Annotated in this window: 57 protein-coding genes; 22 read left to right on the top strand and 35 right to left on the bottom strand. The window is 69.2% G+C overall.

What is annotated here, in order from left to right; translation table 11 throughout:
• Positions 1–97 precede the first annotated feature (97 nt).
• The gene (locus AB0B61_RS35820) at positions 98–505 is read right to left on the bottom strand and encodes a hypothetical protein (protein ID WP_358441643.1); all 408 of its coding nucleotides are present in this window, start codon (positions 503–505) and stop codon (positions 98–100) included.
• A gap of 37 nt (positions 506–542) precedes the next feature.
• Here AB0B61_RS35820 and AB0B61_RS35815 point away from each other — a divergent pair, with 37 nt between their 5' ends.
• The 3 genes from AB0B61_RS35815 to AB0B61_RS35805 all read left to right on the top strand — a co-directional run bounded on the left by AB0B61_RS35815 (position 543) and on the right by AB0B61_RS35805 (position 3,716).
• Positions 543–698, top strand: a complete 156-nt coding sequence (locus AB0B61_RS35815) for a hypothetical protein (protein WP_358441640.1) — start codon at positions 543–545, stop codon at positions 696–698.
• Positions 699–905: 207 nt separating this feature from the next.
• Positions 906–1,952 (top strand): sulfite oxidase, encoded by a 1,047-nt coding sequence (locus tag AB0B61_RS35810; protein ID WP_358441638.1) that lies wholly within the window; start codon positions 906–908, stop codon positions 1,950–1,952.
• A gap of 144 nt (positions 1,953–2,096) precedes the next feature.
• Positions 2,097–3,716, top strand: coding sequence for a wax ester/triacylglycerol synthase family O-acyltransferase (locus AB0B61_RS35805; protein WP_358441635.1), 1,620 nt, complete (start codon positions 2,097–2,099; stop codon positions 3,714–3,716).
• Here AB0B61_RS35805 and AB0B61_RS35800 read toward each other — a convergent pair.
• Positions 3,654–4,199, bottom strand: coding sequence for a helix-turn-helix domain-containing protein (locus tag AB0B61_RS35800; protein ID WP_358441632.1), 546 nt, complete (start codon positions 4,197–4,199; stop codon positions 3,654–3,656). The genes AB0B61_RS35805 and AB0B61_RS35800 overlap by 63 nt on opposite strands.
• A 59-nt stretch (positions 4,200–4,258) precedes the next feature.
• Complete coding sequence (locus AB0B61_RS35795; protein WP_358441629.1) at positions 4,259–5,251, bottom strand: alpha/beta hydrolase family protein; 993 nt, start codon at positions 5,249–5,251, stop codon at positions 4,259–4,261.
• A gap of 36 nt (positions 5,252–5,287) precedes the next feature.
• On the opposite strand from AB0B61_RS35795, the gene AB0B61_RS35790 reads away from it, so the two are divergent.
• The 3 genes from AB0B61_RS35790 to AB0B61_RS35780 all read left to right on the top strand — a co-directional run bounded on the left by AB0B61_RS35790 (position 5,288) and on the right by AB0B61_RS35780 (position 9,234).
• Entirely contained in the window at positions 5,288–6,217 is a 930-nt protein-coding gene (locus AB0B61_RS35790; RefSeq protein WP_358441626.1) for an aldo/keto reductase, read from the top strand.
• 144 nt (positions 6,218–6,361) lie between these two features.
• Positions 6,362–7,735 carry a cytochrome P450 gene (locus tag AB0B61_RS35785; protein WP_358441623.1) on the top strand — a complete coding sequence of 458 codons (1,374 nt, stop codon included), beginning with the start codon at positions 6,362–6,364 and terminating at the stop codon, positions 7,733–7,735.
• Complete coding sequence (locus AB0B61_RS35780) at positions 7,732–9,234, top strand: prenyltransferase/squalene oxidase repeat-containing protein (protein WP_358441620.1); 1,503 nt, start codon at positions 7,732–7,734, stop codon at positions 9,232–9,234. Before AB0B61_RS35785 ends, AB0B61_RS35780 begins: the two co-directional genes overlap by 4 nt.
• On the opposite strand, the gene AB0B61_RS35775 is transcribed toward AB0B61_RS35780, so the two are convergent.
• Positions 9,231–10,277, bottom strand: coding sequence for a terpene synthase family protein (locus AB0B61_RS35775; protein WP_358441617.1), 1,047 nt, complete (start codon positions 10,275–10,277; stop codon positions 9,231–9,233). The two genes, AB0B61_RS35780 and AB0B61_RS35775, sit on opposite strands and share 4 nt — an antisense overlap.
• A 245-nt stretch (positions 10,278–10,522) precedes the next feature.
• On the opposite strand from AB0B61_RS35775, the gene AB0B61_RS35770 reads away from it, so the two are divergent.
• From AB0B61_RS35770 to AB0B61_RS35755, 4 genes are read left to right on the top strand one after another with little or no spacing between them, the layout of a single operon-like run.
• On the top strand, positions 10,523–12,868 hold the full coding sequence (locus AB0B61_RS35770) for a nitrate- and nitrite sensing domain-containing protein (protein ID WP_358441915.1): 2,346 nt from the start codon (positions 10,523–10,525) through the stop codon (positions 12,866–12,868).
• Positions 12,865–13,281 (top strand): roadblock/LC7 domain-containing protein, encoded by a 417-nt coding sequence (locus AB0B61_RS35765; RefSeq protein ID WP_358441614.1) that lies wholly within the window; start codon positions 12,865–12,867, stop codon positions 13,279–13,281. The genes AB0B61_RS35770 and AB0B61_RS35765 overlap by 4 nt, the downstream gene beginning before the upstream one ends.
• Positions 13,278–13,670, top strand: a complete 393-nt coding sequence (locus tag AB0B61_RS35760; RefSeq protein WP_358441611.1) for a DUF742 domain-containing protein — start codon at positions 13,278–13,280, stop codon at positions 13,668–13,670. The genes AB0B61_RS35765 and AB0B61_RS35760 overlap by 4 nt, the downstream gene beginning before the upstream one ends.
• Complete coding sequence (locus AB0B61_RS35755; RefSeq protein ID WP_358441608.1) at positions 13,651–14,238, top strand: ATP/GTP-binding protein; 588 nt, start codon at positions 13,651–13,653, stop codon at positions 14,236–14,238. Before AB0B61_RS35760 ends, AB0B61_RS35755 begins: the two co-directional genes overlap by 20 nt.
• 298 nt (positions 14,239–14,536) lie before the next feature.
• Here AB0B61_RS35755 and AB0B61_RS35750 read toward each other — a convergent pair whose 3' ends face one another.
• The 4 genes from AB0B61_RS35750 to AB0B61_RS35735 form a co-directional block, all read right to left on the bottom strand.
• Positions 14,537–16,147 carry a cation acetate symporter gene (locus AB0B61_RS35750; RefSeq protein ID WP_358441606.1) on the bottom strand — a complete coding sequence of 537 codons (1,611 nt, stop codon included), beginning with the start codon at positions 16,145–16,147 and terminating at the stop codon, positions 14,537–14,539.
• On the bottom strand, positions 16,144–16,473 hold the full coding sequence (locus tag AB0B61_RS35745; RefSeq protein ID WP_358441604.1) for a DUF485 domain-containing protein: 330 nt from the start codon (positions 16,471–16,473) through the stop codon (positions 16,144–16,146). Before AB0B61_RS35745 ends, AB0B61_RS35750 begins: the two co-directional genes overlap by 4 nt.
• Before the next feature lie 186 nt (positions 16,474–16,659).
• Positions 16,660–17,118, bottom strand: coding sequence for a hypothetical protein (locus AB0B61_RS35740; protein ID WP_358441601.1), 459 nt, complete (start codon positions 17,116–17,118; stop codon positions 16,660–16,662).
• Positions 17,115–17,636, bottom strand: coding sequence for a sigma-70 family RNA polymerase sigma factor (locus AB0B61_RS35735; protein WP_358441599.1), 522 nt, complete (start codon positions 17,634–17,636; stop codon positions 17,115–17,117). The genes AB0B61_RS35740 and AB0B61_RS35735 overlap by 4 nt, the downstream gene beginning before the upstream one ends.
• A gap of 122 nt (positions 17,637–17,758) precedes the next feature.
• On the opposite strand from AB0B61_RS35735, the gene AB0B61_RS35730 reads away from it, so the two are divergent.
• Positions 17,759–18,856, top strand: coding sequence for a helix-turn-helix transcriptional regulator (locus AB0B61_RS35730; RefSeq protein ID WP_358441596.1), 1,098 nt, complete (start codon positions 17,759–17,761; stop codon positions 18,854–18,856).
• Between the two features lie 6 nt (positions 18,857–18,862).
• On the opposite strand, the gene AB0B61_RS35725 is transcribed toward AB0B61_RS35730, so the two are convergent.
• Genes AB0B61_RS35725 through AB0B61_RS35710 form a run of 4 tightly spaced genes read right to left on the bottom strand, consistent with a single transcriptional unit; the run spans position 18,863 to position 23,043 of the window.
• Positions 18,863–19,693, bottom strand: a complete 831-nt coding sequence (locus tag AB0B61_RS35725; protein ID WP_358441593.1) for a carbohydrate ABC transporter permease — start codon at positions 19,691–19,693, stop codon at positions 18,863–18,865.
• The gene (locus tag AB0B61_RS35720; RefSeq protein WP_358175945.1) at positions 19,690–20,592 is read right to left on the bottom strand and encodes a sugar ABC transporter permease; all 903 of its coding nucleotides are present in this window, start codon (positions 20,590–20,592) and stop codon (positions 19,690–19,692) included. The genes AB0B61_RS35725 and AB0B61_RS35720 overlap by 4 nt, the downstream gene beginning before the upstream one ends.
• The gene (locus AB0B61_RS35715; protein ID WP_358441590.1) at positions 20,589–21,845 is read right to left on the bottom strand and encodes a sugar ABC transporter substrate-binding protein; all 1,257 of its coding nucleotides are present in this window, start codon (positions 21,843–21,845) and stop codon (positions 20,589–20,591) included. Before AB0B61_RS35715 ends, AB0B61_RS35720 begins: the two co-directional genes overlap by 4 nt.
• Positions 21,846–21,879: 34 nt before the next feature.
• Positions 21,880–23,043: a PLP-dependent aspartate aminotransferase family protein gene (locus AB0B61_RS35710; protein ID WP_358441588.1), complete on the bottom strand. Its 1,164-nt coding sequence runs from the start codon at positions 23,041–23,043 to the stop codon at positions 21,880–21,882.
• A gap of 11 nt (positions 23,044–23,054) precedes the next feature.
• On the opposite strand from AB0B61_RS35710, the gene AB0B61_RS35705 reads away from it, so the two are divergent.
• A complete protein-coding gene (locus tag AB0B61_RS35705) occupies positions 23,055–24,071 on the top strand; it encodes a LacI family DNA-binding transcriptional regulator (protein WP_358441585.1) in 1,017 nt (338 codons plus the stop codon).
• Here AB0B61_RS35705 and AB0B61_RS35700 read toward each other — a convergent pair.
• Genes AB0B61_RS35700 through AB0B61_RS35685 form a run of 4 tightly spaced genes read right to left on the bottom strand, consistent with a single transcriptional unit; the run spans position 24,068 to position 27,923 of the window.
• A complete protein-coding gene (locus AB0B61_RS35700) occupies positions 24,068–25,555 on the bottom strand; it encodes a cation acetate symporter (protein WP_358441582.1) in 1,488 nt (495 codons plus the stop codon). The two genes, AB0B61_RS35705 and AB0B61_RS35700, sit on opposite strands and share 4 nt — an antisense overlap.
• A complete protein-coding gene (locus tag AB0B61_RS35695) occupies positions 25,552–25,965 on the bottom strand; it encodes a hypothetical protein (RefSeq protein WP_246651144.1) in 414 nt (137 codons plus the stop codon). The genes AB0B61_RS35700 and AB0B61_RS35695 overlap by 4 nt, the downstream gene beginning before the upstream one ends.
• The gene (locus AB0B61_RS35690; RefSeq protein WP_357951131.1) at positions 25,962–26,711 is read right to left on the bottom strand and encodes a LytTR family DNA-binding domain-containing protein; all 750 of its coding nucleotides are present in this window, start codon (positions 26,709–26,711) and stop codon (positions 25,962–25,964) included. Before AB0B61_RS35690 ends, AB0B61_RS35695 begins: the two co-directional genes overlap by 4 nt.
• A 33-nt stretch (positions 26,712–26,744) precedes the next feature.
• Entirely contained in the window at positions 26,745–27,923 is a 1,179-nt protein-coding gene (locus tag AB0B61_RS35685; protein WP_358441578.1) for a histidine kinase, read from the bottom strand.
• 78 nt (positions 27,924–28,001) lie between these two features.
• On the opposite strand from AB0B61_RS35685, the gene AB0B61_RS35680 reads away from it, so the two are divergent.
• Together AB0B61_RS35680 and AB0B61_RS35675 are read left to right on the top strand one after the other, a co-directional pair.
• Positions 28,002–28,730 (top strand): molybdopterin dinucleotide binding domain-containing protein, encoded by a 729-nt coding sequence (locus tag AB0B61_RS35680; RefSeq protein ID WP_358441575.1) that lies wholly within the window; start codon positions 28,002–28,004, stop codon positions 28,728–28,730.
• Positions 28,727–29,953, top strand: a complete 1,227-nt coding sequence (locus AB0B61_RS35675) for an OFA family MFS transporter (RefSeq protein ID WP_358441572.1) — start codon at positions 28,727–28,729, stop codon at positions 29,951–29,953. The genes AB0B61_RS35680 and AB0B61_RS35675 overlap by 4 nt, the downstream gene beginning before the upstream one ends.
• Here AB0B61_RS35675 and AB0B61_RS35670 read toward each other — a convergent pair.
• The 7 genes from AB0B61_RS35670 to AB0B61_RS35640 are packed head-to-tail and all read right to left on the bottom strand — an operon-like array spanning position 29,931 to position 33,715.
• On the bottom strand, positions 29,931–30,344 hold the full coding sequence (locus AB0B61_RS35670; RefSeq protein WP_358441569.1) for an HIT family protein: 414 nt from the start codon (positions 30,342–30,344) through the stop codon (positions 29,931–29,933). The two genes, AB0B61_RS35675 and AB0B61_RS35670, sit on opposite strands and share 23 nt — an antisense overlap.
• Before the next feature lie 35 nt (positions 30,345–30,379).
• Positions 30,380–31,084 (bottom strand): DUF1838 family protein, encoded by a 705-nt coding sequence (locus AB0B61_RS35665; protein WP_358441566.1) that lies wholly within the window; start codon positions 31,082–31,084, stop codon positions 30,380–30,382.
• Between the two features lie 29 nt (positions 31,085–31,113).
• On the bottom strand, positions 31,114–31,554 hold the full coding sequence (locus tag AB0B61_RS35660; protein WP_358441563.1) for a protease inhibitor I42 family protein: 441 nt from the start codon (positions 31,552–31,554) through the stop codon (positions 31,114–31,116).
• 25 nt (positions 31,555–31,579) lie between these two features.
• The gene (locus tag AB0B61_RS35655) at positions 31,580–32,302 is read right to left on the bottom strand and encodes a DUF3618 domain-containing protein (protein ID WP_358441560.1); all 723 of its coding nucleotides are present in this window, start codon (positions 32,300–32,302) and stop codon (positions 31,580–31,582) included.
• A complete protein-coding gene (locus AB0B61_RS35650) occupies positions 32,299–32,679 on the bottom strand; it encodes a phage holin family protein (protein ID WP_358441557.1) in 381 nt (126 codons plus the stop codon). The genes AB0B61_RS35655 and AB0B61_RS35650 overlap by 4 nt, the downstream gene beginning before the upstream one ends.
• Positions 32,680–32,727: 48 nt before the next feature.
• On the bottom strand, positions 32,728–32,892 hold the full coding sequence (locus AB0B61_RS35645) for a hypothetical protein (RefSeq protein ID WP_358441555.1): 165 nt from the start codon (positions 32,890–32,892) through the stop codon (positions 32,728–32,730).
• Positions 32,893–32,950: 58 nt separating this feature from the next.
• Positions 32,951–33,715: a class I SAM-dependent methyltransferase gene (locus AB0B61_RS35640; RefSeq protein WP_358441552.1), complete on the bottom strand. Its 765-nt coding sequence runs from the start codon at positions 33,713–33,715 to the stop codon at positions 32,951–32,953.
• A 78-nt stretch (positions 33,716–33,793) separates the two neighbouring features.
• On the opposite strand from AB0B61_RS35640, the gene AB0B61_RS35635 reads away from it, so the two are divergent.
• The 5 genes from AB0B61_RS35635 to AB0B61_RS35615 all read left to right on the top strand — a co-directional run bounded on the left by AB0B61_RS35635 (position 33,794) and on the right by AB0B61_RS35615 (position 39,567).
• Positions 33,794–34,447, top strand: a complete 654-nt coding sequence (locus AB0B61_RS35635; RefSeq protein ID WP_358441549.1) for a Uma2 family endonuclease — start codon at positions 33,794–33,796, stop codon at positions 34,445–34,447.
• 72 nt (positions 34,448–34,519) lie between these two features.
• A complete protein-coding gene (locus AB0B61_RS35630) occupies positions 34,520–35,185 on the top strand; it encodes a Uma2 family endonuclease (RefSeq protein WP_358441547.1) in 666 nt (221 codons plus the stop codon).
• 18 nt (positions 35,186–35,203) lie between these two features.
• The gene (locus AB0B61_RS35625; RefSeq protein WP_358441544.1) at positions 35,204–38,386 is read left to right on the top strand and encodes a DEAD/DEAH box helicase; all 3,183 of its coding nucleotides are present in this window, start codon (positions 35,204–35,206) and stop codon (positions 38,384–38,386) included.
• Between the two features lies 1 nt (position 38,387).
• Positions 38,388–39,206, top strand: a complete 819-nt coding sequence (locus tag AB0B61_RS35620; protein ID WP_358441541.1) for an SWIM zinc finger family protein — start codon at positions 38,388–38,390, stop codon at positions 39,204–39,206.
• A complete protein-coding gene (locus AB0B61_RS35615; protein WP_358441913.1) occupies positions 39,187–39,567 on the top strand; it encodes a VOC family protein in 381 nt (126 codons plus the stop codon). Before AB0B61_RS35620 ends, AB0B61_RS35615 begins: the two co-directional genes overlap by 20 nt.
• Before the next feature lie 10 nt (positions 39,568–39,577).
• Here the strand turns inward: AB0B61_RS35615 and AB0B61_RS35610 are convergent, their stop codons facing one another.
• From AB0B61_RS35610 to ctaD, 8 genes are all read right to left on the bottom strand, one after another.
• Entirely contained in the window at positions 39,578–40,516 is a 939-nt protein-coding gene (locus tag AB0B61_RS35610) for a diacylglycerol kinase family protein (RefSeq protein ID WP_357642928.1), read from the bottom strand.
• A gap of 99 nt (positions 40,517–40,615) precedes the next feature.
• The gene (locus AB0B61_RS35605) at positions 40,616–43,354 is read right to left on the bottom strand and encodes an immune inhibitor A domain-containing protein (protein WP_358441538.1); all 2,739 of its coding nucleotides are present in this window, start codon (positions 43,352–43,354) and stop codon (positions 40,616–40,618) included.
• 112 nt (positions 43,355–43,466) lie between these two features.
• Positions 43,467–43,808 (bottom strand): fumarate reductase subunit FrdD, encoded by a 342-nt coding sequence (frdD, locus tag AB0B61_RS35600; RefSeq protein WP_358441536.1) that lies wholly within the window; start codon positions 43,806–43,808, stop codon positions 43,467–43,469.
• Entirely contained in the window at positions 43,805–44,188 is a 384-nt protein-coding gene (locus AB0B61_RS35595; protein WP_358441533.1) for a hypothetical protein, read from the bottom strand. Before AB0B61_RS35595 ends, frdD begins: the two co-directional genes overlap by 4 nt.
• The gene (gene sdhB / locus AB0B61_RS35590; protein ID WP_357642924.1) at positions 44,185–44,946 is read right to left on the bottom strand and encodes a succinate dehydrogenase iron-sulfur subunit; all 762 of its coding nucleotides are present in this window, start codon (positions 44,944–44,946) and stop codon (positions 44,185–44,187) included. The genes AB0B61_RS35595 and sdhB overlap by 4 nt, the downstream gene beginning before the upstream one ends.
• The gene (gene frdA / locus AB0B61_RS35585) at positions 44,939–46,675 is read right to left on the bottom strand and encodes a fumarate reductase (quinol) flavoprotein subunit (protein WP_358441531.1); all 1,737 of its coding nucleotides are present in this window, start codon (positions 46,673–46,675) and stop codon (positions 44,939–44,941) included. The genes sdhB and frdA overlap by 8 nt, the downstream gene beginning before the upstream one ends.
• 6 nt (positions 46,676–46,681) lie before the next feature.
• Positions 46,682–46,915 (bottom strand): hypothetical protein, encoded by a 234-nt coding sequence (locus tag AB0B61_RS35580; protein ID WP_357951079.1) that lies wholly within the window; start codon positions 46,913–46,915, stop codon positions 46,682–46,684.
• Between the two features lie 93 nt (positions 46,916–47,008).
• Positions 47,009–48,736 carry a cytochrome c oxidase subunit I gene (ctaD, locus tag AB0B61_RS35575; protein ID WP_358441528.1) on the bottom strand — a complete coding sequence of 576 codons (1,728 nt, stop codon included), beginning with the start codon at positions 48,734–48,736 and terminating at the stop codon, positions 47,009–47,011.
• 209 nt (positions 48,737–48,945) lie between these two features.
• On the opposite strand from ctaD, the gene AB0B61_RS35570 reads away from it, so the two are divergent.
• Entirely contained in the window at positions 48,946–49,794 is an 849-nt protein-coding gene (locus AB0B61_RS35570) for an LLM class F420-dependent oxidoreductase (RefSeq protein WP_358441526.1), read from the top strand.
• 45 nt (positions 49,795–49,839) lie between these two features.
• Entirely contained in the window at positions 49,840–50,454 is a 615-nt protein-coding gene (locus AB0B61_RS35565) for a hypothetical protein (RefSeq protein ID WP_358441524.1), read from the top strand.
• A gap of 593 nt (positions 50,455–51,047) precedes the next feature.
• On the opposite strand, the gene AB0B61_RS35560 is transcribed toward AB0B61_RS35565, so the two are convergent.
• The 4 genes from AB0B61_RS35560 to AB0B61_RS35545 form a co-directional block, all read right to left on the bottom strand.
• Complete coding sequence (locus tag AB0B61_RS35560) at positions 51,048–51,932, bottom strand: calcium-binding protein (RefSeq protein ID WP_358441521.1); 885 nt, start codon at positions 51,930–51,932, stop codon at positions 51,048–51,050.
• A 175-nt stretch (positions 51,933–52,107) separates the two neighbouring features.
• Entirely contained in the window at positions 52,108–52,980 is an 873-nt protein-coding gene (locus tag AB0B61_RS35555; protein WP_358441518.1) for a hypothetical protein, read from the bottom strand.
• 106 nt (positions 52,981–53,086) lie between these two features.
• Positions 53,087–53,341 carry a hypothetical protein gene (locus AB0B61_RS35550; protein WP_358441515.1) on the bottom strand — a complete coding sequence of 85 codons (255 nt, stop codon included), beginning with the start codon at positions 53,339–53,341 and terminating at the stop codon, positions 53,087–53,089.
• Positions 53,338–53,613: a DUF6531 domain-containing protein gene (locus tag AB0B61_RS35545; RefSeq protein ID WP_358441910.1), complete on the bottom strand. Its 276-nt coding sequence runs from the start codon at positions 53,611–53,613 to the stop codon at positions 53,338–53,340. The genes AB0B61_RS35550 and AB0B61_RS35545 overlap by 4 nt, the downstream gene beginning before the upstream one ends.
• 175 nt (positions 53,614–53,788) lie before the next feature.
• On the opposite strand from AB0B61_RS35545, the gene AB0B61_RS35540 reads away from it, so the two are divergent.
• Complete coding sequence (locus tag AB0B61_RS35540; protein ID WP_358441512.1) at positions 53,789–54,994, top strand: aminotransferase class I/II-fold pyridoxal phosphate-dependent enzyme; 1,206 nt, start codon at positions 53,789–53,791, stop codon at positions 54,992–54,994.
• Positions 54,995–55,297 lie beyond the last annotated feature (303 nt).

Below are 55,297 nucleotides of genomic sequence, written 5' to 3'. Positions count from 1 at the left end.
CGTCGACAGCCCGCTTCATCGCGGTTCGGAATGAACGCGCCGTCTGTCGGCTCACTTCATCGCGGTTCGGCGTGAACGCGCCGTCCGTCGGCCCGCTTCATCGCGGTTCGGTATGAACGCGCCGTCCGTCGTCTGCCGGCCCGCTGTCATAGCGGATCGGCGTGTTCTTGGAGCCGGGCGAAGGCGGCGGCGTGGGGTGCGCTGGGGCGAGGGTGCAGGTGAGGATGGTCAGGCCGGGGTCGGCGGGGACTTCCAGGGCGTCGTAGTCGAGGTCGAGGTCGCCGACGTCGGGTTGGTGGAAGCGCTGTCGTCCGCTGCGGTAATACTCGACGTCGTGGGCGTCCCAGCGGCCGGCGAATTCCGCGCTGTGGGTGGCGAGTTCGTCGATGAGGTCGGCGAGGTCGGTGTTCGCGGGGGTACGGGCGGCTTCGATGCGCAGGCTGCCGACGGCGTCGTGGGCGATGCCCGCCCAGTCGCGGTAGAAGCGACGGGCCCCGGATGTCATCGCCCGTTCCGACCTGCGGGGCTCCGGGGCGCTGACCGTGGTGAGGGGCGCGGCGGCGGTGGCCAGGCAGGCGATCGGCTGGGTCCGCATCGCCGGGTCGTCGTGGCCGGCGCTGGTGAACGGCTCGCCGGGGTTCGTGGCGCTGCGGGACGGGCGCCGTCCTGAAAGCGGTGGCCTGAAAGCGGTGGCCTGAAAGCGGCCGTCCTGGAGTAGCGGCCTAGAGCGGGCGGCCCCGAGCGAGCGGCCCGGAGCGGGCGGCCTGGTAGGCCGTCGGTCCCGGCAGGCACGAGCCCTCCCTGTGTGGATCGCTACCTCCGCAAAAGGTCTTTCGAGCGGACATCGCCGGGGTTCGATTAAATGGTTTCCCAGTAGGAAATACATGCTGTGGAGGTAGCAGCCCATGGAGCAAGCTCTGGCGACGATCGTCAAACCGCTGCCGGCCCACCTGTTCACCGTGCACGACGGCAGCGCCGAGATGCGGTGGGAAGCCATGGCCGGGCAGGGATACCACACCCCGATAGACCGATTTTTCGTGCGAAATCATACGTACACGCCCAGCATCGACTCCACGACCTGGCGGCTGCGGCTCCACGGGCCCGGCCTGCGATGTCCGGGCGAGTACGACTACGGCCAGCTTCGTGCCATGCCGTCACGCACCATCGACGCCGCGATCGAGTGCGCCGGGAACGGTCGGCGGCTGTACGCGACGCAGCAGCTCAACCCGGCCCCGGGCACGCAGTGGGGGCTGGGCGCGATCGGGGTGGCGCGGTGGCGCGGGGTGCCGCTCAGTTACCTGCTCCGGTACGCGGGCCTGCGACCGGACGCCGTGGACCTGCTGCCGAGCGGTCTCGACGCGCCGTTCGAGGACTACGGGCACGTACGCCGGCCGCTCCCGGTCGACAAGGCCATGCACGACGTGCTCGTCGCCTACGAGATGAACGGCCGGACTCTCCCGCCCGACCACGGATTTCCGGTACGCCTGGTGGTGCCGGGCTGGGTGGGAATAGCGTCGATCAAATGGCTGGGTGATATCGAGGTGGCGACCCGGGAGCTCACTTCCCCATGGAACACCATCTTTTACCGCGACGTTACGACCCAGCCCGTGAAGAGCGCTTTCGAGCTGGCGTGGAATGCGCGCCTGAGGGCCGGCCGGCCATACATCCTGCACGGCAGATCGTGGTCGGGGCGGGGGCGGATCGTCCGGGTCGAGGTCAGCGTCGACGGCGGACTGAGCTGGCGGCGGGCCGCGCACCACGGCCCGCACCTGGTCAGCGCCTGGTTGCCGTGGCACATCGGCTGGACGCCCCGGCGGCCGGGGCCGTACGAGCTGATGGCGAGGGCGACCGATGAGAGGGGCGAGACGCAGCCGCTGACGACGCCGCACCACCCGTTCGGTTATCACTTCGACGCTGTCGTGCGGCACCCTGTTTCCGTTGTCCACGGATAGGGAATTGTCACCGATTGGGGGTGAGCTGCGCATTTACTAAATGATGGGACAGCGCATCCGAATTCATCTGGAAGACTCTCGCGGAAACGTCGCGGCAATCCTCGCATGTGATGGTGGCCAGATTCCGTGAGAAAGGGAGAGCAGATGCGCCAGCTCACCGCACTCGACGCCCAGTTCCTCAACGTCGAGTCCGCGACCACCGCCGCCAACGTGGCGGGCCTGGCGATCCTCGACCCCGCCGAGGGCCACGTCACCCGCGACAACCTCGCGGCACTGCTGCTGGAGCGGCTGCACCTGTCGCCGGCGCTGAGCCTGCGGCTGGCGAAGGTGCCGTTCGGGCTGGATCGGCCCTACTGGGTGCCCGACACCGAGTTCGACATCGGCAACCACCTGTTCGAGACGACACTGCCCGCACCCGGCGGCGAGCGGCAGCTGGCCGAGACAGTGGCGGCGCTCCACGCCCGGCGGCTCGACCGGGCCCACCCGCTGTGGGAGATGCACCTGATCAACGGGCTGGCCGACGGCCTGGCCGCCGTCTACACCAAGGTGCACCACGCGGCCATCGACGGCGTCTCGGGCGCGGAGACGCTCGCCACGCTGCTCGACCTCTCCCCCGACGCCCGCGACCCGCTGCCGCACGACTGCCGGTCAGGCCGGACACCGCACCAGGCGAACCGGCCGGACCAGACACCACACCAGACGGGCCAGACCGGCCTGACCGGCCAGACGCCGGGCAAGGCGCTGGACATGGCCCCAGAAAGGCAGACACCCGGCCTGGTGGACATGGCCTCAGAAAGGCAGGCCCCTGGCCTGATGGGCATGCTGGCCGCCGCCGCCGTACAGACCGCCACCCACCCCCTACGCGCCGTCCGCTCGGCGGTCAAGGCGGCCGGTGACCTCGACGCGATCCCCGTGGCCTCCGCCCTCCCCGGCTCGCGGCTGATCGCCAGGGCGGCCAGGTTCGTCGCCGGTGACGACACGCGGCGCCCCGAGCTGCCCAGCCTGACCGTCCCGCGCACGCCGTTCAACGGGCCGATCAGCGGGCGGCGCCATCTGTCGTTCGGGTCGGTCTCGCTCAAGGACGTCAAGAGCGTGGCCAAGGCCAACGGGATGAGCGTCAACGACATCGTCATGGCGCTGTGCACGTCGGCGCTGCGGTCCTGGCTGGAGGAGCGGGACGCGCTGCCCGACGAGCCGCTGGTCGTCGCGGTCCCCGTCGCGGTCCGTACGGCCGGCGCCGGAGAGACGGTGGGCAACCAGATCTCCGCCATGATCACCCCGATGCCCACGAACGTCGCCGACCCGGTGCGACGCCTGCGGGCCGTCGGCGCCACCATGAGCGCGGCCAAACGGCGCTTCGCCCTGGCCCCGCCCGCCTGGCTGAACGAGCTCTGCTCGCTGCTGCCCGCGCCCATCACCAGCCTGGCCACTCCGGCGATCTTCCGGCTGGCCTCGGTGACGTTCCCGCCGATCAACCTGATCATCAGTAATGTGCCCGGACCGCAGTTCCCGCTGTACCTGTGCGGGGGACGGATCCTGTCGTACTACCCGCTGTCGGTGCTGACCGACATGAGCGGCGGCGTGAACATCACCTGCTTCTCCTACGACGGCATGCTCGACTTCGGCGTGGTGGCCTGCCCCGAGCGGATGGACGACGTGTGGGGGCTGCTCTCCCACCTGAAGACGGCCCTGGACGAGCTGTCAGACGAGCGAGTGAGCGATGAGTTCCGCGACCGCGTCGGGGTCGATCTGGTGACCGGTTAGCTGGCAGAGGTTCTCCTGGTAGAGCAGTACGGCCGCGAACGTGGCCGCCGCCACCTCCAGCCGGGCCGCGTCACCCCGAGCGCCCGGCAGCGCCAGCTCCAGCGCGAACCTGGACCGCCTGATCAGCTCGCCGTTGAGCCGGCCGAGCCGCTCCTTGACCGAGCCGTGCGTGTCGGCCTCGCGGAACAGGATGCGGCGCATCGCCGGCGAGGCGCGCAGCGGCAGCCTGCGGGCCAGCCGCGACAGTGTGCCCGCCGGGTCGCCGGGCACCGCGTCGATCTCGTGCCCCTCCTCGACCAGCGTGCGCTCGTCGATGAGCGCCACCAGGACGTCGATCTTGCGCGGGAAGTAATGGAAGATCAGCCCTTTGGGCACCGCGGCCAGCCTGGCGATGACCGCGGTCGGCGTGGCCTCGTAACCGCCACCGGCGAACAGCTCCTCCGCCGCGTCCAGAATGCGCGTCCGCGCGTCACCGACCCCCACAGCCGCACCCTAACGTCAGCCTGTAGCCCCTGGTAAGGGTATGGAAGTCGACGACACCCTCACTGGGCGCCGATGGCCCGGCTGAGCATGGGGTAGGCCCGGTGGAGCTCCCGCTGCCAGGACTCGTGGTTGTGCCCACCGCGATAGAAGTGCGTCCGTACGGGCACGCCCAGCCGCTCCAGCCGCCCCGCGAACGTCCGGGCGGCCCGGTTGGCGAGGTCCTCGACCAGGTCGCCCGCGCCCGCGGCCACGTACAGCTCGACCCCCTTGAGCTTCCCGGCCTGGTCGTAAGGGTTGTGCGCGCGCCAGACGGAGCGCTGCGCGGCCGGATCCCCCCAGACGCGCTTCCAGTCGGTGCCGAAGCAGCCGATCGTGGTGCCCGCCATGACGGCCTGCGGCACGCCGGGTTCGAGGATGTGCACGGCTCCGCTGAAGGAGGCCGCGGCCTTGAAGTACCCCTGGGCGGCGTACAGCATCGCGCCCTGACCCCCCATCGAGTAGCCCGCGACGGCCCGCTCCCGCCCGGCGCGGTAGCGGGATTCGAGCAGCGGCAGCAATTCCTTGAGGTGGTAGGTCGCCCAGCGCGGCGGGCCGCCGTCGCCGCCGTTCCACCAGTCGGAGTAGCTGCCGCACTTGCCGCCGTCGGGCATGACGACCATCAGCCCGGAGTTGCGGGTGAGGGCGTCGACGTCGGTCTTGGCGGTCCACGAGGCGTAGTCGTCGAGGCCGCCGTGCAGCAGCCAGAGCACCGGCCAGTCGCGCCGCGACTCCCATCCCGAGGGGAGCAGCAGCCGGACCTTCGTGATGCCGGCGAGCGCCGGCGACCTGATCGTCAGCTCCATCCTGCGCTCGTCGAGCCGCTTCTCCTCGACGACTTCGACCGCCTGCGCGCCGCTCGACGGAGCCGGCCGGGAGGCGGGCTCGCCCTCGTGATGGAGCAGATCGCGATGGAGCAGATCGCAATGGAGCAGATCGCGATGGAGCAGTACGGCCACCGCCCCCACCGCGAGAACGCCGCCGATGACCAGGTAGCCACGTAACCGGGGTGCCATCGAAGCCTCCCTTTTCGATGCGCGGATAATAGCGAGATGAAATCGATCGCCACCACGGATCTGTCCGTGTTCCCGATATGCCTGGGCACCAACGTCTTCGGCTGGACCGCCGACCGGGCCGCGTCCTTCGAGGTGCTCGACGCCTACATCGAGGGCGGGGGCAACTTCCTCGACACGGCCGATGTCTACCCCTACTGGGCCACCGGCGAGTCCACCTCCGAGACGATCATCGGCGAGTGGATGGCGGAGCGCGGCAACCGCGACTCGATCGTGCTGGCCACCAAGGTCGGCATGCTGGAGGGCGTGAAGGGCCTGGCGCCCGCGACCATCCGCAAGGCCATCGAGGACTCGCTGCGCCGGCTGCGTACCGACCGGATCGACCTCTACTGGGCGCACGTCGACGACCAGGACACCCCGCTGGCGGACACGCTGGCCACGTTCGGGCAGCTGATCGAGGAGGGCAAGATCCGCCACATCGGCGCCTCCAACTACGGCGCCGACCGGCTGGCGCAGGCGCTGCGGGTGGCCGACGACGAGGGCCTGCCCAGGTACGTCGCACTCCAGCAGCAGTACAGCCTGATGGAGCGCGACTACGAGGGCGGGCTGCGCGACGTCGTGGCCGCGGCGGGGCTGTCCAGCACTCCCTACTCCACGCTGGCCCGCGGCTTCCTGACCGGCAAGTACGCTCCGGGGGTCACGGTCGACAGCCCGCGCGCGGGACAGGCGGCCACATACCTGGAGACGGAGCGCGGGCCGCGGACGATCGAGGCCCTCACCAAGGTGGCCGCCGAGCACGACGTCGAGCCGGCGGCGGTGGCGCTGGCCTGGCTCGCCGCCCAGCCCACGATCACCACGCCGATCTCCAGCGCCCGCGACGTCAGGCAGCTCCAGCCGCTCCTCACGGCGGCCGCGCTCACGCTGACCGCCGACGAACTACGCGTCCTTGACGCAGCCTCCCGCCCCTGACCACGGGAAACCGCCCAGGATCCAGTGGGAGCTCCTACCCGGGTGCGTTCTTGAATTCGTATCCAAGATCATGTGATACTCCACAAGAGTTCTGACTTTTGTTATGAAATGTCCGTCAATTGAGACGGGCAGTTGGAGGATCGCGTGGCGCCCGGGCTTCCAGCCGGTGAACAACAACCCCAGGTCCTTCCCTTTCACCGAACCATCCCCCGGCTGCTGAGAGACCCGGTCACCGAGCTGGCCAAGATGGGCACCGACGCCGGGGGGCGGATCGTCCGGCTGAACATCGGCCCGTTCCAGCCCTACCTGGTCTCCCACCCCGACCACGTCCAGCAGGTGCTCAAGACCGACTGGTCCAATTTCGTGCGCGAAGGCATGTTCTGGCGGCCGCTGCGGCGCGTGACCGGCCAGAGCATCCTGGGCGAGGGCGAGGGCTGGGAATCCAGCAGGAAGGTCCTCCAGCCGCTGTTCACCGCGAGGTACACGGCCTCGCTGGGCGAGGAGCTGGCCGACATCATCGCCGGCCGCGTCGCCGAGCTGGACGAGCACGCGCGGAGCGGACGGCCGGTCGACGCCGGACACCAGATGACCGCGATCGTCAACGAGAGCGTCATCAAGGTGCTGTTCGGCGGGCGGATCCCCCGCGACGTCGCCGAGCGGCTCCTGCCCGAGTTCGCCACGTGCGCCACGTCGATCGGCTTCCGGCTGCTCTTCCCCTTCATGCCCTACTCCGTCAGGGTGCCGGGGGACCGGGCCTTCCTGGCGGCCACGAAGAAGATCGACGAGATCGTCTACCCCTTGATCGAACGGGCTCTCAGGGAGGGCACCCGCACCAACGAAGTGCTCTCGGCGCTGCTCAGGGTCAGGATGGAGGAGACGGGCGCGGCGGATCCGCGGCAGGTCCGCGACGACCTGGTCAGCGTCTACGGCGCGGCGTCGGAGACCACGGCGGTTTCGCTGACCTGGCTGTGGTCGGTGCTGCACGAGCATCCCGACGTGTACGCCAGGCTCCGCGAGGAGGTCGGCCAGGTGGTCGGCGAGGGCCCGGTCCGGCCGGCCCACGTGGCCAGGCTCAGGTATCTCCGCATGGTCCTGCAAGAGGTGGTGCGCTTGTACCCGCCGGGCTGGATCATCCCCCGCCAGGCCGTGGCGGACACGGAGATCGGCGGGGTCCGGATCAAGGCCGGCTCGCAGGTGCTGGTCAGCCCGTACACGACCCATCGGCTGGCGGAGTTCTGGAAGCGGCCGCTGGCGTTCGACCCGGAGCGCTGGGCGCCCGAGCAGGCCGAGCGCCGGCATCGCTACGCCTCGATCCCGTTCGGCGCCGGCCCGCACGTGTGCCTGGGCCAGCACCTGTTCTATCTCAAGGCGCCGCTCGTGATCGCCAACCTGCTGAGCAGGTACCGGCCGGAACTGACCAACCCACAGCGGCTCACCCTGGTGCCGGGAGCGTCGGTGCGGCCGAAGGAGAAACTCATGCTGAAGCTGCTGCCGATCGAGCGGAGCCGTCAGGCGTGAGCGGCGGGGAAGCTGCGGAGTTGCTGACGGATCTCATGTTCCGGCCCTGGGGTCAGGTCTCCTCCTCGGTCTATGAGACCGGCCGGCTGGTCACGCTCGTTCCCTGGCTGGTCGGCCACCAGGAGCGGATCGATTACCTGGTCGCCGCCCAGCGGGAGGACGGCGCCTGGGGGGCGCCGGACGGATACGGGCTGGTGCCGACCCTGAGCGCCACCGAGGCGATCCTGTCCGCGCTGCTGCGCGGGGAGTCCGGCACGGACGGGCAGAACCTCGGGGAGGCCGCCGAGCGCGGCCTGCGCATGCTGGCCGGCTGGCTGGCCGGCCCTCTGCAGCTGCCCGACATGCCGGCGATCGAGCACATCGTGCCCTCGCTGGTCGCCCTCATCAACCGGCACCTGGAGAGCCTGGCGGGCCACGGCCCGCTGTCGCTGCCCGACGGGATGAGCTACGACACGCTCGACCTGGTCAGATCGTGGATCGAGTCGGGGGCCGAGGTGCCGGAGAAGTTGCTGCACGCTCTGGAGGTCGGCGGCCCGGCGGCCAAGGGGGCGCTCGTGGTCCGGCCGACGGCGATCGGCACCGTCGGGGCCTCACCCGCGGCCACCGCCGCCTGGCTGGGCGAGCGGGGCGCGCGCGACGTGCACGACCCGGCCCGCGGGCACCTTGAGGCGGTGGCCAGGCGCCACGGTGGTCCGGTGCCCGTCGGGCTGCCCATCACGGTGTTCGAGCGGGGCTGGGTACTGAGCTGGCTGATCCGCGCGGGCGTGCCCGTCGAGGTGCCGCCGGAGATGGCGGCCGACCTCAGGGCGGCGATCGGTCCGGCCGGCGCCACCGCCGGCCCCGGGCTTCCCGCCGACGCCGACACGACCGCTGTGGCGCTGTACGCCCTGGCGCTGCTCGGCATGCCGTACGAGCCGGACTGCCTAGCGACGTTCCGCTCCGGCACGCACTTCTCCACCTGGCAGGGAGAGCAGGGCACCTCGGTCAGCGTCAACGCGCACGTGCTCGACGCCCTCGGCCAGTACGTCGCCTGCGTGCCCGCCTCCGCCGTCCGCTATGACGAGACCATCGCCGAGGTGGCGGCCTGGATCGGCGAGCGGCAGGAGCCGGACGGGAGTTGGAGCGACCGCTGGCATGCTTCGCGCTACTACGCCACGGCGGCCTGCGCGCTGGCGCTGGACGAATTCGGCGGCGACCTCTCGGCGGGCGCGGTGGACGCCGCCGTCGGCTGGGTGCTGGAGACCCAGCGGCCGGACGGATCGTGGGGGCGCTGGACGGGCACCGCGGAGGAGACCGCCTACGCGATGCAGATCCTGCTGCTGACCCGGTGGCGGGCGGACCCGCGATGCGAGCGGGCCGTAGACCGCGGTCACGCGTATCTGACCCGGTCGTCAGGCGAGGAGCATCCGCCCCTCTGGCACGACAAGGACCTTTACACGCCGGTCGCCGTGGTCCGCGCCGCCGTCATCGCCTCGTCGCATCTCGCCCGCCGGACCTAACCCTCATGCGACTCCAGATCTCCGGCCAGTTCCCGAACGGTGTACGCGTGCGTGTCCCTGGCCAGGTACCAGCGGCCGTTGAACGACACGCTCCTGCGCTGCCCCTCCGCGATCTCCGCCAGTTCGGCGGGCAGGTCGGCGAGCGCGGCTCTGAACTCCGCGTCGAGCTCGCCGATGTGCGCCGAGACCCGCGTGACCGCCCGCGCCGTGCCGGTGCCCGCCTTCTCCAGGATGCTGATGGAGTTGGGCTTGCCCTCGGCCTTCTCCCGCTCGAACGTCCTGATGTCGTTGGCCAGCCGCATACAGGCCGCGCCGAGATGGGTGGCCGGCTCGATCGACGCCCAGTGGGCGGCCTCGACGGGGACGGGGCCGCGGATCGCCAGGGCGGCGGCCCACCAGGTGGGATAGAGGATCGTGAGCAGGCCGTTCGCCAGGTAGTCCGCGTACTCCGGCCAGGGGGCCCGGCCCGCCGCCCAGGCGCGCTCGCGGAGCATGGCCGCGCCTGCGAGCTCCAGTTGTCGTCCCAGGTTCGGTGCGTGGACCGCCGCACCGGCGTGCCCGTGGAAGCGGGCGCACCACGCCTGCCAGGCGCCCAGGACCTGCTCGATCGGCCCTTCGGCGACCGGCTCGGGCGCCAGGGCGGAGGGCATGCCGGTGGTCATGGCGCACAGCCGGGCGATGAAGGCGGTGAAGTCGCGGTCGGGCCAGTCTCCGGCGATGCCGTCGGCGATGTCGTCGAGGCCGAACAGGATCGCGGTCAGCGCCCCGAGCTCGGCGATCTGCTCGCGGCGCGCGAGCGGGAACGTGGCCGCGGCCGACAGACAGCTGAAGGCCAACCGGCTCGCCGAGCTCTCGCCGTCGGCGAACAGGACGGGAAAGGGGCGCAGCAGCCCGGCCGCCTCGGGTACGGCGTCGAGCGCGGCCCGCAGGACGGCCTCTCGGTCCCCCTCGGGCACGCCCGCCAGCTGATGCGAGCCCTTGAGCAACCGGTCCGCGAGATCGTTGCGGATGCCGAAATACGCGCGATCCCCCAGGTCACTCACCCACGGAGGATATCCATCAATACATCATTTGACTAATTGGGTCATGAAAACGGATATTTCACCGCAAATGAATACAGTCGGGTTGAGGCAAGATCGCCCCCTTTGCTAGGGTGCCCACGTCTTCAGCGCCGGTATGCCACTGCATCTCCTGGTGGTCAGCCATTTCAAATGACTTTCACAGGGTAGGTATGATGCGCTTCCGCAATTCACGACTGCGGACCAAGATCATTGCACTTTTGCTCTCCATGGCGGCGCTGTGGGTGTTCGCCGCCTGGGTGACCCTTCGCGAGGGCGTCAACCTGCTCTGGGTCTCGCAACTCGACAACGCCGTGGTCGGGCCGAGCGAGCCGCTGCTCGTCGAGCTGCAACGGGAACGCCGGCTGTCGATCATCCGGCTCGGCGACGGGACGATCCGCGCCCGCAAGGATCTGGAGAACCAGCGCAAGCAGGCCGACCGAACGATCGTCACCTTCGAGCAGGCGGCGAGTTCGAGCGTTGTCGACCTGGCGACGGACGACGACGGGGCCAAACGGGTCACCGATGTCTTCCGGCGGCTCGACACGCTCAAGGCCACCCGGCAGGCCGTCGACGCGGGCCGGATGAACCGGGTGCAGGCGACCGATGCCTACGCCGACGTCATCGACTCCATCTACCGGCTCTACGGCTCGGTGGCGACCCTCGACGACAAGATCGTCGCCAAGGACATCCGCACGCTCCTCGCGCTGAGCAGGGCCCGCGAGGTTCTCTCCCGGGAGGACGCGCTGCTCGCCGGCGCCCTGGCCGAGGGGCGGCTGACCCCCGCGGAACACGCGCAGTTCGCCGAGACCGTGGGCGCCTGGCGCATCCTCGCCGAGCAGGCGGCGGGCGAGCTGCCCGACTCCGAGAAGGCCGCCTACGACAAACTGGCCGCAGGCGCCACGTTCAACCGCCTGCGCGAGCTCGAAACCCAGCTCGTCGAGCAGGACGCCAGCTTGGAGAGCGTCCCGTTCGGCGCCGGCCAGTGGAAGACCGCTTCCGAACGTGCGCTCGCCGACTTCAACACCTTGGTGCTCAGCGCGGGTGACCGCCTCGTGGACCGCGCGACGCCGGTAGCGATCGGCGTGGTCGTGCGACTGGTCCTGGCCGGCGGCCTCGGGCTCATCGCGGTCATCGCGTCGATCGTCCTGTCCATCACCACGGCCCGTACGCTCCTCGCCCAGTTGCAGAAGCTGCGTGACGCCGCGCACGAGCTGTCCGACGAGCGACTCCCCCGTCTGGTGGAACGGATCGGGCACGGCGAGGAGGTGGACCTGGCACGCGAGGCGCCGTCGCTGGACTTCGGTGAGGACGAGATCGGGCAGGTCGGCCAGGCGTTCAACACCATGCAGCGCACGGCGGTCAGCGTCGCCGCCGAGCAGGCCGAGCTGCGCCGCAGCATCCGCGACATCCTGCTCAGCCTGGCCCGCAGGACCCAGGGCCTGGTGCACCGGCAGCTGACCGTGCTCGACGTGATGGAGCGGCGCGAGACCGACCCCGAGGAGCTGAAGGAGCTCTTCCGGCTCGACCACCTGGCCATCCGGATGCGGCGCAACGCCGAGAACCTCATCGTGCTGTCCGGCTCCTCCCCAGCCCGTGTCTGGCGCCGCTCGGTGCCGATGGTCGACGTCGTACGCGGCGCGCTGGCCGAGGTGGAGGACTACACCCGGGTGACGCTCATGCCGATGGGCGACGTCGTGCTGCTGGGCCGCGCCGTGGGCGACGTCATCCACCTGCTGGCCGAGCTGATCGAGAACGCGGCCTCCTTCTCCCCGCCCTACACCACCGTCGAGGTCAGCGGGCAACTGGTGGCCAACGGCTACGTGGTCGAGATCGAGGACCGCGGGCTCGGCATGAAGCCGGAGGACCTGGAGTCCGCCAACGAGCGCATCGCGGACCCGCCGGAGTTCCGCATCACCGGCACCGCGCGCCTGGGACTGTTCGTGGTCAGCCGCCTGGCCGCGCGCCACGGGATCCAGGTCGTGCTCAAGTCCTCACCGTACGGGGGGACCACGGTCGTGGTCCTGATCCCCCAGGAGCTCGTCCAGCTGGGAGAGGCGCCGGAGGAGGGCGATGAGCCGGCGCGGCTGCCCCGCAGGAAGACGGTCGCCGCGGCGACGCGGACGGCCGCCCCGGAGAACGTGCGCCGGCTGACGGTGGCTCCGCCCCGCACTCCCGCCGAACCGGAGCCCGCACGGGAACACGTCCATCCGGAGCCCTCCCGGGAGCGCGTCCATCCGGGGCCCGCACAGGAGCGCGTCCGTCCGGAGGCTGAGCAGGAGCGCGCCCGTCCGGAGCCGAGGCGCGCGCGACCGGAGCCCGCACAGGATGGGCCCGCCGCCGAGTTCACCCCTTCCGGCCTGCCCTTGCGGGTGCCACAGGCCAGCCTTGCCCCCGCCCTGCGTGACGAGGCACCCGCCACGCGACCGAACCCCGAGGAGGACGATGACGAACGCTCGCCGGAAGAGATCCGCGCGATGATGGGATCTCTGCAGTCGGGCACCAGGCTGGGCAGGACCGAAGCGGCCAAGATCATGGACGGGCTCAAGGGCGAGCAACCGGGAGGCGAGACGTGACACCTGGATCCGGCACGGATCTGGACTGGCTGCTCGACGATCTGATCGACCGGGTCAAGGAGGCCGAGCACGCCATCGTCCTGTCGTCCGACGGACTGCTGATGGCGTCGTCCGCGGCGTTGCAGCGGCCCGACGGCGAGCACCTGTCGGCGGTGGCCTCCGGGCTGCAGAGCCTGGCCAAGGGCCTCTCCGAGCACGTGCAGGGCGGCGCGGTCAAGCAGACGGTGGTGGAATTGCGCTCGCGGTTCCTCATCGTGACCGTGGCGGGTGAGCGGGCGTGCCTGGCCGTCCTGTGCACGCAGAACGCGGACATCGGCCTGGTCGCCTACGAGATGGCCATGCTCGTCGCCCGCGTCGGCCAGTACCTCACCTCGGGCACCCGTGCCGAGGCCGTGGCCAGGGGTGATCGGTGAACACCCCTGACCACGGCCTCACGGACGGGCCCGAGGAGGAGCACTGGGTCGATCCGGAGATCATCCGGCCCTACGTGGTGACGCGGGGGCGGACCCAGCCCACCCATGGCAAATTCGACCTGATCTCCATGGCCGTGGCCATCGGCCCGACGCCCGGTCCCGAGGCCGGGCTCGACCCCGAACATCTGTCGATCCTGCGGCTGTGCCGCGAGCCCAAGTCCGTCGCCGAGATCGCCGCGCACCTGGACCTGCCCGCGGGCATCATCCGGGTGCTGCTCGGCGACCTGTTCGACAAGGAACTCGTCTCGGCCCAGGAACCGCAATCCGAGGTGGACATGCACGATATGAAGATGTACAGGGCGGTGCTCGATGGCCTTCGATCGCTCTGACCGCCCGCGCCTGCCGACCGCGATCAAGATCCTGGTCGCCGGTGGTTTCGGCGCGGGCAAGACCACGCTGGTCGGCGCGGTCTCCGAGACGCGCCCCCTGCGGACCGAGGAGATCCTGACCGACCGCGGCATCGGGATCGACGACATCTCATCCGTGGAGGCCAAGCGGACGACGACCGTGGCGATGGACTTCGGCCGCATCACGCTCAGCCCCGACTACGTGCTGTACCTGTTCGGCACGCCGGGCCAGGAGCGGTTCTGGTTCGTCTGGGACGAGTTGGCCGAGGGCTCGCTGGGCGCGGTCATCCTGGCCGACACCCGCCGCCTGGCCGACTGCTTCCCCTCGATCGACTACTTCGAGCGCCGTGGCACGCCGTTCGTGGTGGCGGTCAACTGCTTCGAGGGCTCGCGGACGTTCGAGCTCGACGAGGTACGGCTGGCGCTCCAGCTGAACCCGTCAATCCCGATCATCATGTGCGACGCCAGGAAGCGCGACTCGAGCAGGGAGGTGCTGATCACCCTGGTAAAGCATTCCGCCAAACTCCGCGCGGAGTCTGTGGCTCCTTGACGCCGGCAGGAGCGCGGCGGTCGTGGCTCCTTGACGCCGGCAGGAGCGCGGCGGTCGTGGCTCCTTGACGCCGGCAGGAGCGCGGCGGATCTTGGCAGGTAACCGCTGCTGAGGGGGGCCGCCCCATGACGACGTCCGGCGACGACCTGCTGTCCGAGCGGGTGGCGGGCGGGATCCTGCCGAAGGTGCTCACCACGTTCGACATGGTCGCCATTTGGTGGGAGCTCTGCTGTACCTGCTCGGCGCGGGCGGCAGGCGAAAGAGCCCGGCCTGAGCCGGGCCCTTTGACCAGCGGGTGTCAGTGCTCGGTGGCCTTCTCGGCGCCGACACCGGTGAGCGAGCGGACCTCGATCTCGGCGTACTTGGCCGCGTTGTACTCCTTGCTCAGGACCGTGCCGAGGTAGCCGAACAGGAAGCCCAGCGGAATCGAGATGATGCCCGGGTTGCTCAGCGGGAACCAGTTGAAGTGCGCCGTCTTGAACAGCGCCGTCTCCGAGCCGGACACCACCGGCGAGAAGATGACCAGCACGAGGGCGGAGATCAGGCCGCCGTAGATGGCGCTGACCGCCCCCGCCGTGTTGAACCTCTTCCAGAACAGGCTGTAGAGGATCGCCGGCAGGTTGCCCGAGGCGGCCACCGCGAACGCCAGCGCCACCAGGAACGCGACGTTCTGTCCCTGCGCCAGGATGCCGAGGCCGATGGCGACCGCGCCGATGACGAACGCCGAGATGCGGGCCACCAGCACCTCTTCGCGCTCGGTGGCGTTGCCGCGCCGGAAGACGTGCGCGTACAGGTCGTGCGAGAAACTGGAGGAGGAGGCCAGCGTGAGCCCGGCCACCACGGCCAGGATCGTGGCGAAGGCCACCGCGCCGATCAGCGCCAGCAGGATCGTGCCGCCCGCCGAGCCGAGGAACGTCTCACCGATGGCCTTGGCCAGCAGCGGTGCGGCCGTGTTGCCCGCCTTGTCCGAGGCGGCGATCGCCTTGCTGCCGACCAGGGCCGCCGCGCCGAAGCCGAGGACCAGGGTGAGCAGGTAGAACACGCCGATGATGCCGATGCCCCAGAGCACCGACTTGCGGGCGTCCTTGGCCGTCGGGACCGTGTAGAAGCGGATCAGGATGTGCGGCAGACCGGCCGTGCCGAGGACCAGGGCGAGACCGAGGCTGATCAGGTCGATCTTGCCCGCGAGGCCCTGCGCCTCGGTGCCGTACTTGAGGCCGGGGATGAGGAAGTTGCCGTTCTTGCCGCTCTGCGTCGCCGCGTCGCCCAGCAGGGACGACAGGTTGAAGCCGTAGTGCGCCAGGACCATGATCGTGATCAGGGCCGCGCCGGTCATCAGCAGGACGGCCTTGACGATCTGCACCCAGGTGGTGCCCTTCATGCCGCCGAACACCACGTACACGATCATCAGGGCGCCCACCCCGACGATCGTCCACGCCTTGCCCGAGGGGCTGGTGATGCCGAGCAGCAGGCCGACCAGCGCGCCCGCGCCCACCATCTGCGCCAGCAGGTAGAAGATGCTCACCGTGATCGTGGACACGCCCGCGGCGGTCCTGACCGGGCGCGGGCTCATCCGGAAGGCCAGCACGTCGGCCATCGTGAACTTGCCGGAGTTACGCATCAGCTCGGCGACCAGCAGCAGCGCCACCAGCCACGCCACCAGGAAGCCGATGGAGTAGAGGAACCCGTCGTAGCCGGACAGGGCGATGATGCCGGCGATGCCGAGGAAGGACGCGGCCGACATGTAGTCGCCGCCGATCGCCATGCCGTTCTGCACGCCGCTGAACGACCGGCCGCCGGCGTAGTAGTCGGCGGCCGTCTTGGTCTGCCTGCTGGCCCAGAACGTGATGACCAGCGTCAGCGCGACGAAGGTGAGGAAGAGGATGGTGGCCAGGGTCTCGGACTTCACTGGGTCTTCTCCTCGACCTCGTGGCGGAGCTTGTCGGCGATCGGGTCGAGCTTCTTCTCGGCGTGCCTGGAGTACGCCCACGCGATCCAGAACGTGGAGACGAACTGCAGCAGGCCGAAGATCAGCGCCACGTTGATGTTGCCGAACAGCTTGATCCCCATGAAGTCACGCGCCCACCCGGACAGCACCACGTAGAGCAGGTACCACACCAGGAACGCCGCGGTCATCGGGAACGTCCACCGCCGGAAGCGCCGCTTCAGGTCCTGGAATTCAGCGCTCTCCTGAATCTCTTCATAGACGGATGCGTCATGTTGTTTAGTCGTCACGAGTCCTCCACTGTGATGCGGATCACGCACAAGATAGGAGCGAAACCTATCCTTCGTGGAGGCCCCGGGGGAGGCTGTTCGACGAGCCGCCGCAGCTCAGCGCCTAGTTGGGAGGGAGTTGCGGCGAAAGGTCGCATCCGCGCGACGAACGGTCACGACAGCTCGCGCTCCCGCCGCGATGAACGGTCACGACAGCTCGCGCTTGCGCCGCAGCAGCGCCGCCCGCCGCAGATGCGCCCGTACGGCCAGGACCACCGAAACACCGATCAGCACCGCCCCGACGATCGCCGCGACCCCCTGGCGAGGGACGACCGCCACCAGGCCCGCGGTCGTCAGGACGGAGGCCGCCAGCGCGATCCAGGCCGCGACGACCCGGTCCAGCGCGAACATCGGCACCCTTCGCGTCAGCGCCCAGCCGCCGTAGCCGCTCCACACCAGGCACAGCGCCATCAACCCGCCGAACGCCACCCGCGTACGGCCCGGCAGCTCCCCCGGCTCGGTGGCCCAGAGCAGCCCGACGAAGACCAGCCCGGCCAGCCCCGCGACGAGCGCCACCACGGCCCCGATCCGCCTGGCCCGCGACAGCGACCCGGACAGCCTGGCCAGCGCGTCATCCGGCGACGGCCCGCTCAAATCCCCCATCATTGCTGATAACCCCTTTCCATGAGGTGCTCGCGCAGCAGGCGGCGGGCACGGTTGAGCCGGGACTTGACCGTGCCGGTGGGGATCGCGCAGATCTGGGCGCAGTCCTCCACCGACAGGTCCTCCAGGTAGAACAGGACGAGGATCTCCCGCTCACGTACGGGCAGCCCGGCCAGCCCGGCGACCAGCTCGGCCCGGTCCACCAGGGCGGCGGCCGGGTCGTCGGCCACCGGCTCGGCGGTCAGCTCGGCCTCGGCCGCGCCGTACTCGTGGCGCAGCCGATCCATCACCGTCCGCCGGGCGATCGTGAACAGCCACGGCGCGAACCGGCCCGGCTCCTTGAGCCGGGGCAGGCCGCGCAGGACGGCCAGCCAGACCTCCTGCGTCACGTCATCGGCCGCGCCGGCGCTGAGCATCCGCCTGACGTATGTCCACAGCGGCGCGTGCCAGGCCCGCACCAGCTCCGCCAGCGCCTCGCGCTCGCCGAGCTGGCATCTCACCACCAGTAACTCATCTGCCACCTTGCCTCCCTGCCAGCACAGTCGGGGCTAAAGGCCATCAGGTTCATACTTACTCTGAGTGATCAAATGACTACCCTGAGAGGCGATTGTGGTGGGCCTTCCCGACATGCTGATGTGTCGGCGTGATTCCATCCGAGGATCGGCTCTTCCGCGAGCTCAACGCGGCGATGGGGCAGGGTGCGAGCCCCGACGAGCTGGGTGAGGCGATCTCGCGCGCCGTCTCGCGGTGGGTGAGTCATGACGCGCTGCGGCTGGTCGGCACCAGCCCGGCGACCGGGCTGGGACTCGGGTCCTTCAGCTTCTGGCACCGCTACGAACCGGCGCTCATCCGCGCGCTCGCGATGAGCCGCTACCTCGACGACGATCCGTGCCGCCCGGCCGCGCTGGCCCGGCGGCCCGTGCCGGTGGGCCTGGTGGGCGCGGGATGCGGCGGCGATCGCTGCAAGCAGCACGGCGAGGGGCCGTGCGAGCTGCACGGCGACCGGCTGACGCGGGAGGTGCTGCTGGCGCACGGTGCGGGCTGCGAGCTCCGACTGCTGCTGCGCGACTCCCACGGCGTGTGGGGGTTGCTCGGGCTGATCCGCTCGGAGGGCGGGCGGCCGTTCGGCGCCGAGGACGCGGACAGGGCGGTACGGCTGGCCCCGGCGCTGCTGGCCGCGCTGCGCCGCTATGTGACCGTCGCGCCGCTGACCCCGTCGTTCCCGGCGCTGCCCGCGGGCCTGATCGTGATAGGCGCCGACCACGCCATCCGCGCGGTCACGCCTCAGGCGCGCGCGTGGCTGGCGCAGATGTGGACGCCCGGCCGGTGCGACCTGCCCGACTGGCTGGCCGACACGTCGATGGAATGCCTGTCACTCGACACGCGGACATACGCCCGCGATCCGGATTCCTGGCGGCCGCGGATCTGCGCGCCGGCGGCCATCTTCGGCCGCTGGACAGTGATCGAGGGCCAGCCCCTGTCCCCCGACGGCGACGGCGACGTGGCCATCGTCATCCAGGCGGCCACCGGCCCGCTGCTGCTCCCGTCGTTCTGCGACTGGTACGGCATCACGCCGCGCGAACGATGCGTCGTGGAGTGCCTGTACGCCGGCGCGGCCCCCAAGCAGATCGCCCGTCGCCTCGACCTGTCGGTGCACACGGTCAACGACCATCTGAAGGCGGTCTTCCGCAAGACCGGCGCCAGCGGCAGGGACGAGCTCATGGCCGCGCTCACCAGCTGACGGTCGTCACCCCTTGACCGCACCGGCCGTGAGCCCTTCGACGATGTAGCGGCGGATCGCGGCGAACAGCACCAGCGTCGGCAGCACCGAGACCACGGTGGCGGCGGCCATCGAGCCCCAGTCGATGTCGTACTGGGTGATGAAGGAGTTCATGGCGACGGGGATGGTCTTGGCGTCCTCGCTGTCGATGAACGTGATCGCCAGGAACAACTCGTTCCAGCACTGCACGAAGGCGAAGATGAACGTCGCGGCGATGCCCGGCAGCATGACCGGGATCACCACCCGGACCATGGCGACCAGCCGGGAGGCGCCGTCGACCTGCGCGGCCTCCTCCAGGGCCACGGGGATGCGCTCGTAGAAGCCGCGCATGATGATCGTGGAGAACGGCACCAGCATGGCGACGTACACGAGCATGAGTCCGGCCAGCCGGTTGAGCAGATCGAGGTCGGACATCAGCAGATAGAGCGGGCCGAGCGCGATGAACAGCGGGAGCATCTGGGTGACCAGGAACGCCAGCATGAGCGCGCCCCGCCCGGGGAAGCTGAAGCGGGCCAGCGTGTAGCCGCCGAGCACGCCGATCACGGTCACCGCCCCGGCCGCCACCAGGGAGACGAGCAGGCTGTTGAGCAGGTAGGTGCCGAAGTCGGCGAAGGAGAACAGGTCCGCGTAGTGCTCGAACGTCACGTTGCCCGGCCAGTATTTGATCGGCATCGAGAAGATCTCGGCCTTGGGCTTGAGCGAGGTGACGACGATCCAGTAGAGGGGGAAGAGCGTGATCAGCAGCCAGACACCGAGCACGATCGCTTTGGCCAGGCGTCTCATCCTTTCTTGAATCATCGGGCCTTCTCGAATCGGGTGGCGTTCAGGTAGAAGACGCTGAAGGCGAGCAGCAGGCCGAGGACGAGCATGCCGACCGCGCCCCCTCGGCCGTAGTCGCCGCCGATCACCTGCTGGATGAGGAACGTGGTGATGATGTCGGTGCTCCCCGCGGGTCCGCCGCCGGTCATCGAGTAGATCAGGTCGGGGAAGTTCAGGATCCAGATGATGCGCAGCAGCACGATCAGCGCCAGCGTCGGCCGGATGTGCGGCAGCGTCACGTGCCAGAACTGCCTGAGCCGGGACGCCCCGTCCACGTCCGCCGCCTCGTAGAGCTCACGGGGCACCGACTGCAGGGCCGCCATGATCATGATGGCGAAGAAGGTCACGCCGTACCAGACGTTGGCGACGATGACCGAGGTCATCGCCCACCCGGGCGTCGCGAGGAAGCCGATGCGGTGCTCGATGATGCCGCTCCTGAGCAGCAGGTCGTTGATCACCCCGAACTGCCCGTTGAACATCCACCGCCACAGCAGCCCGATCAGGAACCCGGACATCGCCCAGGGGAAGAACACCCACGCCTGGTAGAGCCCCCGGCCGCGGAAGTGCCGCCGCAGCAGCAGCGCCAGCCCGAAGCCGAGGAAGAACTGGAAGAACAGCGACACGACCACCCAGGTGCCGGTGTTGCGAAGCGCCGTCCAGAACCGGTCCTCGGCCAGCACCGCGCGGAAGTTCTCCAGGCCCACGAACGGTGTCGAGGTCAGGTCGAACAGGTTGTACTGCTGGAAGGCGATGATCGCGCCGCGGATCACCGGGTAGTACGTGAAGAGCACCACGAAGACCACGCCGGGCAGCAGGCACAGGGCGATGAACCTGGCCTTGCGGGTGGTGAACGCGGGTCTGGCCGATCCCACGCTCACGAGACCTTCTTCGCCTGGTCCGTCCAGAACGCGTCCCACGACTTGAGCACCTCGGCCGTGGTCTTCTTGCCGGTGAGCAGCGCCTGCACGTCACGGTCGGAGTCGACCTGGAACTGGCTCCAGCCCGGGTAGTCGACCGGCCGGATGGTGATCACCTGCTTGGGGTCCTGCTGCGCCTGGAGGTAGGCCTTCCAGGCGCCCTGGGAGAACTGCGGGTCGCTCTGGGCCTGCTTGGAGATCGGGATGAGCGAGTTGCCCTTGGCGAAGGCGACGCTCTGCTTGGCCTCCGACAGGAACTGCACCAGCTTGACCGCTTCCTTCGGGTGCTCGCTGAAGGACGTCACGCCCCAGCCCGCGTAGCCGACCGGCTGGAAGGCGTATCCCGAGGGGCCCTTGGGGATCGGGGCCGTGGACCAGGCCTTGACCGAGCTCTCCTGGACCGTCTTGATCACCTCGGGGTCCTGGATGAGCATGCCGGTGACGCCCGAGGTGAAGCCCTGGACCATCTCCGGGTAGCCCCACGACACCGAGTCGGGCGGCGAGGTCTCCTTGAAGATCTTCACGAACAGGTCCGTGGCCTGGACGGCCTCGGGGGTCGAGAAGATCGTCCGCTTGTCCTTGAGGAAGAAGGACTTCTCGGGGTTCAGGGCCTCGCCGTTGTAGGCGCTGATCATCTGGACCACGTAGTCGGCGCCGCCCTTGCCGCCCCGGAAGGAGTAGCCGAACCTGTCGCCCGAGGTCATCTTCTTGCCGGCCTCGTAGAGCTCCTGCCAGGTCGTGGGCGGCTGGGCGATGCCCCAGTCGGTCCGGTAGAACAGCGTGCGCTCATAGAAGCCGTACGGGATGAGGTACGGCTTGCCGCCGACCTCGACCGCCTTCTTCTGGGCCAGCTCGGTCAGGTCCGACCAGCCCGCCCATTCGGTGGTCGGCAGTACGGCCAGCCAGCCGTTGTTGGAGAAGGACTTGGCCGTGTGGTCGCGGACCTCCAGGACGTCCAAGCCCTTCTTCGTCTGCAGGATCTGGGTGATCTTCTGGTCGGCGCTGTCGAGCGGCGGCGAGATCAGCTCTACCTTGACCTTCGGGTTCGCCTTCTCGAAGTCCGCGATCAGGGTCTTGATCAGCTTCGTCCGTTCGGGACTGGTCAGGCTCTCGATCATGCGCAGCCGTACCTCTCCCGAGGATGACGACCCGGAGCCGCAGCCGGCGAGCACCAGGGTTGCCGCGGCCAAGGACGCGAGGAGGGGGGTTCTCATCTGAGCCTCCAGAGAGGAAAGACAGCGCTGTCAATCACGCTAGGGGACTGGCACCCTCCAGCGCTAGACCGAGGTCCTTGATCAACGTTTCGGCCGGTTCCAGCCCGATCGACAGGCGGACCAGCCCGATCGGGATGCCCATGGTCGCTCGTACGCTCTCCTCGGTCGAGAGCGCGGGCGCGTTGACCAGGCTCTCAAAGCCTCCCCAAGACACCCCGATCCTGAAATGTCGCAACAAATCGATGAATGCTGCTACCACCGGCCGGGAGTCGGTCTCCAGTTCCAAGCTGAACAGGCTGGAGAAGCCGGACATCTGGCGAAGCGCCTGCGCGTGACCGGGATGCGAGGGCAGCCCCGGATAGTTGACCCGCCGCACCGCCGGGTGATCCGCCAGGAACCCGGCCACCGCGAGCCCGCGCTCCTGGTGCGCAGCCATCCGTACCGGCAGCGTACGCAGCCCCTTGATCACCTTGGCCGCGTCGTGCGGCGACATGGCCGCCCCGTAGAGCTGGTACTCGGTCAGCGCCAGCGGCCTGATGAGCCGCGACGGCCCGATCACCACACCGCCGACCAGGTCGCTGTGGCCGCCGATGTACTTCGACAGCGAGTGCACGACCAGGTCCACCCCGAGCGTCAGCGGCTTCTGGAACAGCGGCGTGGACCAGGTGTTGTCCATCACCGTCACCAGCCCCCGTTCCCGCGCCCACGCGGTCACCTCCGCGATGTCCACGACGGCGTAGGCCATGTAGGAGGGAGACTCGAAGTACAGTAGGCGGGTGCTCGCCGTGATAGCGCTGTCACAGCCGTCAAGATCCTCGACGTGCGTATGCGTGACGCCGAACTTCTCCAGGTAACGCAGGAACTGCGTGGTGGGCCCGTAGACCGCGCCCAGCACCAGCACATGGTCACCGGCCTTCACCAGCGAGGAGATGGTCGCGGCGATCGCGCCCATGCCGGAGGCGAAGCACTTGGCCCGCTCCCCCCGCTCCAGCGCGGCGAGCTTGCGCTGCGCCAGGTCGACCGTCGGGTTGGTGCCCCGCCAGTAGACGTAGCGCTCGTCCTCGTTCCTGATCGCCTCACCCAGTTCACCGGCCGTCTCGAAGGTGAACAGGGAGTTCTCGAACACCGGCGGGTTGACCGCGCCCAGCATCCACGGCTCGTCCTCGCCCAGCCGTCCACAGATCCATTCATCATCCATGGGGGCACCATATGACAGGCCACAAGGGAGCCATCAACCCGACCATGGCCGACGTCGCCCGGCGCGCGGGGGTGAGCCTGAAGACCGTCTCGCGGGTGGTCAACCAGGAGCCGCACGTGAGCGCGCCGCTGCGCCGGCGGGTGCAGGAGGCCATCAGCGCGCTCGGCTTCCGCCGCAACGAGGCGGCCAGCCGGCTGGCCCGCCGCGCCACCATGCTGACGCTCGGCCTGGTCATGGAGAACATCTCCAACGAGTTCTACTCCCGCCTGGCCAAGGCGGTCGAAGCGGCGGCGGCCGACCATGAGGCACTCGTCGTCTTCGGCTCCTACGAGGAACGCCCGGAGCGGGAGCGGATGCTCGTGGAGTCCATGTACGCCCGGGGGGTCGACTCGCTGATCATCGTGCCGTCGGCCGCCGACCACGGCTGGCTCGGCGAGCACGGCGGCCTGACCACGGTGTTCGTGGACCGGGTGCCGAACGGCCTGGAGCAGGCGGACGTGGTGCTGCTGGACGACGTCAGGGGCGGCCGGATGGCGACGGAGCACCTGCTGGGGCACGGGCACCGGCGCATCGGGCTGGTCTCCGACGACGACGGGCTGAGCTCGGTCCACGACCGCGCCTCCGGCTACCGCGCGGCGCTGCGGGCGGCGGGGGTGGCGGTGGACGAGTCGCTGGTGGTGCGGGGGGTGTTCGACCCGTGGCGGGCCGGGCAGGAGGTGACGCGGCTGCTGTCGCTGGCCGACCCGCCGACGGCGTTCTTCGCCACCAACAACCGGGCCGCGATCGGCATCCTCCAGGCACTGCGCGAGCGGCCCGAACGCCCCGCGTTCGTGGGGTTCGACGACTTCGCGCTGGCGGAGGTGTTCAACCCGGGGGTGACGGTGGTGCGCTACGACGTGACGCGGCTGGGCCGCAGCGCGGTGGACCTGCTCCTGGCCCCCTCGGACCAGCCACGACGGGTCAAGGTCCCGGTCGAACTGATCACCCGCGGCTCCGGCGAGCAGCCCCCTCAGGACCGGCCCTCTTAGGACGAGCGGGGCCGCCAGTCGCCGCGGTCCAGGTCGAGGTCCTCCGGGGTGTGCAGGCGGACCATGGTGCGCGCCACGCCCGCCGGGACCCGGTGCGGGGTCAGGAACGACACCGCCACCATCACCGCGAACGCGATCGGCACCGTCCAGGCGGCCGGCTGGGCCAGCAGGGCGCCCGCGAGCCCGTCCCACGGCCCGCCGGTGATCGTGGCCAGCACCGCCGCGCTGGCCAGGCCGCCGCCCACGAACAGGCCGGCCAGCGCGCCCGTGGTGCTCAGCCGGCGCCACCAGATGCCGAGCACGAGCAGCGGGCAGAACGACGAGGCCGCCACCGCGAACGCCAGCCCCACCACGTCGGCCACCGGCAGGGCCCGCGCCCACAGCGCCAGGGCCAGCGGCACCGCGACCGCCATGAGCGTCGCGGCCCTGAACGAGCGGACGCTGCCCTTGAGCAGGTCCTGGGCGATCACCCCGGCCACCGACACGGTCAGCCCCGACGACGTGGACAGGAACGCCGCGAACGCCCCCGCCGTGACCAGCGCGGTCAGCAGGTCGCCCAGGGTGCCGCCGACCATCCGCTCCGGCAGGCTCAGCACGACCGCGTCGGTCCCCGCCAGGTCGGGCACGTACATCCGGCCCAGCCAGCCGTACAGCGCGGGCAGCAGGTAGAACGCGCCGAGCAGCGACAGGACCACGAGCGTGGTGCGGCGGGCGGCCCGGCCGTCCGGGTTGGTGTAGAAGCGGACGAGCACGTGCGGCAGGCCCATCGTGCCCAGGAAGGTGGCCAGGATCAGCGAGTACGTCGAGTACAGGCCGTACTCCTTGCCGCCGGCGAGCGGCACCTGCCAGGTGGCCGCGTCGGCCGCGCTCACCGCGGGCGCCCCGTCCGCGCGCCACGCCATGAGCAGGAACACCAGCGGTACGGCCAGCGCCGTCAGCTTGAGCCAGTACTGGAACGCCTGCACGAACGTGATCGACCGCATGCCGCCCGACAGCACGTTGACCGCGACCACGGCCGCCACCAGCAGCCCGCCCACCCACACCGGCGCCCCGGTGACCGTCCGCAGCACCAGGCCCGCGCTCTGGAACTGCGGCATCAGGTAGAGCCAGCCGATGAGCACGACGAGCACGCTGGCCGTGCGGCGCACGGTCATCGACTCCAGCCTGGCCTCGGCGAAGTCGGGCAGCGTGTACGCCCCCGAGCGACGCAGCGGCGCGGAGACCAGCACGAGCAGCACGAGGTAGCCGCCGGTCCAGCCGACGGGCAGCCACAGCATGTCGGCGCCGAACGACAGGATCAGCCCCGCCACCCCGAGGAACGACGCCGCCGACAGGTACTCGCCGCCGATCGCCGAGGCGTTCCACAGCGGGCTGACCGAGCGGGAGGCGACGTAGAAGTCGGAGGTCGTACGGGAGAACCGGATGCCGAACGCCCCGATGAGCACGGCCGCCACCACCACGACGACGACCGCGGTGAGGCTCATGGGCGTTCGACCAGGTCGGCGAAGTGGCGCTCGTTGCGTTCGGCCTGCCGTACGTAGAGCCAGGCGCCCACGACGAAGGCGGGGTAGATGAGACCGGCCAGCACCGCCCACGGCAGCGGGATGCCCAGCAGGTCCACCTCGCGCAGCTCCGGGATGGCCAGGAACAGCAGCGGCAGACCGCCCACCACGCACGCCAGCACCGTGCAGACGAACAGGGCCAGCCGGAACTGGGTGCGCAGCAGCGAGCGCATGTACACCTCGCCGAGGTGCGTCTGCTCGTCGATCTCGCGGGTGGCCGGGTAGCGGGGGCGGCGCGCGGCGGCGGTCCGGGGGCTCGTCACCGTGACCCGGCGCGCCGTGTCGTGGCGGGCGAGCGGCACCCGGCGGGCGGGGCGGGGCTCCGGGCTCACTCCGGCCGTCCTCTCTTGGCCCTGCGGACGAGCATGTCGCGCAGTTCGCGGGTGTGGCGGCGGCTGACCGGGATCTCGGTGTCGCCGACCCGGACCGTGCACTTGCCGGAGTCGATGTGCAGCTCCTCGATGTGCTTGACCGCGACCAGGTGGCTGCGGTGCACCCGGACGAACCCGGCCGAGGCCCAGCGGTCCTCCAGCGTGGCCAGCGGGATGCGTACCAGGTGGCTGCCGGCGGCGGTGTGCAGGCGGGCGTAGTCGCCGTGCGCCTCGACGTACACCACGTCAGCGCTGGAGACGAACCGGGTCACGCCGCCCAGTTCAACCGGGATGGTGTCGGACTCGCCGAGCTCGACCGGCACGTCGGCCGAGACGGCCACCCGTCTGATCGCCTCGGCCAGCCGTTCGGGGCGCACCGGTTTGAGCAGGTAGTCCTCGGCCTTGATCTCGAAGGCGTCCACCGCGTGCTCCTCGTAGGCGGTGACGAACACGACCCGGGGCGGGTTGGCGAACTGCGACAGCAGCCGCCCGAGCACCACGCCGTCGAGCCCGCGCATCCTGATGTCGAGGAAGACGGCGTCGATCGGCCGGCCGTCGGCGATGGCACGGTCGAGCAGCTTCAGCGCCGCGGCGCCGTCCCTCGCGGTGGCCACCTCCCCGATGCGAGGGTCGGCGCGCAGTAAGTACGACAGGTCTTCCAGAGCGGGTAGCTCGTCGTCGACGGCGAGGACCCGGAGTTGTGCCATACACAGTGATAAAACCGACAACAAAGATCGAGGTCAACGGGCCGAGACGCCGGGGTGATACTTCGGCAACCTGATGTTGACCTTCGTGCCCGCGCCGGGGCCCGTCTCGACGACCAGCCCGTACTCGTCTCCGTACACCTGGCGCAGCCGCTCGTCCACGTTGGCCAGCCCCACGCCGCCCGTGGGGGCTATCTCACCTGCGAGGATGCGGCGCAGCTTGTCGGGCTCCATGCCGAGGCCGTCGTCCTCGACGCTGATGCGGCACTCGGCTCCGGCGTCCTCGGCGACGATCGCGATGCGGCCGACGCCGTTCTTGCTCTCCAGGCCGTGGCGGACGGCGTTCTCCACCAGCGGCTGCAGGCACAGAAACGGCACCGCGACGGGCAGCACCTCGGGGGCGATGCGGAGGGTCACCTGGAGCTGGTCGCCGAAGCGGGCGCGTTCCAGGATCAGGTAGCGGTCGATCGAGCGCAGCTCCTCGGCCAGTGTGGTGAACTCGCCGTGCCTGCGGAAGGAGTAGCGGGTGAAGTCGGCGAACTCCAGCAGCAGCTCGCGGGCGCGTTCGGGGTCGGTGCGGACGAACGAGGCGATCGTGGTCAGCGAGTTGTAGATGAAGTGCGGCGAGATCTGCGCCCGCAGCGCCCGTACCTCGGCCTCCATCAGCAGGGTGCGGGAACGGTCCAGCTCGGCCAGCTCCAGCTGCGAGTCCACCCAGCCGGCCACCTCCTGGGCGGCCCTGACCAGCCCGGCCGAGGCGTGCGGGCCGTAGGCCGCCAGCGCGCCGACGACCCGGTCGTCGGTGGTGAGCGGTACGACCACGGCGTGCCGGATCGGGCATTCGAGCAGCTCGCACTCGATGGCGAGCACCTGGGTGCGGCCGTCCTTCAGCGTCGCGCCCGCGTGCTCGAACGCCTGGCTCGCGTGGTGCTCCCCCGCGCCGTCGTAGACGAGCAGCCGCTTCCCGTCGGTGATCGCCAGCGCCGACGAGCCGAGCAGCGTACGCAGGTGCCGCGACGCCTTCTGGACGGCCTCCTCGGTCAGCCCGGCGCGCAGCGGCGGCCCGGCCAGGGACGCGGTGTGCAGGGTCTCGAACGTGGCCCGCTCGGCCGGGCTGGTGCCCAGCTCGCGCCGCCCGCGCAGGACCCTCCAGAGCACGATCGCGGGCACGCCCACGAGCACGGTCACCACGGCGACTCCGACCAGGTATTCCACGCCGCCGGAGCCTAGTGCCCGCCTTGACGCTTTGACAGTCCCGATCTACGTTCCGACAAAGAGCAAGGAGTTCCTGTCATGGGCCTCGATCCGAAGAACTGGGCCGGCCTGAAACCGTTCGGGCTCGGCGAGCAGAAGCCCAACAACTACCTCGAGATCTGGAAGGCCGTCCGCGAGAACCGCGGTCAACGGCGGTACGCCTGGCGGATCCTGCGTGACGGCGCCTGTGACGGCTGCGCGCTCACCACCGAACTGGCCGCCCGCACACGTCCCGAAATTTCGGAACACGTGCGCTATTCCGGCACGCCGCAGATCCGCGAGGACATCGCCCGGTCCGTCCCCGTCTACGCGGGCATCGAGAACCTCAAGTCCAAGGGCGACCACCTCCAGTATGGCGGCCCGCTGCTCTGCGCGGGCTGGAAGTTCCCCACCCCCGACGGCCGGGCGCGCTTCTCGGTGGTCGAGGTGCCGCCGCTGAATCGCCCCGACGGCACGTTCATGGTCACCACCCGCCGCGGCAAGCAGTTCAACTCGATGGTGTACGAGAAGCGCGACGCCCTCACCGGAGCCACCCGCGAGGCCGTGCTGATGAACCCGATCGACGCCGACCGGCTCGGCCTGAAGGACGGCGACCCGGTACGTCTGAAGAGCGACACCGGCGAGCTGACCGGGCGGGTCGTGCGCGCCCCCGTCACGCCGGGCAATCTGCAGGTCCACTGGCCGGAGGGCGAGGTGCTCATCGACCGGAACAAGCGCTCGCCACAGGCGGGCATCCCCGACTACAACGCGGTGGTGACGGTCAATTGAAGCGCTGGTTACTCGCGGCAGCCGCGGTACTCTTCCAGCTCGCGCTCGGCGCCGTCTACTCCTGGAGCGTGTTCTCCAAGGCGCTCCAGGCCAAGGCGAGCGACTTCGACCTCACCAAGGCGGAGGCCGCGCTGCCGTTCTCGGTGACGATCGGCATGATCTTCCTGGGCACCTTCATCGGCGGCCGGATCCAGGACGTACGCGGCCCGCGACCGGTGGCCCTGGCGGGCGGCGTGCTCTACTCGCTCGGCATCCTGCTGGCCGGCTTCGCCGCCGATCACTCGCGGTTATGGCTGCTCATCCTCGGCTACGGCGTCATCGCGGGCTTCGGCCTCGGGCTCGGCTACATCGTGCCGATCGCCATGCTGCAGAAATGGTTCCCGGACAAGCGCGGGCTGATCACCGGGATCGCGGTGGGCGGCTTCGGCTTCGGCGCCGTGGTGACCTCGCCCGTCGCGCAGCGCCTGGTGGAGTCCAACCCGGCGGTGCCGACCAGGGCGTTCCTCACGCTGGGGGTGGCATACCTGGTGATGACGCTGGTGGGCGCGTTCTTCTTCCGCAACCCACCGGCCGACTACCAGGTGGCCGCGACCGGGCGGATCGCCGCCAGCGGGCGCGAGTACACGCAGGGCGAGGCGCTGCGTACGCCGCAGTGGTACCTGCTGGCCGCCATCCTCTGCCTCAACGTGACGGCGGGCATCGCGCTCATCTCGGTGATCAGCTCGGCCGCCACGTCCATCGCCGGCTACACCGCGGCCGCCGCGGCCACGCTGACCGGTGTCATGGGGCTGTTCAACGGCGCCGGGCGGATCTTCTGGGGCTGGATCTCGGAGCGGACCGGGCGGATGTTCGCCTTCGCCGGGATGCTCGGCCTGCAGGGGATCTGCTTCCTGCTGCTCGGCCACGCCTCGCAGGTGGCCGTGTTCGCGATCCTGTCGGCGGTGGTCTACCTCTGCTACGGCGGCGGGTTCGGCACCATGCCCGCCACCGCGGGCGACTTCTTCGGCCTGCGCAACGCGGGCGGCATCTACGGGCTGATGATCGTGGCCTGGAGCGTCGGCGGGATCGTCGGGCCGCTGCTCGCGGCCGCGCTCATCTCGGGCGACAACTACACGACGGCGTTCACGGTGATCGGGATCATCGCGCTGGTGGCCCTCGTGCTGCCGCTCGTCACCCGGCCGCCGAAGGCCGAGCGGGTGGTCACTGCGCAGGAAGCGCTTTAGCGATCAGCTCGGCGTAGGACCGCGCCTCCTCCTCCGAGGCGTACTTGGTGCGGGGCCAGAAGAAACCGCGCAACCCGTCCTTCGGGTTGCGCGGCACCACGTGGACGTGCAGGTGCGCCACGCTCTGGCTGATCCGGTTGTTCATCGCGACGAACGTGCCGGCCGCCTCCAGCCCCTCCTCGACCGCGCGGGTCACCAGCTGAACCCGCTCGAAGAACGGGCCGACGTCGCCGAGGTCGCCGAAGGTCTCGACATGGAGCCTCGGTACGACCAGGACATGACCCTTGAAGACCGGGCGGACGTCGAGGAAGGCGACGACCACCTCGTCGGAGTGGACGATGTGGGCGGGCCGCTCGCCCGCGACGATCTCGCAGAACAGGTCGTTGCTCACCGGCCGACCCTACCGGGCCTTATCGGGCGGCCTGGTCAGCTTTTGCGGGCGGCTTTGTCCGCGAAAGCCGTCCAGCTGGTCACGTTGGGCGCCGACCACTCCTCGGGCGCGTGCAGGAAGTGCTCGCCCACGTGCGCGCGGAGCCGGTCGGGCACCTCGGTCGTCTTGTGCCCGCGGCAGTGGTAGACCAGCCCACCCTGGCGCTGCCCCATGGCCATCCACGGCAGCCACGGCGAGACCCGGCACCACGAGAACACGCACGGCACACTCGGCTCGCCGGAGTCGAGATCCTTGGCCGAGGCGAAGAACTGGAACAGCTCCAGCGCCCGGTAGGTGTCACTGGCCGAGTTGTCGGGGTAGTCGGCGACCTTGAGCGGCGACGGGTAGGCCAGCCGGATGTCGGCGTTGAAGACGACCTGGTCGCCGAGCCTGGTGGTGGGGATGGGGTAGGCGCCGAAGCGCTGGTTGACCGGGTCGTTGAAGACGTGCTGGACCTCGACGGAGGCCCCGGTGAACGGGTTGTCCCAGGTGTCGAGGATCTCGCGGGACTTCGGGTCGAGGTAGGCCGCGGCCTCCCTGGTCAGCATCTGCCAGCCGCCGTCGGTCTCGACCGCCCTGGCCACGTTGACGCCCTCGAAGCCGAACAGGTGATGCGGGCCGTCGTCCTGCTGCCAGCCGTAGACGTCTCCGGTCCACCACGAGATCGTCTCCGCGCCATCGACCGAGGCACGCACGCGCATGAAATCCACAGGTCTCCCCAACGGGTGCTCTATTTGACGACGACCGCGAAGATCGCCTCGCCCGACCGTGCCTTGCTCTGCTCGTCGACCGGGCCGGCGGTGGCGTTGGGGCAGCGCCAGCAGTCGTACAGCCTGATCTCGGTGTTGCCCGGGTGCTTGCCGTTGAAGACGAAGTAGCTGGTGCCGCCCGAGCCCGGCCCGCCGCCGTCGCTCTTGTGTTCCTTGCTGATGAACGAGGCCACCTTGGCGTCGGGCACCGCCACGAGGCGCCACTGGTCACCGGTGGACACGTTGTCGCCCACGGCCAGCGAGAACCGCTGGCCCGCGCCGACCTCCACCGCGACGGTCGAGCCCTTGGCGCCTTTGATGATCTTGCCGTAGTCGTTGACGGCCGACCCCGCGCCACAGCCCGTGCCGGCCCCCAACATGAGGAGGGCCAGCAGGGCGGTGGCGGCCGTTCGACGAATCACACAAGCAGGCTATCGGGATCGGGGCTCACTTGCTCCTGTTGCGCCTCATGATCCGGCGCAGGACCAGGGCCACGAGGGCGCCGACGGCGGCGATGGCCAGCACGGGGCGCTTCCTGGCCTCCGTGGTGACCCTGTCGGCAGCCTCCTTGACCTGGTCGGGGGTGACGTCTCGTACCTTGTCGGCCACCTCGGCGGCCTTGTCCTTCGCGACGTCCGCCACTTCGACGGCCTTGTCCTTCGCCAGTTCGGCCACTACGACCGCTTTGTCCTTGGCGACCTCGGCCACGACGGCGGCCTTGTCCTTGGCGACCCCGGCCACCTCGGTGGCCTTGCCCTTCGCCGCCTCCGCCGCGTCGTTCGCCCGGCCCTTCACGTCCACCTTGTCGGCCAGGGCCGCCACGGTGTCGCCGAGTTCATGACGGGTGTCCTTGATGTTTTTGTGCACGTCGTCCTCTTCCTCATCCTCGTCGTTCGCCTGTTCCGCCCTCAGCGACTCCGTCTCGCCTTCCCTGGCCCCCGCCGCCTCGGTCCGCTCGTCCACCACGGGGGGTTCGGGGATGAAGGTCTCGTGCTCCCGGCGGGCGGCCTCCGCCTTCATCGCGTTCTCCGCCGCGCCCGGCCTGGTCGGCGGTACGTTGACGGACTCGTGGTCCGTCGGCATGCCGACCGTCGTCCGGCGGGCGCCCACGTCCCCGGCGTGCTGCTCGCTGTATCCCTGCTCGCCGTACTCGGGGTCCGTCTCACTCATCGCCGAGCCCTCTCCTTGACCACGTCGATATCGGCCTTGACGCTGGCGATCGTCTCTTCCGGCACCAGCGGCGCGGCCTGTCTCACCTGGTTCTTGCCGAGGAGACCCAGCACGGCGGCGATGACGAACAAGGCGCCCGCCACGATCGCGGCAGCCGCCCAGGCGGGCATCACCAGGGCGAGCAGCAGAATGACAGCGGCCACCAGAGCGGCACCACCGAAGAACGCGGTCATTCCCGCGGCCCCGAACAGGCCCGCGCCGAAACCCGCCCGCTTGCCCTTGCGCGTGAGCTCCAGCCGCGCCAGCCGCAATTCGTCTTTGACGAGCCGGGAGACCTGCTCGGAAAGATCGTTGACCAGCTTGTGGGTGTCGTTCACGTCGCCTCCTCTGCCGAGGAGGCGACTACCCAGCGAAGTGGCTTTCTATCACCGCTTGGCGGCCCGCAGGAGGAAGTCGACGACGGACAGAACCGGGGACTTGGGAACGTCGCACCAGGTGTCTGGCTTCTTGGGCTTGCTCCACGGGGAGGGCAGCTCACACGAAGGAGCCGACGGCTTGGGCCGTTCGCACCACGATCCGGGAGGATTCATATTTCCACTGTACAACTCCGCCTGCGGGCGGCACGGGAATCATCGACCTTCGCGCTGCCTAGTGAGCTTCACCGGGATCGCCGTGCCGCGCGATGACGTGGGTCAGCGGGGCCACCCGCCGGTAAGGGTCGCTCGCCCCGGCCCGCTCCTCGCACTCCAGCAGGAGGTCCAGGTCGTCGGGAAGGGGCGCGTCGTCGGCCGCCAGGTCCGTGAGCACCCGCACGCCGTACCACTGCCGGACGCCCAGCCCTCGTGCGGCCAGACGCCGCGTCAGGTCGTCGAGCCGGTCGGCCCGCGCCCGGACGCCCAGGCGGTTGGTGTACGCGTCCGCGTCGAACGCCTCCCGGGCCGCCGCCCAGTCCCCCGTCATCCCGGCCCGCATGGCCAGCGCGTCGCCGTTGCGCACGAGCAGGGACAGCACCCCGCCGGGCGCGAGCACCTGCGCCATGTCGGTCAGGAGCGGGTCGGGGTCGTCGAAGTACATGAGCACTCCGTGACAGAGGACCACGTCGAAGCTCCCGGGCTCGAAAAGCTCGCCCAGCCGCTCGGCGGGCGCCTGCACGACCTCGATGGCCATCCCCGGCTCGACCTGCTCTTTCAGCAGCCCGAGCAGATCGCTGGAGGCGTCGAGCGCGGTCACCCGATGCCCCTGGGCGGCGATCCTGAGCGCCTGGGTGCCCTGCCCGCAGCCGACGTCCAGCACCGTGGCCGGAGCGGGCGGGAGATGGGCCGCCAACTGACGGCTCACCAGCTCCTGCCTGACCACGTCACGCAGGCTGCCCAGCCGCTCCCGCCACCGTTTCTCGCCTGCTGAGAACCCCATCATGAAGACCTTTCACAGAGTAAAACAACGGTCACGCAGTGTAGTATTTCCGATGACGCGAGCGAGAGGATGACCGCCATGGCCACCGGCACCACGCGCAGAAAGACACGCAGGCGTGCACCCGCACCTGAGTCCCGACCTTCGCAAACGTGGGGTCCAGGCTGGGGACCGTCCGGACCGACTCAGACCGAGGTCAAGCGCGAACAGCTCTGGCAAACCCTCATCCAACAGGACTGGAGAGCCGAGATCGTCGGCGGAAGGATAATAGTGAGTCCCTGGACAAAGAGGCGCCATGCGGATCTGGTCGACCAATTGATTGACCAGCTCAGCGACGTCAAGCGGGAGAACGGCTGGAAGTTCTACCAGACCTGGGCCGTTCACATCCCGCCCCATCGGGGCGACAAACGGCTTCCCGATCTGCTGGTCGCACCACCGGGCAGTCCGGAGTTCGACGAGAACCAGGCGTACGGCCACGGCGCGCTCCTAGCCGTTGAGATCACTTCCCAAGACAGCCGGACTGACGATCTGCAAGTCAAGCCCGCCGAATACGCCAGGGCAGGCATACCCATCATGCTGATCGTCGACGAATTCTCCGACCCTCGGTCGGTCACCCTGCTGTCGGACCCGCGTGATGGCGAATATCGCAGCATGGCCAAGGTGGATGAAGGCGAGCAGGTGAAGCTGCCGGAGCCGTTCGGGATCGTGCTCGACACCGGCCTGATCTTCCGCTGAGCAAGGCACCCAGCCGGGGGCGCAAGTACGGGGCCTGAACAGCTTGATGACGCGAGCGAAAGGATGACCGCCATGCCTACCGGCAGCACGTACGGGAAGGCACACGGGCACGACCCCGCCCCGGGTCCAGAGCGCCCGCCGATCGCCGCACCCACGTGGGGCCCTGGATGGGGCGCCCTGGGGCCCACGGACGAGGAGCTCCGCCGCGAACAGGTGTGGGAGAGACTCGTCGGGCAAGGACTGAGGCCGGAGATCGTGGATGGGCGGGTCTATGTGAGCTCCAGGGCCAAGAGACGGCACTGCGTCCTGGTCGACCGGCTGGCGGATCAGCTCTGCGACGTCAAGCGGAAGAACGGCTGGGAGTTCTACCAGTCCTGGGCGGTGCACATTCCGCCGGGGCGCGGCGACAAACGGCTGCCCGACCTCCTGATCGCCCCGCCGGGGAGTCCGGAGTTCGACGGCAACCAGGCCTACGGATACGGCACGCTGATGGCCGTCGAAGTGGTGTCGTCCGACAGCCGCGACGACGATCTGGAGGCCAAGCCGGTCGCCTACGCGCGGGCGGGGGTCCCGATGATATTGATCCTCGACGACTTCTCCACCCCTCCGTCAGTCAGGCTGCTCCACGGGCTGTGCGACGGCGCGTACGACGCCTCGATCGTCGTCGAGGCGGGGCAGCCGCTGCCACTGCCGGAGCCGTTCGGGGTTACGCTCAAGACCGGGCCCATCTTCCGCTAGGCGGGATACGCTGCCGAGATGCTGGTCGTACATGGGATCTGGGCAGGAGACGCCCTCGCCTTCTGGGCAGAGGACACCGACGGCACCTCGCCATCCGCCAGCGCGCCCACCGCCGGGACGACCGCGGAAGTCGTCGTGCGGCCGCACCCGTTCGCCGCGACCGCTGTCGCGCTCGGCGATCTGCTCGGCCTCGCGCCAGTCCCGGACGTCACGCTCCGTAACCACGGCTCCTCCGCCGAGGGTTCGCTGGGGGTCCTCACGGAACGGCGGCCGGCCGATCGGCTGCCTCCGGTCCCGCTGGGCGGCTCCGTGCGCGGTCTGCGGTTGCTCCTGCCCGGTTCCGCCAAGGAGCCGCTGGCCTCGCCCGAAGCCGGGCGTCTGTCGGAGATCGTCCGGCCGCGCCTGCATCTGTGGGAGGTGCCCGCTGTCGTCCCGGCCACCGGTGACGCGCTGCGGGTCCTCGCCGAACACCCCGGCGCCGCCACCGTACGCCACTGGAGCGTGGTGGCCGAGTTCGCGCGCGATCTCGTACGGCGGGGGCGGGTCATCCCCCAGCTCATCTCCCACGCCCGGCAGCATCCGGAGCAGGCCGGTGGGCGGGCCGTGTGGCGGGCGGTGCTGACCGGGGCCGACGCCGCCTACTTCCGGGACCTCGCCCTCGCCATGCCGCCTGCCTGCCGTACCTGCGAGGTCGAGCGCCCCTCCGTGGAGGTGCTCGGGGCGGCGCTCGACGCGTTCGCCGACGCGCTCGTCCGGGCGGCGCTCACCGAGCCGCTCGTGACCGGCCCCCGTACGGATCAGGAGCGGTGGCTGGCGGCGCTGACCGGGGCCGACGACAGCTGCCCGGACAGCCCGGAGCTGCGCCGTGAGCTGGAGGAGTGGCGGGCTTCCGTGGCCGCCGCTGACGGGGCCGCCAGGGTGTGCTTCCGCCTGCTCGAACCCACCGGCGATCTCGACCGCACCCCCTCTGCCGACGACCTCGACCGCCTAGACCGCACCACCTCCGCTTCTGCCGACGACCTCGACCGACTGGATGACACTGCCCCCGCCGACCACGCTGACGGCACCACCGGCACCGGCGCTGACGATGGCCGTGGCTGGCGGGTGGAGATCGCGTTGCAGGCCGCCGACGATCCCAGCCTCTACGTACGCGCCGAACGGGTATGGAGCGGCGAGCCGGTGGCCGGCCTGCCCAGGAGTCCGGAGCGCGAGCTGCTGGCCGGGCTGGGCCGTGCCGTGCGCCTGTACCCCGAACTCGACCGGGCTCTTCGGGTCGCCCAGCCGACCGGGCTTGAGCTGGACACGGCGGGCGCGTTCGGGTTCCTGCGGCAGGCGGCGCCGCTGTTGCAGGCCGCCGGGTTCGGGGTGCAGCTGCCGCGCTGGGCCGGCCGTACGAGGCTGGGGCTGAAGCTGACCACCCGCACCAAGAAGCAGAGCGCGGCCACCGCTCAGGGGTTCGGGCTGCGTGAGCTGGTGGACTTCCGGATCGACCTCGCCGTCGGCGGTGAGACGATCAGTGAGGCGGAGCTGGCCGAGCTGGCCAGGCTGAAGGTGCCGCTGGTACGCGTCCGCGGGCAGTGGGTGGAGCTCGACGACCGTCAGCTCAAGGCCGCGCTGAAGGCCGTCGGGGGCGAGCGCGCCGGCGAGCTGCCCGCCGCCGACCTGCTGCGCCACGTGGTCCAGGGCGACGACGAGCTGCCGCTGCTGGAGGTCGACGCCGACGGTGTGCTCGGCGATCTGCTGTCCGGCCAGGCCGAGCGGCGGCTCCTGCCGATGGCCACGCCCAGCGGCCTGGAGGCGACGCTGCGGCCCTACCAGGAGCGCGGGCTGGCCTGGCTGAGCTTCCTGTCGGAGCTGGGGCTGGGCGGGGTGCTGGCCGACGACATGGGGCTGGGCAAGACGGTCACCACGCTGGCGCTGCTGGTTCACGAGCGGGCCGGCACGCCGACACTGCTGGTGTGCCCGATGTCGCTGGTGGGCAACTGGGAGCGGGAGGCGGCCAGGTTCGCGCCGGGGCTGCGGGTCTATGTGCACCACGGCAGCGGCCGGGACGCCCAGGCGATCGGCGACGCCGACCTGGTGATCACCACGTACGGCACGGCCCAGCGCGACTTGGAGACGCTGCGGCAGGTCGAGTGGCGGCGGGTGGTCTGCGACGAGGCCCAGGCGATCAAGAACAGCGGCACCCTGCAGTCCCAGGCGGTCCGGGCGATCCCCACGGGCACGCGGCTGGCCCTGACCGGGACGCCGGTCGAGAACCATCTCGCCGAGCTCTGGTCGATCATGGAGTTCGCCAATCCTGGGCTACTCGGGCCGCGGTCGCGGTTCAGGACCCGGTTCCAGGAGCCGATCGAGGCGCGCCAGGACGAGCAGGCCATGTGGGCGCTCAAACGGGCGACCGGCCCGTTCGTGCTGCGCCGCGTCAAGACCGACAAGTCGATCATCTCCGATCTGCCGGAGAAGATGGAGGTCAAGGAGTGGTGCCCGCTCACGCCCGAGCAGGCCAGCCTCTATCAGGCCGTCGTCGACGACATGCTGGGCAGGATCGACGACAGCGAGGGCATCGAGCGCCGCGGCCTGGTGCTGGCGGCCATGGCCCGGCTCAAGCAGGTCTGCAACCACCCTGCCCACCTGCTCAAGGACGGCTCGCTCCTGTCGGGCAGGTCGGGCAAGCTGGCCCGGCTGGAGCAGCTCGCGGAGGAGATCGTGGCCGAGGGGGAGAAGGCGCTGGTGTTCACCCAATACTCGGAGTTCGGCACGATGCTCCAGCCCTACCTCGCGCAGCGGCTCGACCGGCCGGTGCTCTGGCTGCACGGCGGCCTGCCCAAGAAGACGCGCGACCGCCTGGTCGAGCGTTTCCAGCATGACGACGAGCCGATGCTGTTCCTGCTGTCGCTCAAGGCCGCGGGCGTCGGCCTCAACCTGACCGCGGCCAATCATGTGATCCACGTGGACCGCTGGTGGAACCCGGCGGTCGAGGACCAGGCCACCGACCGTGCCTTCCGGATCGGGCAGCGCAAGAACGTACAGGTGCGCAAGCTCATCTGCGCGGGCACCCTGGAGGAACGCGTGGATGAGATGATCGAGCGCAAGAAGGCCCTGGCCGAGAGCGTGGTCGGCACCGGCGAGGACTGGCTGACCGACCTGTCCACCGGCGAGTTGCGTGAGGTCTTCCGTCTGACCGCCGAGGCGGTGGGCTGAAATGGCGTGGTTCGAGGCCGCCAAGCCGATCAGGGTCGAGGGCGGGCTGCGGGCGCGCACACAACGGGGTTCGATCGGCTCCACCTGGTGGTCGCGGCGCTTCATCGACATCCTGGAGCGCGTCTGCGACAAGGGCCGCCTGTCCCGGGGCCGCGCCTACGCCCGCGCGGGCCAGGTCCTGTCGATCGACCTCGCCCCCGGCCTGGTCACGGCGGCCGTCCAGGGCTCGCGGCGCAGGCCGTACGACATCAGAATCGAGATCGAGGCGTACGACGAGGCGCGCTGGACCGCCATCGAGGAGGCGATCGCGGCCCAGGCCGTCTACCGGGCGAAGCTGCTGGCCGGTGAGATGCCGACGGAGATCGAGGAGCTGTTCGCCGCGCTGGGCATCGACCTGTTCCCCCGGGACCTGGACATGGAGTGCTCGTGCCCTGACTGGGGTCTGCCGTGCAAGCACCTGTCGGCGGTGCTGTACCTGCTGGCGGAGTCGTTCGACGACGATCCGTTCCTGGTGCTGGCCTGGCGCGGGCGCAGCCGGGAGCGGCTGCTGGGGTCGCTGGCCGATCCCGAGCCGGAGCCGATCGCGGTGCGGGACGTGCCGTTCGCCGACCGGCTGGCCGACTTCTACGCCCCGGGCGCCACCGCCCACCGGCCCGAACGCCGTTCCGTCGCGGCGGCGTCCGATCTCCTGCCCCGCGTCTTTCCGCCGCCGCGCGATCTGGCGGACCCGCTGGCCGCGGCGTACCGCCGCCTCGGCGAGCCCCCGCATGATGAGAGCCAACCAGGGGTATCGCCACCGGATGGCATGCCGTATCAGTGAATTGGTGATCGACTGTCGAGATCCCGAACGCCTTGCCGTGTTCTGGTGTGAAGTGCTTGGCTACGTCATTCTCGAACGGGACGAGGACGGCAGCATCGAGATCGGTCCTGAGGCCGAAGGCTTCGGCGGCCTCCAGCCGACGCTCGTCCTCAGCCCGGACGACCATCCGCGTACCGGAAAACTGCCGCTGCATATCGATGTGAACCCCACCGACCGCGACCAGGACGCCGAGCTCGAACGCCTGCTGGCCGCCGGTGCCAAGCCCACCGACGTCGGGCAGACGGGCGAGGAGTCCTGGTACGTCCTGGCCGACCCCGAGGGCAACGAATTCTGTCTTCTGCGCCGACGCCTGGGCGGCTAGTCGCCAAGCCTTAACGGTCGTCGAAGTCGGCGGGCACCATGACGCGCACCCCGTTGGGCACCACGCGGAGCCGGATCGGGGTGCGCAGGCGCACTTCGCCGTCGACGTCGGCCGCCATCGGCGGGTCGGTCTCCAGCAGCATCTCCCTGCCCATCACGAACGGCCCGCCCGCCAGGCTGCGCCAGCGGCCGGTCGTGGCGCGCACCAGCGTCTCGCCGAGCAGCCGCAGCTTCTTGCCCGAGCCGAGCTGGTAGGCGACCAGCATGCCGTTGTCGATGCTGACGTCCTTGGCCAGCTGCCAGCCGCCGTGGAAGCGGCCGTTGGCGATGTTGAGCTGGTGGGTGAACAGCTCGTGGCGCGTGCCGTCGACCGTGATGTACGCGCGGAACGGCCGGTGGCCGGGCAGGACCCGCAGCGCGGTCAGCGGGTAGGCGGGACGGCCGAGGATGCGCTTGAGCCACGGCTTGACCGTGCCCGCCACCTCGACGGACACGCCGAAGCTGGCCAGGTTGGCGAACGGCCGGTCACCCGCCATGCCGAGGTCGATGTCGGCCACCTTGCCGGTGGCGAACACCCCGACCGCCCCGGCCAGATCGAGCGGCAGGCCGAGGCTGCGGGCGAAGTTGTTGGTGGTGCCCAGCGGCAGCACGCCGAGCGCCACGTCACGGTGGGCCACGTGGCGGACCGCCGAGGACAGTGTGCCGTCGCCGCCACCGACGATCAACAGGTCGGGCCGGGTCTCGAGAGCCTGGTCGAGCAGGGCGCGCAGCCGCTTGGGGTTGGAGACCGACAGCTCGGCCTGCGGCTCGAAGCCGAGGGCGTGGATCTGGTCGATCACCTCGAAGTAGTGCCGGCGGCCCCGGCGCGAGCGAGTGTTGACCACCACCGCCACCCGGCGGTCCTGGAGGATCGCCTCGGTGTGCTCGGTCTTGGTACGCAATTCGCTCATGGTCATCAATCGTAAGGGCGGTAAACCGCCACTCGCAGCGGTCCGCTGAACACGGCCGGCCACAAGGCCGCCGGGAAGTGTCCCGGCGGCCCTCGGTAGCTACTTCTTCGGAGGTACCACCTGGATGATGGCCGCCATATTGGTGAAGATCGTCGACTTCACCTTGAACTGGACTCCCAGCGCCTTGCCTTCATCGCCCGGGTTTCCGGTGCCGGCCACGTGGCCGGCACCCAGGTCCGTGCCATACAGCTGGGTGGCCGGGGTTCCGTCGACGTTCACGACGCGGGTGCTGTACGGCTGGTCGCCCTTGGACGGGACGACCACCGACGCGTCGAAGTCACGGTAGAACAGGCTGCCGTTCTGCAACTCCAGACCCGGGTACCAGGTCTTGGCGTCGGTGAAGTTCGGCACGCCCTTCAACGCCGGGACGTCCGTGCAGTACTCGCTGAACGGCTCGTCCGCCGCCTCCAGGCACTCCTTGAGCGGGTACGTCTTCCCGAGGGAGAACGCCGCGTTGGACGACTGGGTGCGGCCCTCGAGGTTCTTGTGCCGCGTCGGGTCCTTCTGCGCCGCGGTGCCGGTGCGGCGCAGCGGGTCGAAGTGCGAGTCCACGACCAGCAGGCTGCCCTTCGACCCGATGCTCGGCGGGAGATCGAGGTTGTTGGAGAGCGAGTTGTTCGTGTACGTCGAGTCGCGGTACCACACCAGCAGGCCAGGGGCGTTGTACTTGACCTTCTCCACCTTCCACGCCCCGTCACGGGAGTAGCTGGTGTCGTAGGCGAACTGCAGACCCTGGTCGAACCCGTCGAAGTTGCGCCACTCGGCCAGATAGAACCGGGAGACCTCACGCGAGCCGTTGTTGATCGTCCAGCCCTGGCCGCTGGTGTTCGTGTGCGTGCCGCCGATGGCCTTCCAGCCGTTCTCGCCGCCCTCGACGTCGTCGCTCCACACGGCGGCGCCGCCGTTGGTGAGCTGGAAGTCGTCGGCGTGCCAGCCGCGCGGGGTGAAGGCCGCGTCGGTGTTGTACGCGAGACGCAGCTTGATCGTCTTACCGGCGAACGCGGTCAGGTTGACGTAGTCGTGCCGCCAGCCGTTGGTGTTGCCGGTGAGCCCGTACTTCTTGTCGCCGAACGTCTTGAGGTTCTTGTTCGGGTCCGGGTAGCCGTCGGGCGTGCTGACCTCGTTGCCCGCCTCGTCAAAGACCTTCTGCTGGGCCCAGGTCTCGCCGCCGTCGGTCGAGACCTCGATGAAGCCGAAGTCCCAGTCCTGCTCGATCTCGTAGTTGTTCCACATCCAGAACCGCAGGTCGGTCCCGGCGGGCACCGCCACGTCACGGGTCAGCTTGACGTCCGCCCACTCCTGGTCCAGTCCGGACCACCAGGCGTTGGCGCCGCTGTGCGGGTCGATCATCTTCAGCGGCGAGGAGGCCAGGTTCACCCGGACGCCGTCCTCGGTGAGCTCGGGCGTCCGCGACGACTGACCGACCGTGACCTCCTTGGCCGCGTCGCCCGGGTTGAACACCTTCGGGTCCGCCCAGCCGAGCACCCACTTGTCCCACAGACCCATGTGGGTCGGCATGGACTGGAAGATCGGCCCGGAGTGCGAACCGCTCGACATCAGGTCCCAGAAGTCGACGGCGGAGCTGGCCTGGCCCGAGGTGTCGTACAGGTCGGGCAGACCGAGGTCGTGGCCGTACTCGTGGGCGAAGACGCCGACGCCGGAGTCCTCCGGCTGCACGATGTAGTTGGAGATCTTCTTGTCGGTGCCGGGGATCTTGTAGCCGCCGGCCACCGCGCTGGAGTGCGCCCAGATCGCGTACGTGCCCTCGGCGCCGCCGTCGGACGACTTGTCCTTGCCCGCGTGCACCATGACCAGGTGGTCGATGACGCCGTCGGGCTCGCTGGTGTTGCCGTCACCGTCGACGTCGGAGACGTCCTCGACGTCGTAGTCGGCCCACGGGAAGTTCGGCTGGCTCTTGGCCAGCGCGTCCACCGTGTCGATGGCCAGCTGGCCCGCGCCGAGCGGGTTGTCCGGGTGGCCGGTCATGTCCTGGGGAACGCCGCCACAAGCCGCCGCGCCGTACCAGGCCTCGGAGTGCGGCGCCTTGATCCAGCCGACCGCGGAACCGGTGACCGAGTAGGCGCCCTTGGACATCTCCTCGTACATCTTCTTCATGGTGAAGCCGGAGATGTCGATGCCGGAGCGGCCGTCGCGCGGGTCCTTCAGGTCGGGACGTACGCGCTGGGTGATGCCCTGGTCGGTGTAGAGCATCGTGTTGAAGTGCGAGGTGCTGAAGTCCTTGACCCAGAAGCTGTTGTTGTCCTTGTGCGGCAACGTCGCGGGGTCGGGGATGTTGTTGTGCAGCGGGCCGTTCTTGACCGTGCCGGCCGGCTCGACCACGCAGTCGTCGGGCGCGCTGTCGACCGTGCGCAGGCGGTTGTAGCCGGAGAAGTCGTCGTTGGCCTGCTCGTTGAACTCGACCAGGACCGTAAGAAGCTTGGCGACCTGCTTCTTCTTGGCGTTCTTGAAGTTGATCGGGTTGACCCCGGTCTTGATCGCCTGGTTCTCGCGGGCCGCGAGCACACGAGCGGCGGCCGGGTTGCCGCTGACGAACTTCCTGTCGATCTTCTGCGCCGGGCTGAGCGAGCGGGCCTTCTGATTGGGCAGGAGGGGCTCGTCGGGCGTCTCTTCGACGCGGGGCGGCGCATAGTTGATGTAGAAGTCGGACGCGCCCGGCTCGTACCTTGCGGCGGAGGCGGGGGTGGCGGGAACCGTCAGAGCGGCGCTGAGGAGGGCGACCGCCGGGATTGCTGATAACAGGCGCTTTGTGCTGGGCACCGATGACCCTCTCTGCCCGGGATCGCCGGGCGCACGGCAATAGGGTGTGCAATGCCGGAATTTAGAGGGTCAGTAAAGCCAACGTAAAGAGCCCTGTAGAAATGTAATGAATTTAGAACAAAAGCAACGCTCCCGTCACTCCACCCACGATCGCCCCGCCGTAGCAGAGCACCGCGATCAGCGAGTCGTATCGGGCGATGCCGAACAGCTCCTCGCTGGTGAACCGAATCCGGTGCGCGGCGTGGAACAGACAGAGCACGATGACCACGAGCAGCGCGAGCCGTACGAGGACGTTGTCCAGGAGCGCGCGCAGGTGCGCGACGGTCGGCCAGTCGATCACACCGAGCGGCATGAGCACGCCGAACAGCAGGACCAGCACGGGCAGCAGCAGCGCGGCGGCCACTCCCCCGCCGCTGAAGAGCAGCCACAGGTACGGCTCCAGCGTCCGCTTCACGGTGACCTCAGGATGAAGTAGGCGATCAGGACGGACAGCGCCAGCCACGCCGAATGGTTGCCGCCCTGGATCATCCAGGCGGGCACCCGCCAGCCGTCGAGCCGGACCACGGTGGCCTTCGGGGCCAGGTTCAGGAACGTGACGGCGTGGAAGACGGTCGCGACCAGGGCCACCACGTTGACGGCGATCATCCAGGGCTGGGCGGCCAGGGCGGTGAAGTCCTCGAAGGTGCCGCCCAGCAGGGCGCCGACCAGCAGGAGCAGGAAGACGATCGTCCACGCGACCAGCACGCTGGTCAGCTCACGCAGGACGAAGATCGTGTAGTTACGGGTACGGACGAACCAGAACGCGTCTCGGGGTGGCCGATATGCGCTCGTCATCGCTTGCTCCAGGGCAGTACCGAGCGCAGGGCGGCGGTCAGCTTGCCGCGCTGGATCGCCTCGGCCGGGTCCACGTGCTTGGGACAGACCCGCGTGCACTCCCCCACGAACGTGCAGCCCCAGACCGCCTCCTCCAGGTTGAGCACGTCGAAGCGGTCACCCATGTCCCGGGAGTCGAGGTTGTAGCGCTGGGCCAGCGCGATCGCGGCCGGGCCGAGGAAGTCGGGATTGAGCACGTACACCGGGCAGGCCGAGTAGCAGAGCATGCAGTTGATGCACATGCTGTACTGCTTGTAGGCGTCGAGCTGCTCGGGCGTCTGCGCGTACTCCGTGGTCAGCGGCAACTCCTCGCCCTCCCTGATGAGCCACGGCCGCACCGACGACAGCTTGGCCAGGAAGTCGTCGATGTCCACGATCAGGTCCCTGATCACCGGGAAGCCCTTGAGCGGCTCGATCCTGATCGGCCCGTCGCCGTACTCGGTGAGGAAGGTCCCGCAGGTCAGCCGGGGCTCGCCGTTGACGGTCATGCCGCACGAGCCGCAGATGCCCATCCGGCACGACCAGCGGAACGACAGGCTGCCGTCGAGGCGGTCCTTGACGTAGTTCAGGCCGTCGAGCACCGCCCAGTCGGCCGTCAGCGGCACGTCGTAGCCCTGGAAGACCGGCTCGCTGTCCTGCCCTGGCCGGTAGCGGGCGATCTCCAGCCGGATCGTGCGGGTGGCCGCCGCCTGCCGTACGGACTCTTCGGTGTCAGTCACGTCCATAGACCCTTTCCCCCGGAGGCCAGCGGGTGATCGTCACGGGCAGCAGGCCGACCGACGGCGTGCCGTCGGGCGCGCGGTGCACCAGCGAGTGCGCGAGATAGGCGGTGTCGTCCCTGGCGGAGAAGTCGGTGCGCTGGTGCGCGCCGCGCGACTCCTTCCGGTTGAGCGCGCAGGCGACGATGGCCTGCGCGACGTCGAGCATGGTGTGCAGCTCCTGCATGTTGATCAGCTCGGTGTTGAACGTCGTGCTGGAGTCGTCGACGCGCGCCTCTGCCGCGCGTTCGCGCAGCTCGGCGAGGGTGTCGACGGCCCTGGCGAGCACGCCGCCGGTCCGGTAGATCCCGGCCGCGCCCTCCAGCGTGTGCTGCATCTCCTCGCGCAGGTCGGCGATCCGCTCGCCCTTGCCCGGCGCGTCTCGCGCGCGTTCCAGCCGCCGCCGCTCGTCATCCCCCTGTGTCCGTACGGCCTGGGGCTCGCCCAGCTCTTTGTGCTCTTTCGCGAACCTCGCGGCGGCCAGGCCCGCCCTTCTGCCGAACACGAGGATCTCCGGGAGCGAGTTCGAGCCGAGCCGGTTGGCGCCGTTGATGCTGACGCACGCGGTCTCCCCGGCCGCGAACAGCCCGGCGACCGGAGTGGCGCCGTCGAGGTCGGTGTGGACGCCGCCCATCATGTAGTGCACGACCGGACGGACCGGGATGAGGTCGGTGGCCGGGTCGAGGTTCTGGTAGCTCTTGCACAGCTCGCGGACGAACGGGATACGGGCCTCGATCTTGCCCTCGCCGAGGTGGCGCAGGTCCAGGTAGACGACCGGCCCGTACGGGGTGTCGACCGTGCGGCCCAGCTGCTGCTCGTGCACGAACGCCTGGGAGAGGCGGTCGCGCGGGCCCAGCTCCATGCTGCGCAGCTTCGGCGTCGGCGTGGGTTTGCCCAGGTCGTAGTCCTGGAGGTAGCGGTAGCCGTCCTTGTTGATCAGCCAGCCGCCCTCCGCCCTGGCCGCCTCGGTGATGAGGATGCCGGTGAACGGCAGGCCGGTCGGGTGGTACTGGACGAACTCCATGTCCTTCAGCGGCGCGCCCGCCCGGTAGGCCAGGGCCATGCCGTCGCCGGTCTTGATCGCGGCGTTCGTGGTGAAGGGGAAGACCCGGCCGCAGCCGCCGGTGGCCAGGATGACGGTCCGGGCGGCGATGGTCTCGATGCGGCCGGTTCGCAGCTCGACGGCCACGACGCCGTGGACCCGGCCGTCGTCGACGACGAGCTTGGTGACGTACCACTCGTCGTACCGCACGATGTCCGGATATTTCAGTGTTGTTTGGAACAAGGTGTGGAGAAGGTGGAAACCGGTCTTGTCGGCCGCGTACCAGGTGCGCATCCGCTTCATCCCGCCGAACGGACGGACGGCCACCCGGCCGTCCGGCTCGCGGCTCCACGGGCAGCCCCAGTGCTCCAGCTGGATCAGCTCCCGGGGCGCCTCCTCCACGAACGCCTCGACCGCGTCCTGGTCGCAGAGCCAGTCGCCGCCGGAGATCGTGTCGTAGCAGTGCTCGTCGAGCGTGTCGCCGACGCCGATCACCGCGGCGGCGCCGCCTTCGGCGGAGACCGTGTGGCTGCGCATCGGGTAGACCTTCGACACGACCGCCACCGTGAGCGCGGGGTCCGTCTCGGCGACCGCGATGGCCGCGCGCAGACCCGCTCCGCCTCCTCCGACGATGAGCACGTCGATCATGTGCGATCAGCTCCCGTGGTCGGGTTGTATCGGGTCCTTCACCCGCTTGCCGTCATGGCGGATGGCGGAGAGGTGGATGCTGCCGTCGTGGTACTCGTGGCGGATCCTGCGGCAGCCGCAGTCGAAGAGCTGGTCGCGAATCACCAGGCCGTAGCCGTCGTCGTCGACGAGCCGCTCGCCGGCGGACTTCTTGCCGCAGGGAGCCGTCTCGGGGGTGAAGGGAGTCTTCGTGCCTGTCATCGCCGATCTCCTTAGATGGGCGAAACGTCATCTCCACACAAGCACCCGGACCTGCTTCGGAGAAGGCCCGGCTTTGGGCGGCATTCGGGCGACCTAGCCGGGCTGCTCCTCGGCCTCGATCTCTTCGGAGCCTCCGCTCTCCACTTCTTCCTTGGCCCCCTCATCGAGTTCTTCCCCGGGCGCTTCCTTCGCCAACGGCGGATAGTGCAGATCGAACGCGGGCCGTTCGGACCGGATGGGCGGGAGGAAGGTGAAGTTGTGCCGGGGCGGCGGACACGAGGTGGCCCACTCCAGGCTGTTGCCGTAGCCCCACGGGTCGTCGAGCGTCACCTTGGGCGCCCGCCTGGCCGTCTTCCAGACGTTGTAGAGGAACGGCAACGTCGAAGCGCCGAGCAGGAATGCCCCGATGGAGGAGATCTCGTTCATCCCGGTGAAGCCGTCGGCCGGGCTGTAGTCGGCGTAACGCCTGGGCATGCCCATCGCCCCGAGCCAGTGCTGGATCAGGAACGTGGTGTGGAACCCGATGAACAGCGTCCAGAAATGCACCTTCCCCAGCCGGTCGTCGAGCATCCGCCCGGTCATCTTCGGCCACCAGAAGTAGAACCCGGAGAACATGGCGAACACCACGGTCCCGAACACCACGTAATGGAAGTGCGCCACCACGAAATAGGTGTCGCTGATGTGGAAGTCGAGCGGCGGCGAGGCCAGAATGACCCCGGTCAGGCCGCCCAGCAGGAACGTCACCAGAAACCCGACCGCGAACAGCATCGGCGTCTCGAAAGACAGATGGCCCCGCCACATCGTGCCGATCCAGTTGAAGAACTTCACCCCTGTCGGCACCGCGATGAGGAATGTCATGAACGAGAAGAACGGCAGCAGCACCTGACCCGTGGGGAACATGTGGTGCGCCCACACGGTCATCGACAGTCCGGCGATCGCGATCGTCGCCCCGACCAGCCCGCCATATCCGAAAATCGGTTTGCGGCTGAACACCGGGATGACCTCGGTGATGATCCCGAAGAACGGCAGCGCGATGATGTACACCTCAGGGTGCCCGAAGAACCAGAACAGGTGCTGCCAGATCAGCGCCCCGCCGTTGGCGGCGTCGAAGACGTGCGTACCGAATTTGCGATCCGATTCGAGCACGAGCAGCGCGGCGGCCAGCACGGGGAACGCCATGAGGACGAGCATGCTGGTCAGCAGGGTGTTCCAGGTGAACAGCGGCATCCGGAACATCGTCATTCCGGGGGCCCGCAACCCGATGATCGTGGTGATGAAATTGACGGAGCCGAGAATCGTACCGAGGCCGGACAACGCGAGCCCCATGATCCACAGATCGCCGCCCATGTGCGGCGTGAACGTGGCGGTGGACAGCGGCGTATAGGCGAACCACCCGAATTCGGCGGCCCCGCCCGGCGTGACGAACCCGGCCAGCACGATCAGCCCGCCGAACAGGAACATCCAGTACGCGACCGCGTTGAGCCTGGGAAACGCGACGTCAGGAGCGCCGATCTGCAACGGCATGATCACATTGGCGAATCCCGCGAACAACGGCGTGGCGAACAACAGCAGCATGATCGTGCCGTGCATGGTGAACAGCTGGTTGTAGAGCTGCTGGCTCACGAGTTGCATCCCGGGCTGTACCAATTCGGCCCGGATCACCATGGCCATAATGCCCGCGACAAGGAAGAACCCGAACGAGGTGATCAGATAGAGATAGCCGATGACCTTGTGATCGGTCGTCGACAGCCAGGACACGATGATCTTCCCGGTGCGCCGGCGTCTGACCTGCTCGATCGAGGTCTCGCGAACAGTCGTCACGAGTGCTCCCTCCTTTGCGGAGTGTGCTCTGCCCCCGATCCTCCAATTCCACGCCAACGATCGCCATACGGGAAGCAATTTTCAACATTCGCCGCACACGTCTTTGCCTGACACCCCTTTTTCGGTCCTTATGGCATGCACGCGGCGCATGGATTCCATGCCAGATCATCGCTGGTGGAGCACCCTCGGCCCCCGTAACGTTTCCCAATATGTTCCCCACCCCACCCTCCACCGGGCTGTCCATCGGCCTGCACATGCCGAACGGCTTCGCCGCCGCCGACCGCCAGGGCGCCGCCCGGGTGGCCAGGCTGGCCGAAAGCCTGGGCTACGAGTCGCTGTGGACCGCCGACCACATCGTCCTGCCCAGCCCCCGAGTGGACTCCGCCCCCCTCGAACCGGACGCACCACTCCTGGACGCCGTGGTCTCACTGGCCTTCCTGGCCGCCCATACAGAACGCATCCTGCTGGCCACCGGCTGCGTCGTACTCCCCCAGCGCGACCCGCTGATCCTCGCCAAGCAACTGGCCAGCGTGGACGTCCTCAGCGGCGGCCGCCTGATCTTCGGGGTGGGCGCCGGCTACCTGGAGCCCGAACTCCGCGCCTTGGGCGTCCCCATGTCCGACCGCGGCTCCCGCCTGGAGGAGTACCTGGCGGCCATCCGCTCCCTCTGGCAGGACGAGAAGCCCGCCTTCGACGGCCGGCACGTCTCCTTCAGGGACGTGGACGCCCACCCCCGCCCTCTGCAGCGCCCGGTCCCCGTCGTCATCGGCGGCCACTCACCGGCCGCCCACCGCCGAGCCGCCACACTGGCCGACGGCTGGTACGGCTGGATGCTCGGCCTACGCGCCACGGCCACCCAACTGGAGTCGCTGAGGGCCGTATCGACCAAGCCCCTGCACATCTCGATCACCCCGGCCCGCCGCCTCGACCCTGCCACTGTGAGGTCGTACGCGGAACTGGGCGTGGACCGCCTCATCGTGGCCACCCCACCGGGCCTGTCCTTGCCCGAGCTGGAATCTTTCATCACCCGAAACGCCCCAGCCGAATTCCTCACATAAGTACCGAACCTTTCCCCGCCCGCCTGCATCCAACTCCGCATGAACATGAAGAAGATCACCCTGCTGACCGGCGGCGCCCTGGTTTCGGCCCTGCTGCTCCCGCCGGCGGCGGCCCTGGCCACCCCGTCGATCCCGAAGAACTTCCTCCTGTACGAAAAGGAGGCGCGCAAGGACACCAAGCACGAACACTGGCTTCTCTCTCAGAACGACAACCTGATCGAGGTGGAGAACATCCAGTGCTCGGGCGCCAAGCTGAAAAAGGACTGGATCGCCCGCCGCGACCTCACCTATGACCCGCGAATGGACGGCGACGAGAAGCACAACACCGAACGCGGCGAACAGGTCTTCCTCTTCGCGAAGGCAAGCGCCGCGGAGAAACTGATGACCGAGTTCCGCACCCGCCTGACCAAGTGCGGCAAACTGGTCAAGGTAATCGACCCGAAAATCGGCGACGACTCGGTGGGCGCCTCGAGGGCCATCAAGGCGACGAAGTCCAATCCCGTACCCCAGACCCAGCAGTTCATCGCGGTACGTAAGGGCGCGGCCATAGCCATTTATTGGGACATGCACAACGACGCCCCAGCCATCAGAACTCTCGCCAAGCACCAGGCGGACGCCACGAAGATGGCCGCGAAGCTCTGCACGATCGGCAGTTGCTGACTCACCGACCACCTGCCATCGTCACAACCAAAGGGCCTCCGCTTCGCTCCGGACGTTCTCCCAGGCGGGCTACCGCCCGCCCCCTGGGGGGATCTCGCTCCGCTCGGACCGCCTTCCCAAGGGCTATGCCCCCACGCTTCGCCATGGTTGGCCAGGGGGAGGCGGAAGCTTTGCTGGAGCTCAAGGTGGGCCTTCAACGGATGGGAAGGCGGTTAACAGGCGTACACCAACTGCTTACGGCGGGGTAGTCCCAGCCCGATCACTCCCACAACCGGGCATGCGCCGGCTGGTGGTTCGGGATGGGGGCGCCGTTAGCGGTCGTGTCGGGTGAGTGCGGTGCCTGGCCTGCGGGTTGGCCCTCGGGCGCGATTTCGGCCCAGATGACTTTCCCGCCGCGTGGGGCGGGGTGGCTGTTCCAGCGGCGAACGGCCAGGGAGCGAAGCTAACATCGAGTGAGCGAACAAGACACTCTGTCATCCGGGTCCCGGCTGGAGGATCGTCGAAACCAGGCCGGCGATCGCGGCCTGGCATGGCCGGGCCGGCGGCTCCGGTCTCACGATGCCGCCGGCCGATGAGATCGTTCCCTCGACTCGCTAGAACGCAGTGATGATCTGCGTGAACTCGCAGTTGACGAAGGTGTCGGGTGGTCCCGACACGAGCCGGATATCGGATATGCAGTGATCGGTTCCGGCGCCGCCGTCAAGGGTGCCGCCGCCGTTCTTGCCGGTGAGCTGATCGGCGCCGCCCAGGCCCTGGATCTGGTCACGGCCGCCGCCACCGTCGATGACGTTCGGGCCCGCGTTGCCGATGAGCACGTCGTCGGCGGTGCCGCCCTCCAGGTTCTCGACATCCGCGGCGATGGTGTCCCGTGCCCCTTCGGGCCCGTCTTCGGGACCGCCGTCGTCGCCGGTCGCGCCGTCCAGGTCGGCCCGGATGGCGAGCCTGCCGCCTGTCTCGCCGTAGGAGACGGTGTCGGAACCGCCGCCGCCCTGCAGGACGTCGCCGCCGAATCCTCCGTCCATGGTGTCGTCGCCGGAGCCGCCGACGAGCTGGTCATTGCCGGTCTCGCCGAACAGGTGTGCGGGGATGCCGGTGGAGTTCGTGATCACGTCGTTGCCGTCCAGGCCGCGGATGCGGATGGACGGGGAGGCCCCGACCTGGCAGTGCGCTTCGTGCGGGGTCACCAGGGTGCATCCGGTGCCCGCGATGAGTGTGGCGGTGGGGTCGGTCAGTACGAAGGACCCGTTCTCGACGCGGACCGTGATCTGGTCGTCCACGCCAACGGGAGCGTCGTACCTGAGGTCCCCGAAGCCACGCACCACACCAGGTTGGCAGTCACCGTAACAGGGACGTGCCGCCATCGCGGGCTGCACGGCCACGACGGCCGGGAGAATGGCGAGCGCCGCCGCACCGCCGAGCAGCCGCATCATGCGGCGCGGAACCTGGTACGTCCGATCACGAATTCGTGTACGTGTCATCTGTCATCACAGCCCTTGGCATGGCTTGGGCGATGTTGCGACATGTGCGTGACCCTTCGTCGTAGGAGACGGCGCCTTTATTGGCATCCACCCAGTAGGCGTTCCACCGGGTTCCATCACCCGCCACCTCGCCCAGCCCCACCGGAACCGCACCCAGACGGGGAAACCGTGTGGATCAGCGGGTGCAGTGGACGATGCCCGCCAAGTTCCAGACGCCGAAGCCCGGCGGGGCACTGGCGGCGAAGTCGAAGGAGACAGGCGAAGAGGTCACGTTCGGCCGGAAGAACAGCAGGTGCGCCCCGAAACCGACGCTCGAGATCGCACCGCCGCTCGCCTGGTACCCGCTCGGGCAGGTGGTTGTCACCTTCTTCTGGGCTGAGGCGTCGTTGCTCGTCTGATTCTCAACGACCAGGAAATCGAAGAGGCGGTTCTCCCGTGCGCAGATCGCGTATGAGGCCACCTGGTAGGGGTCGGTGGGCGCGACCGAGAAATCGTCCTTCGCGGCCTCGGCACCCACACCCGACGCGACGCCGTTCACGTGGTTCGGCCCCATTGTCAGATCGAGCTGCCAGTGGGCGCCGATGAGCTGTCCACCCGACCCGATGACGTTCTTGCCGGGTGAGCAGTTGGCGAGCACCGAATCTGACGGCCTCGTCGTCGGCGGATTGACCTGCGTGATGACCTCGTATCCGGGCGGCGCGACGGCGCAGGAGACGAACGTCGACACTGCCCATGGTGCTGTCACCCCGATCTGGTCCACCTGGACCGTGACGACGAAGCCGGCCCCGGCCGCGTCAGAGATCGGGCGAGCCTCGGTGATGATGAGGTGCTGCCCCCCGGAGGTCTGGGCCCCACCGCCGAGCGGGACCTTGCCGGGCGAGCAGTTCACCCGCTGGGACTTGTTCACCAGGCTGAACGGCGACAGCACCGTTTTCACCTCGATCGACCCTGCCGGGATCGTCGCCGCCGCCGCAGGTTGCACCGTGAGGACCTGCGCGGCCAGAACGGCCATGCCGAGCCAGATCGCTGCGTACCAGACTCGTTTCATGCACTGATGTACGGCTCTTGCCGCATTGGTTGTCATGTCCTAAAGACGTTCCGTCCCGTTCCATGACGGCCGGTCGGCAGCTTGCGGCGAGTAGACGCTGCGCCGGTCAAGCATCCAGGCGCAGCGCGGCGGGCACCTTTCGGCCGATCCGTGCCGCGTCCCGGACCTGTTCCAGCGTGCGATGCCGTCGGACGGCGTGCAAGAAGTCGGGAACGCCCTCCGTGTCCGGCGCAATGCGCGCGGTGATCTGCTCGCGCAGAAGCGCGTACTGGTGGACGACGTTGTAGGAGGGCTCGGCGGATCGCCCGGTCCACTGCGTCAGCGACCGCTCGTAGCGGACGGGAACCGGAAGTTCGGTCAAGGTGCCGTCGCTTCCCCGGGCGGCGGACAGTACGCCCGTCGAGTCACCAGCGCGGCATCACGCCCACGCACACTCTCCGCCACGATCCGCATGTCCCAGCGCGTCGACCAACCAGCGCCGAACGCGCCGTCACGACGCGGGTCAATGCTGTTGTACACACGCACCACCGACAGCGGCGGCCCCGCCACAGCCACCTGCGCGTCAGTGAACGTCGTGGTGTAGTTACCGGACTGCTCACAAGACCGAACCTGAAGCGAGCAGAATGAGCCCATGCCAGGAAGCGGCGCATACTCCGTCACACTCTGAACCACGCAGGGCGCCCCAAAGCGCCGGACGAAGCCCGCGGACCCCCCTGCGCGGCCGGCCATCCACATGGCGGACCGATTCCTGCTCAGGGCCCCGCGTCTTCTATCCTTCGTATCCGACCCGATCGGAGGAGTAGATCCAGTGAACGCTCAGCGCGACTACGCCGAACTCGTCCAGCGTGGCCTTTCGCTCGACCTGACCCGGGGGAAGCCGTCGCCGCGACAGCTGGATCTCGCCAACGACCTGCTCAAACTGCCGACGTCCTACAAGGCGGCCGACGGCACCGACGGGCGTAACTACGGCAACCTGCAGGGGCTCAGCGAGCTGCGGGAGCTGTTCGGGCCGTTGCTGCAGGTGCCCGCCGAGCAGTTGGTCGTCGGCGGCAACTCCAGCCTGGCCGTGATGCACGACACGATCGTGCACGCGCTGCTCAGCAAGGTGCCCGGGGCCGAGCGGCGGTGGGTGGAGGAGCCGGAGATCACGTTCCTGTGCCCGGTGCCGGGGTATGACCGGCATTTCACGATCTGTGAGCGGTTCGGGATCAAGATGGTGCCCGTGCCGATGAACGGCGAAGGGCCCGACATGGACGTCGTCGAGCGGCTGGTCGCCGAGGACGCGAGTGTCAAGGGCATCTGGTGTGTGCCGAAGTACAGCAACCCGTCCGGCGCCACCTACAGCGACGAGACCGTGCGGCGGCTGGCCGCTATGTCCACTGCGGCGTCTGATTTCAGGATTTTCTGGGACAACGCCTATGCGGTCCACCACCTCACTGACACCCACGCCGAGCTGGCCGACCTGCTGGCCCTGTGCGCGGAGTACGGCAACGCCGACCGGGCGTTCGTGTTCGGGTCCACGTCCAAGGTGACGTTGGCGGGCAGCGGCGTGTCGTTCTTCGGGTCCTCGCCCGCGAACGTGAAGTGGTTCCTGGCCAACACCGCCAAGCAGTCCATCGGGCCCGACAAGCTCAACCAGCTCCGGCACGTCGAGTTCCTGAAGGACGCCGACGGGGTGGCCGCGCACATGCGCAAGCACGCCGAGCTGGTGTGGCCCAAGTTCGAGCTCGTCGACCGGGTGCTGGCCAAGGAGCTCGGCGACCTCGGCACCTGGACGAGCCCGCAGGGCGGCTACTTCATCAGCCTCGAGGTGTCGCATGCCGGTGAGGTCGTGGCCAGGGCCAAGGCGGCCGGGATCGCGCTGACGCCCGCCGGGGCCACGCACCCCTACGGCCAGGACCCCGACGACCGCACGATCCGGATCGCACCCACCTATCCCGATCTGGATGAGCTGGAGCAGGCCATCACCGGCCTGGCCGTCTGCGTCCGCGCGGTGGCCGAAGAGCGCGCCTGATCCCACAGTTCTCTGAGCCCGCGTACGCCTGACGCAGCTGCGACTTCCGGTACGGCGACCCGTCGTACCGGAAGTGTGGGCTAGCTAGTGTGATCCGCCTGAAATTCGTCGGATAAGTTCTTATGCTGGAGGTATGGCGCATCGAGGACCGGCCACGGTGGAGATCCATTTGACGGAGGCCGAACGGGCTCGGCTGATCGGCATGTCAGTGGAATCGTCGAGGCTGGCGATTCGGGCGAAGATCGTGTTGGCGTGTGTGGTGCCGGAGGCCAGTAACGCGCAGGTGGCGCGGGATCTGGGGAT

This window comes from Nonomuraea sp. NPDC049158 (assembly GCF_040648335.1).
Lineage (GTDB): Bacteria > Actinomycetota > Actinomycetes > Streptosporangiales > Streptosporangiaceae > Nonomuraea.
Note: the sequence above shows the minus strand (reverse complement) of the source record. Positions and strands in the feature narration are given on the sequence as shown.

Coding starts and splice junctions, on each gene's coding strand:
- AB0B61_RS35820 (WP_358441643.1), bottom strand. CDS start 505: ATGACATCCGGGGCCCGTCGCTTCTACCGCGACTGGGCGGGCATCGCC.
- AB0B61_RS35810 (WP_358441638.1), top strand. CDS start 906: ATGGAGCAAGCTCTGGCGACGATCGTCAAACCGCTGCCGGCCCACCTG.
- AB0B61_RS35805 (WP_358441635.1), top strand. CDS start 2,097: ATGCGCCAGCTCACCGCACTCGACGCCCAGTTCCTCAACGTCGAGTCC.
- AB0B61_RS35795 (WP_358441629.1), bottom strand. CDS start 5,251: ATGGCACCCCGGTTACGTGGCTACCTGGTCATCGGCGGCGTTCTCGCG.
- AB0B61_RS35790 (WP_358441626.1), top strand. CDS start 5,288: ATGAAATCGATCGCCACCACGGATCTGTCCGTGTTCCCGATATGCCTG.
- AB0B61_RS35770 (WP_358441915.1), top strand. CDS start 10,523: ATGGCGGCGCTGTGGGTGTTCGCCGCCTGGGTGACCCTTCGCGAGGGC.
- AB0B61_RS35755 (WP_358441608.1), top strand. CDS start 13,651: ATGGCCTTCGATCGCTCTGACCGCCCGCGCCTGCCGACCGCGATCAAG.
- AB0B61_RS35740 (WP_358441601.1), bottom strand. CDS start 17,118: ATGATGGGGGATTTGAGCGGGCCGTCGCCGGATGACGCGCTGGCCAGG.
- AB0B61_RS35725 (WP_358441593.1), bottom strand. CDS start 19,693: ATGATTCAAGAAAGGATGAGACGCCTGGCCAAAGCGATCGTGCTCGGT.
- AB0B61_RS35715 (WP_358441590.1), bottom strand. CDS start 21,845: ATGAGAACCCCCCTCCTCGCGTCCTTGGCCGCGGCAACCCTGGTGCTC.
- AB0B61_RS35710 (WP_358441588.1), bottom strand. CDS start 23,043: ATGGATGATGAATGGATCTGTGGACGGCTGGGCGAGGACGAGCCGTGG.
- AB0B61_RS35705 (WP_358441585.1), top strand. CDS start 23,055: ATGACAGGCCACAAGGGAGCCATCAACCCGACCATGGCCGACGTCGCC.
- AB0B61_RS35700 (WP_358441582.1), bottom strand. CDS start 25,555: ATGAGCCTCACCGCGGTCGTCGTCGTGGTGGTGGCGGCCGTGCTCATC.
- AB0B61_RS35690 (WP_357951131.1), bottom strand. CDS start 26,711: ATGGCACAACTCCGGGTCCTCGCCGTCGACGACGAGCTACCCGCTCTG.
- AB0B61_RS35680 (WP_358441575.1), top strand. CDS start 28,002: ATGGGCCTCGATCCGAAGAACTGGGCCGGCCTGAAACCGTTCGGGCTC.
- AB0B61_RS35665 (WP_358441566.1), bottom strand. CDS start 31,084: ATGCGCGTGCGTGCCTCGGTCGATGGCGCGGAGACGATCTCGTGGTGG.
- AB0B61_RS35655 (WP_358441560.1), bottom strand. CDS start 32,302: ATGAGTGAGACGGACCCCGAGTACGGCGAGCAGGGATACAGCGAGCAG.
- AB0B61_RS35645 (WP_358441555.1), bottom strand. CDS start 32,892: ATGAATCCTCCCGGATCGTGGTGCGAACGGCCCAAGCCGTCGGCTCCT.
- AB0B61_RS35640 (WP_358441552.1), bottom strand. CDS start 33,715: ATGGGGTTCTCAGCAGGCGAGAAACGGTGGCGGGAGCGGCTGGGCAGC.
- AB0B61_RS35635 (WP_358441549.1), top strand. CDS start 33,794: ATGGCCACCGGCACCACGCGCAGAAAGACACGCAGGCGTGCACCCGCA.
- AB0B61_RS35630 (WP_358441547.1), top strand. CDS start 34,520: ATGCCTACCGGCAGCACGTACGGGAAGGCACACGGGCACGACCCCGCC.
- AB0B61_RS35625 (WP_358441544.1), top strand. CDS start 35,204: ATGCTGGTCGTACATGGGATCTGGGCAGGAGACGCCCTCGCCTTCTGG.
- AB0B61_RS35620 (WP_358441541.1), top strand. CDS start 38,388: ATGGCGTGGTTCGAGGCCGCCAAGCCGATCAGGGTCGAGGGCGGGCTG.
- AB0B61_RS35615 (WP_358441913.1), top strand. CDS start 39,187: ATGGCATGCCGTATCAGTGAATTGGTGATCGACTGTCGAGATCCCGAA.
- AB0B61_RS35610 (WP_357642928.1), bottom strand. CDS start 40,516: ATGAGCGAATTGCGTACCAAGACCGAGCACACCGAGGCGATCCTCCAG.
- AB0B61_RS35595 (WP_358441533.1), bottom strand. CDS start 44,188: ATGACGAGCGCATATCGGCCACCCCGAGACGCGTTCTGGTTCGTCCGT.
- frdA (WP_358441531.1), bottom strand. CDS start 46,675: ATGATCGACGTGCTCATCGTCGGAGGAGGCGGAGCGGGTCTGCGCGCG.
- AB0B61_RS35580 (WP_357951079.1), bottom strand. CDS start 46,915: ATGACAGGCACGAAGACTCCCTTCACCCCCGAGACGGCTCCCTGCGGC.
- AB0B61_RS35570 (WP_358441526.1), top strand. CDS start 48,946: ATGTTCCCCACCCCACCCTCCACCGGGCTGTCCATCGGCCTGCACATG.
- AB0B61_RS35565 (WP_358441524.1), top strand. CDS start 49,840: ATGAAGAAGATCACCCTGCTGACCGGCGGCGCCCTGGTTTCGGCCCTG.
- AB0B61_RS35560 (WP_358441521.1), bottom strand. CDS start 51,932: ATGACACGTACACGAATTCGTGATCGGACGTACCAGGTTCCGCGCCGC.
- AB0B61_RS35555 (WP_358441518.1), bottom strand. CDS start 52,980: ATGAAACGAGTCTGGTACGCAGCGATCTGGCTCGGCATGGCCGTTCTG.
- AB0B61_RS35545 (WP_358441910.1), bottom strand. CDS start 53,613: ATGGGCTCATTCTGCTCGCTTCAGGTTCGGTCTTGTGAGCAGTCCGGT.